This is a genomic window from Pigmentiphaga sp. YJ18 (genome assembly GCF_038066655.1).
Taxonomy (GTDB): Bacteria; Pseudomonadota; Gammaproteobacteria; order Burkholderiales; family Burkholderiaceae_B; genus Pigmentiphaga.
In genome coordinates this window covers 1-55,841 of the sequence record NZ_JBBUKU010000005.1, presented here as the reverse complement: position 1 = coordinate 55,841, position 55,841 = coordinate 1, and the positions used below count along the sequence as shown (strand labels likewise).

The following is a 55,841-nucleotide window of genomic DNA, read 5'->3' as shown; positions in this document are numbered from 1 at the left end:
AACGCTGGCGCGCGTGGCGCCCGCCTTGCCGGTCGTCGCGGTGGGCAGCATGATGCGGCCGCAGGGCGCCGTGGCCGCTCTGCGGGCCGGCGTGCGGGATTTCATCGATCCGGCCGACGAGGCCGAAGTGCGCGACGTCGTGCGGCGCGTGTTGCAGTCCCATGCCACGAGCGGCGTGCCGGGGCGCGGCCAGATGGTGGTGTTGCTGGGCGTGCGCGCCGGGCTGGGCACGACCACACTGGCGGCGCATCTGACCACCATGGCGCAAGTGCAGGGCGAGGGCGGACAGACCGCGGAAGGGCGGCCGGCCAGCAGCCTGCGAGGCCCCGTGGCGCTGCTGGACCTGGGCCTGCCCGTGGCCGACGGCCAGCTTTACCTGAACGTGTCCGGCAGCTTCCATTTCGCCGAGGCGGTACGCAACCTGCGCCGCTTCGACGAGACCCTGGTCAATACCGCGCTTACGCGCAGCGCCAGTGGCGTGGCGGTGATCTCGCTGCCGCGCGACCTGGCCGAGATGCGCACGGTCTCGCATGCGGATTCGCTGGGGCTGCTGGACCGCTTGCGCCAGCACTTCGGCTTGCTGGTAGCCGACGTGGGCGGATTCTCCAATCCCGATTTCGTGGCTGGCATGGTGCGGGCCGCCGACCAGGCGTGGATCGTCACGGATCAGTCGGTAGGGGCCTTGGTCTCGCTGGCGGACGTCCTGCGGGACCTGGACGGCCGCGACGTGGATCGCGCCAGGATGCGGCTGGTGGTGAACCGCTATGACGAGCGGTATGGCATGACCGCCGAGCAGATCGCGCAGCGGTTCGACGTGCAGCTGCTGGGCACGCTGCCCGATCGCGCGCTGGCGCTGATGAACAGTACCAACCAGGGCAGGCTGCTGCACGAAGTGGCGGACCGCGATCCCTATGTGCGGGCCGTGCACGGGCTGGTGGATTCGCTGGGAGCGTATGACCAGGCCTTGCCGCCGGGGGCGAAATGGCTGTCGCGGTGGCTGCCGAATCTGCACAAGCACCTGGTGACGCGATGAAGAAAAATTCCGGTTTGAAGCGGGCAAACATGCAGCGGAGAGTGTCATCATGACGGCATCGATCGAGTTTGCCGACGATAGTCCGGCGTTTGCCAACACCCAGCGCTTCCAGGACGTCAAGGCCGCCGCGCACGAGCACTTGCTGTCGCGCATCGAGGAACTCGGCGCGGAGTTCGGCCGCTGGTCCCGGACCGCGATCCAGCAGTTCGTCGACCTGGAGGTCGACAGTTTCGTGCGCCTGCGGCGGGTGCCCATCAATGAATCCGAACTCCGGCAGGTCGCGGCTTCATTGACGAAGGAACTGGCCGGGCTCGGTCCGCTGGAGGACCTGCTGGCCGATCCGGCGGTCGAGGACATCCTGATCAACGGCTACGACAACGTTTTCGTGTCGCGCCGTGGCGTATTGCAGCGCGAGGTCCTGCGTTTCAGCGACAACCCGCACCTGCTGCGCATCGTGCGCCGCATCCTCGCGCCGCTGGGGCGGCGGCTGGACGAATCCAGTCCCATGGTGGACGCGCGCCTGCCGGATGGCGGCCGCCTGAACGTGGTCATCGAGCCGCTGGCGGTGGACGGCCCCATGGTGTCCATCCGGAAGTTCCGCCAGGATCCGCTCAAGCCGGCCGACCTGCTGGCGCTGGGAACTTTCAACGAAGAGATCCATCGCTTGCTGAGCCTGGCGGTGCGCGAGCGCTGCAACATCCTGGTTTCGGGCGGAACCAGCTCCGGCAAGACTTCGCTGCTCAATGCGCTGGCGTTCTTCGTTCCCGAGACCGAGCGCGTGGTCACGGTCGAAGACACCGCGGAACTGTCGCTGAACCATCCCCACGTGGTCCGGCTGGAGGCGCGTCAGGGCGGCTTCGACGGCGCGGGCCAGGTCAGCATCCGCGACCTGATACGCAACAGCCTGCGGATGCGGCCGGATCGCGTGGTGGTGGGCGAGGTGCGCGGCCCCGAGGTCATGGACATGCTGCAGGCGATGAATACCGGTCACGAAGGTTCGATGGCGACCATACACGCGAACTCGCCGCGCGAATGCCTGTACCGAATGGAAATGCTGGCGGGTTTCGCGGGCTTCCAGGGCAGCGAGGACAGCCTGCGCAGGCAGATCGCCAGCGCGCTGGACTTCATCGTGCAGATTGCCCGTTTGTCCAATGGCCGCCGCCGCATCGTGTCGATCTCGGAAGTTACCGGCATGGGCGACAACGTGATCTCCACGCAGGAGCTCTATCGCCACGAGAGTTTCGTCGGCCCGGATGGCGAGGAGAAGGATCGCTGGGTATCGCTCGGCATCCATCCGCATACGCCCAAGCTGGCCAAGTACCGCGACCAGTTGCGCGTGACGATGGCACCCGAGGCGCCCCAGGGCGGCGGGGGCAGCTTCTGGTCCAGGGGGCGATGATGTCGGCGCTGCTCCTGTCGGTGTTGTGTCTTGCGCTGCTGCTGGTGGCGGCGGGATTGTGGCTGTGGCAGAGCGCGAGCGAGCGTGGGCGTCGGCAGGCGACCAGTGCCTTCGTCGAGGAACAGCTCAGCCGATCGTTCGACCCGACCCGGGCGGTGGTGGCCACGGCACAGCAGCTTTATCCGCCCGTGCGTCCGCGAGGGGTGCGCGGTCGATTCCAGAACATGCTGCTGCGCGCCGGCATCGAGCCGGGTCCCGCTTTCTACGGTCCATGGCTCGTGGCGCTGGTGGCGCTGCCCATCGTGGCCCTGTTGTTCAGCGGCGGCCTGGCCGCCTTGGTGACGTTCTTCCTGGTTGTGCTGGCCGTCCTGTTCCAGCTCTGGTGGCAGGCCGACAAGCGCCGGCAGAGGATGGTGCGGCAATTGCCGGGATTCATCGATGCCCTGGTGCGGCTCATCACCATCGGCAACAGCCTGGGTTCGGCCTTCCAGACCGCGGTGTCTTCGGTCGATGCGCCGTTGTTCGAAGTGCTGGAGCGAGCCAACCAGTTGAATCGCGCGGGCATGGAACTCGACGCTTCGCTGGTGCACGCCGCCAGGCTCTACCGCTTCTATGAACTGGAACTGGTCGCCGCCGTGATTGGCGTTGCCCTGCGTTTCGGTGGCCGCAGCGATGTGGTGCTCGAACGCATGGCGGCCTTCATGCGCGATCTGCAGCAGGCGCGGGAGGAACTGCACGCGCTGTCAGCCGAGGTCCGGCTGTCGGCATGGATCCTGGCGCTGCTGCCGGTGTTCGTCGCGGGGTTCATCGTCATCTTCAACAATGCCATGTTCGTGGGCATGTGGACCGACCCGGTCGGCCAGAAGATGCTGGTGGGCGCCTTCGCTCTGCAACTGGTCGGCTCTTTCTGGCTGTACCGCATGGCCAAATCGGTTTGAAGCTATGTCCACACAATTGTTGACCGCCGCCTCCCTGGTCCTGTTCGCCACCGCCGCGCTGCTGGTCGGAGTGGCTATCCTGATCCGGGGCTCGCGGCAGAACCGAAGCCGCCAGGTAGTGGACAGCGCCATCACCGCACGGGCCAATCCCGTGCTGGACGATGCCCTTGCCAACGTGGCGTCGCCAGTGCGACGCGGCCGTGTGAGCGCGATGTTCGACGGCGCGGCGCAACTGGGCGAGAAGTGGGAACAAGGCAAGCTGGGCAATTATCTGCTCGAGGCCGAGGACAGGCAGTTGATCGACCGCTGCGGCTTCAGCGACCTGGCGCGCGCCCGTTCTCTGTTCATCTTCGCGCGGGTCGTGCTGGCCGTCGTCGTGCCGGTCCTGGCCTGGATGTTCGGCGGCGGCGGAGCGCTCGGCACGATGCTGTCCCTGTTCCTGGGGTTCGCGCTCGGCTACATGGTGCCGAAGTGGGTGCTGCGCCAGGTGGCGGCTTCGCGCACGCGCAAGGCCAAGGAAGAACTGCCGCTGCTGATCGACCTGCTGCGCCTGCTGCAAGGCGTGGGCCTGTCCATCGACCAGAGCCTGCATGTGATCGTGACCGAGTTCCGCACCGTGCTGCCGGTATTGGCGGCGGAACTGGAGATCGCCGTCAACCAGCATGCCCGCGGGTTGTCGCGCGAACAGTCGCTGCAGCGGCTGGCCACCGGCTTCGGCAACGAGGACCTGGCGGCCGTGGCGCGCCTGATCGTACAGGTCGACCGGCATGGCGGCGCGGTCCAGGAACCCCTCAAGCAGTTTTCCGAGCGTGTCCGGGAGCAGCGGCGGATGGAGTTGAAGGAGCGTGTCGGCAAGCTCACGGTCAAGATGACCGGCGTCATGGTGCTGACGCTGTTGCCGGCGCTCATCATCGTCACGGGTGGGGCGGGTTTCCTGGCCGTTTTCCGCGGCCTGGCGAGGATGGGAGGCTGAGATGACCGGGGCGATCCATTATCCGGTGCGCATGGCCGGTTTGCTCGGGGCCGCGCTGCTGGCGGCGGGATGCAGTTCCACCGCCCCCTCGGGCTACGGCGTATCGGCACCCAAGTTCAACGATGAAGCCATGATGCGCCAACAGGTCGCGAACGACGAGCCCACGGCGGATAGCCGCGGCATGTATCTGTCGCTGATCCGGGAGATGCAGGGCAAGGGTCTTTACTTCGCGTCCTTGGCTCACATCGATGCATTCGAGCAGCGCCATGGCGCGGCGCCGGACGTCGAGCTGCTGCGGGCCCATGCGCTGCGCGAAGCCGGGCAATCCGAGGAAAGCGCGGTGGTCTATCGGCGCCTGCTGAAGACCGAAGTTGGCGCGGCGGCCGCGCAGGGCCTGGGCCTGCTGGCAGGCGCGCGCGGCGACTATCCGGCCGCGGTGGTGTCGCTGCGCGAGGCGGCGCGGCTCGATCCCACCAACGCGCTGATCGTCAGCGACCTCGGCTACGCGCTGCTGCGCAACGGCGAAACGGCCGCCGCCAGGTTGCCCATGGCGCAGGCCGCCGAGCTGGCGCCGGAAAACTCCAGGATCCTGGCCAACCTCGCCTTGCTGCTGCTGGTGTCCGGTGATGCCGGGCGCGCCGGCACCGTCATGGACAAGGCCGGTCTGTCGCCCGATGCGCGCGCGGCGGTGCGCAAGCTGGCCGACGACATCGCGCGCCGGGCACCCCAGGCGTCTCGTCCGGTCGCGGTCGTGAAGGCAGACTCCGCCCCGGTTGCGGTTGCCGTGCCACCGCCGGCGGCCAGCCCGTTCCCGGTCTCGTCCCTGGCGCCCGAGATGTCCCGTGTGCCGATGCCCCCCGTGGCGGAGCGCGCGCCGGTGGCGCCGAGAGCCGCGGTGGTCCGGACCGCTGCGCAGGAGACAGAGCCCGCGGACACCGTGCGCGAACCCGTGGTGCGGCAGGTCTCCGCGCCCGTTCTTCAGCCGGTGCGCGCGCCCATGCAGTCCATGCTGGACCGGTTCAACTCGGCCATCCCCTGACGCCGGCAGACCGATGCGACCGAATCTTCTTCAACGATGACGAATACAAGTGGAATCAAGGCGATCATGAAACCTACCAGCCATTGCCCGCACGGACAGTCCGCTTCCCGGCGCGCCAGCCGTTATCTGGTGCTGGCCGCGCTGCTGGCGGCACCCCTGGCACAGGCCCAGAACAATGCGCCGGTGACCGGCTCCATGCTGCAGGAGACGCCCGAGCAACGGGCGCGCATGGAACAAGCCGCGCGCCAGGCCCAGGCGCAGGAGCAGGCCCGCCGCGCGGCGGCCGCGCAGCAGCAGAGGGCGGCATCGACACCGGCCGCGGCACGGCCCGCTTCCTCGGTCGTGCGCCAGGTGCCGGGCCCGGGCCAGGCGCCGGCTGCCGCGACCCAGGCCGCGCCGGCGGCGCGCCAGCAGGTCGTGCCGTCGCCCGAACAGCGCGTGACCACCGTGATCACCCCGCAAGCGGCTACCCCCGCCCAGCCCGCGCCGGCGGCCGCAGCGCCTGCCGTTGCCGCCGCGCCCAGGACAGAGCCGATGATGGCGACGGCATCCACCGCGCCACAGGGCAGGAGCCGCCCCAACGGCGACGTGACGAGCGAGGTGGTGCGCATGCAGGCCGAAGGACGCCAGGCCGGCAAGGCGCTGCCCATGCTGGGCGCGACCGCGCAGCCCAGCTGGAAGCGCTACATCGACAGCTATTCGCACCCCATTCCCGAGTTCTACGAGACGACCTCGCAGCCGAAGCAATAGGCAGGCCTTCATGACCCCGCATCGCCGTATCCCCTCGTTCGTTTCCGCTTCCCGGGCGCCGCTGGCGCGCCAGCGGGGATCGGTGCTGATCGCGGCCGCGGCGGCGATGCTGGTATCGGTCACGCTGCTGGCCTCGGCGGACCTGGGCTATCTCTTCTACATGAAGCGGGAACTGCAGAAGACCGCCGACCTGGCCGCGCTGGCCGGCGCCCAGCAACTGGAGCGGGACAGCTGCGTCGCCGCGACGGCGGCCGCGCGCGGCAACGCCAACCTGAACCTGCAGCGTTTCGCGCTGTCGATGGAAACGTCGCCCGCGCCGGTATGCGGCCGGTGGGATCCGAATCCGGATTCGACCAGGAATACCGTGCAGACCATGGAGCCTCCCTCCGAGTCCTACAGCGGTACCGGAGGCAAGAAGTATTTCGGCACGCCCAAGTCCACGGTCGGTTTCAATGCGATCAAGGTCGCCATTTCCCAGCAGGTCCCCCTGGTGCTGCCGTTCCTGGGCAATCGTTCTCTGTACGCCGAAGCCATTGCGGTCCAGGAAGCGCCCGTCGCCTCTTTCTGGGTCGGTTCGAAACTCGCGACCTCGAACTCCCAGACCGCACCCTTGTGCGTGCTGCTCCGGGTCGTGGGCGCGAACCTTTGCGAGGACCTCGGCATCGGGACCTATGCCGGCCTGGCCGGCGTGAAGATCACGCCCAGCGGACTGCTCAAGGAACTGGGCATTCCGGTGGGCGCGGACCTGAGCGTGGGCCAGCTGAACGACTTGCTGGCCGCCCGCAAGGTCGAACTCGGGCAATTGCTGAACGCCATCGTCAGCCTGGCGAACCAGAACAGCCTCCTGGGCCTGAACGCGTCGCTGCTGAACTCGCTGACCGCCAAGCTGGGCATCGACACGTTGCTGGTGCAGCTGGGTTCGAACAGCGTCACGAGTGGACTGTTCGCGCTGATCCAGGCCCCCAGCGCCGGTTCGGCGCTGAACGTGGACCTGGACGCGCTGGGCCTGCTGACCGCGGCGGTCGGCGTCGGCGTGTCCAATCATGCGGTGACCGTCGACCTCGGACTGCCCGCCGCCGTCAGTACCGCGGTCGGCCTCAAGGCCAACGTGCGCGCCAGCATCATCGAGCCACCCTCGGTCGGCATAGGCGGCCTGGGGACCAGGGCCTATACCGCCCAGGTCCGCACCTTCGTCGACATCGCGACCGATGGCGGGCTGGTCGGCGGACTGCTGGGGCTGCTCGGCACTCAGGTCAAGCTGCCCATCGTGCTGGATGTGGTCAGCTCGCAGGGCACGCTCACGGGCATGGGCTGCACGGCGCCGGCCAAGGCCACGATCAAGGTCGATTCGTCCATCGCCAAGCTGTGCATGGGCAAGGTCAACGAGTCCACGCTGTGGTCGACCCACGACGTCTGCGCGACCGGCCTGCAGGACGAGACCTTCGTCAAGCTGCTGGGCATCAATTTGCTGCACGGGCAGGTCAAGCCCGACATCCTGGCGCAGGATCCGGTCTATACCACCCTGGAAGTGGACCAGACCAAGACGGTGGGCCGGAACGAGCTGCCGCTGGGCGATACGGTGCAGGATCTGGTCAACCAGTTGCTGGCGCTGTTGCTGGCCCAGTCGTCTTCGGGGCAGGGCGCCCAGCTCGAGGCCTTTCCCGCCGATACGGCCACGCAGGTGGCCGACAAATACCTGAACCAGTATGGCTACACCCCCAGCGTGATCGAACAGAAGCTGCTGGGGGACGGCATCACCTGGCCCCGCCCGTGCGGCCTGCTGGGCCTGGGAACCTGCGCCATGCCGACGCTGTGGCGCCAGACCGTCACGCCGCTGCTGGGGACCTGCAACCAGGCCTGCATGCGGACCGAACTGATCAAGGCCTTGCAGACGACCGCCAGCAACGGCGTGCTGGGCGGCTTGCTCAATGCCGTGGGCGACCTGCTGGGCAGCCTGCTGGGCGGCACAGGCAGCGGCCAGTCGCAGAACCTGCTGCAGGCCATCCTGAGTCCGCTGGTCGGCCTGCTCAAGCCCCTGCTGAACGAGGTGGGCCTGCTGCTGGCCAACCTGCTCGATGGGTTGGTCGGCATCAAGATCGGACAGACCGACGTGCATCTCATGTCATTGGAATGCGACAACGTTCGCCTCGTCTATTGAGCGCGAACGACAACGATGGAGGGAACGGGCGTACCGCCATGAAGACACGACCTTCGCAAGATGATCTCGACGTTTACGTCTGGGAAGGCAAATCGGATATCGCCGACCGTGTCGCACGGGCTCTGGCCAATTTCGATGCGGACGTGATCCGCGCGGACAACATCGCCGTATCGCGCGACGTGACGAGCGTGCGCATGTCGGTGGCGATCATCTCGGTCACGGTCATCGACCGCCCGAGTTTCAGCGTCAGCGACTGGCAGGCCGGCCATGGCATGCCGGTGGTCTGGGTGGCGGCCGAGGCCCGCAACAGCGACCCGCGCGTCTATCCGCCAGAGTATTCCAATGTCCTGACGGCCGACTTCACCGCGGCCGAGCTGCGCACGCTGGTCTTCAAGGTGGCGGGCGTGGTGCGGGAGCAGGGCTCGCGTGCCAAGGCGGCCGAACCGCTCATCGCCACCTCCGCCTGCATGCGGGTCTTCCTGTCGGAGGTCGAGGCCTTCGCCGATTGCGACTCGACGGTGCTGATCCGGGGCGAGACGGGCGTGGGCAAGGAGCGCGTGGCGAGGTTGCTGCACGAGGGGCATCGTCGCTGCGGGAAGGGACCGTTCGTGGCGGTCAACTGCGGCGCGATCCCCGACGGCCTGTTCGAGTCGCACTTCTTCGGCCATGCCAAGGGAGCGTTCACGGGTGCGACCTTCGCGCACAAGGGGTATTTCGAGCAGGCCCACGAAGGTACGCTCTTCCTGGACGAAATCGGCGACCTGCCGCTTTACCAGCAGGTCAAGCTGCTGCGGGTCCTGGAGCAGAGCTGCGTGACCCGGCTGGGCTCCACGGCCGAGATCCCGGTGGATTTCCGCCTGGTGGCCGCGACCAACCGCGATCTGCGCGAACTGGTGCGCCAGGAGCTGTTCCGGGCCGACCTGTACTACCGCCTGGCGGTGATCGAGTTGCAGGTGCCCAGCCTGGAAGAGCGCGGTGCGGTGGACAAGATCGCCATCTTCAAGGCCCTGTTGGGACAGATCCTGCCCGAGCAGGAAGACGAGGTGCCCGACTGGCTGGCGGCCCTGGTGACGCGCACGCGCTTCCCGGGCAACGTGCGCGAGCTGCGCAACGTGGCCGAGCGGGTGGGGGTGATGGTCAGGCAGTTCCGGGCCTGGGACCGGGAACGCATCGGCCGTATCTTCGCGTCGCTGGCCGAGGGGGTGATACCGGCCAACGAGCGCAGTCCGCAGGAATTGGCCGAGCGCAACCGCATCGTCGGCGCGCTGGATGCCCACGGCTGGCGGCGCCAGGACACCGCCAATTTCCTGGGAATCAGCCGCAAGGTCCTGTGGGAAAAGATGCGCAAGTACCAGATTGTCGGCCAGGATGCCGAAGTGGCGGGCGAACTGGATTGATTTGGAGCGGCTCGGCACCAAAAAAGGCTTAATAAAGAGCCCACGGCGCCGTACTTTCATTAAAATCGGACACGCTTTGTTACGGCCGGGCCGACGAACTCGATATGACCAAGGAAGCTGGAATGAAAATGAGGACATGCAGAATGTTCCGACAAGTGGGGATCGTACTGTTGCTTTCCACGGCATCCCTGGGTGCCTCCGCTCAGGTGGTCCAGAACACGACCGCCAAGACGGCGGCGCAGGCGCCGGCTCAGGCCGCGCCGGCCCGGTCCGTGGACGCCGCCCAGGCGGCTTCCAACAACAGCACGATGGCGGAACTGCAGCAGCTCATACAGAACCGCACGCTGAACGAACTGCGCACCACGTACAACGGCAACTACGGAGCCAGCCTGCTGTTCAAGGCGGATGACCTGACCTACTACGTGGCGATGTTCCAGCAGAAGAATTTCTGGCGCGTGGTCAAGACTACCTCCGAGTCGCAGGCGGAGCAGACCTACAAGGCCTTCGTCGAACAGACGGTGCAATTGGCCGATGTGGACATCCGCCGCATCAAGCTCGACGCCGAACGCGCCGTGACCGAGAAACAGATCAGCGCCAACGAGACGCGCCTGAGCGCGCTGCAGAATGACCTGAGCATGCAGCGCCAGCAGGAGCAGCAGGTGGCTGCCCGCCAGGAACAGGCCCGCCAGGAAGCCGCCGCGCTGGCCAACGAACGGCAGGCCGCGCGCGAACAGCTCAACACCCTTCAGCGCCAGATCCGCATGCTGGAAGAACAGCAGACCAAGCTCGACAGCGCCAACAGCGTGACGAGCCAGGACGGCCGGCGCGGCCGCTAAGCTCGACCGCCGCGTCGTGCCGGAACCGGGGCCCCAGGGCCCCGGTTTTCATTTCGAGGCGAACGACATCGGCAAGGCCGCCAGCCCTAGCGCCGCGCCGGTCGCGCATACCGCATGCCACTGACCCAGGCTCCATGCCACGCCGGCCAGCGCGGATCCCGCCGCGCCTCCCAGAAAGAACAGGCCCACGAACAGCGCATTGATACGGCTGCGGGCCGCGGGGTCCAGCAGATTGACGGCACGCCGCCCCAGCGTCTGGTCTCCGGTGACGCCGGCATCCAGAACGATGGCCGCCAGGCTCATCGCGATCCAGGGCGTATGGCCGCCGTGCCAGGTACCTCCGGCCCAGGCGGCCAGGGCGAAGGCGCCGACCATGCCCAGATGGGAGATCGCCGTCACCGGCCGCGTCCAGCCCCGGTCGCCGGCCCGGCCCACCCAGGGCGTGATGAAGGCGGCGGCCGCGCCCACCAGTGCGAACATGGCGATGCCGCGCTGTCCCACCGAGTAGGGCGGCTGCGCCAGGCGTAGCGCGACGGCGGTCCAGAACAGGCTGAAGGCCGCCATGCTGAGGGCGGCGCTGGCCGCCCGCCGGCGCAGGACCGGTTCGCGGCGCAGCAGCGATCCCAGCGACACGATCAGATCGAGGTAGCGTGGACCGGGCGGCGGCTGCCGGTCGGGGATGCCGCGCACCAGCGTCCAGCCGAGCGCGATCGAGGCCAGGGCGCTGGCGGCGTAGAACGCGCGCCATCCCAGCGTGTCGGCAAGCAGGCTGGCCAGCGGGCGGGAAAGCAGGATGCCGACCATCAGGCCGCCCATGATGTCGCCGATCACCCGCCCCCTGATGTCGGGCTCCACCATGGCGGCGGCGATGGGCACCAGCACCTGGATGACGGAACTGGCCGCGCCCAGGACGAACAAGGCCGCCAGCAGCAGCGCGGCGAAGGGGCTGCACGCGGCGGTTGCCGCGGCCACCGTGGCGGCGGCCAGCATTGCGCGCACCAGGCGGCGGTGCGGTGCCACATCCGCCAAGGGGACGAGCAGGAACAGTCCGGCCGCATAGCCCAGCAGCGTGGTCATCGCCATCAGGCCCGACGCGATGGGCGCCAGGCCCAGCGAGGCACCCATGACGCCCACCAGTGTCTGCGGCGCGAAGAGATTGGTGACGAGGACGCCGGTGGCGGTGCCGAACAGCAGCACAGGGGGCCGGGCGGAGGGAGACGCGGGCGGGGCCAGGGCACCGGACTTGCCGCAGGTGGTCATGCAAAGCTCCGTTTGATAAATTAATTGCATATCGAACGAAAACTTTATTTTTCTATTGCATGATCAAGCAATTCAATCCTTCGCATCATGATTATGCGGAAATGTCATGAACATCCATGACCTGGAAGCCTTCGTGGCGGTGGTGGAGACCGGTTCCATCGTCGGGGCATCGGCCCGGCTGCACCTGACGCAGCCGGGCGTGACGCGCCGTGTGCAGAACCTGGAGGAGCGCCTGGGCGCGATCCTGCTGGACCGGCAGTCCAAGCCCCTGAAGCCGACGGCGGCGGGCCGCGAGGCCTACGAGCATGGACGGCGGGTGCTGCGTTCGCTGGAAGACCTGAAGGCCGGTGTGTCGCCGCAGGGGGAAGTGCAGGGCGAATTCCGGCTCGGCATCATGCCCTACCTGTCCGAAGCCGCGCTCATGCAGCCCTTCGATCGGCTTCGCACCGAGTTTCCGGCGCTGACTTTGCGCGTGACCTCGGGGTGGTCGCCGCGCCTGGTGGAGCAGGTCGCGCGCAGCGAGCTGGATGCCGTCGCGGTGTGCCTGGCCGATGGCGTGCCGCCGCCCGAGACCCTGGTGTGCGACGACCTGGGCGCCCAGCGGGTGTTGCTGGTCGCCGCGCGATCGCTGAAGGTGCCGCGCCGTCCGGGTCTTGAGCAACTGTCCCGCTTTCCCTGGGTCATGAACGAGAGCGGCTGTGGCTTCCGGGCCACCATCCGCCATCGGTTCGAGGCGGAGCGGCTGCCCTTCCAGGTGGCGGTCGAAGCCCTGAGCGTGGACCTGAGGATGTCGCTGGTGGCACGCGGCTTCGGCATCGGCATCGTGACGCCCGCCGCATTCGCGGGCGGCGCGTGGCGCGACGAGGTCGGGGTCATCGCGTCGCCCGATTTCCGTCCCTGCGTGCGCGCCTGGCTGTTGCACCGCGCGCCCGCGGGCCGGCTGGCGCGGCCCATCGCCGCGTTCCGGGAGGCGCTGGTCGAGGTGCTGAGGGAACCGGACTCGTTGCGCGAGCCGTGACCGCCGGTGCGTAGCCGGCCGGCGGTCCGGGCTCAGGTGATGGAGGTGGCCTGCACCGGAGCAGGGCCGGCATCCGGGCGCCGGTCCACCCAGGCCAGCGCGGCCAGCACCGCCAGCGCGGCCGCGGCCGGCACGACCGCGGTCAGCACGATGTCCCGGGGGCTCCAGTTCAGCGCCAGCATCAGGCCGCCCAGGGCTGGTCCGACGATGGAGCCTATGCGGCCCGAGGCCGCGGCCCAGCCCACGCCGGTGGTGCGGATCTCCGGCGGGTAGTAGGACACCGCCAGGGCGCTTTGTCCCACGCAGCCGGTGATCAGGCCCGCGCCCATGCCGCCGATCACGGCCAGCACCTGTCCAGGCGCCAGCGCGGCCTGGTTCACGACCAGTATCGAGGCGATCGCGATCAAGGTCGTGATCGCCAGCAGGCGCTTGACGCCCAGCTTCGCCACCAGCGCCATCATCGCCAGGCTGCCCAGCAGGCCGCCCAGGCCGAAGGCGGCCGTCGCGGCCGGCGCCTGCGCGGGACCGAAGCCGAACTCGGCCAGTAGCGTGGGAATCCAGAAGGTCAGGGCATAGGCATCCAGGAAGATCAGGAAGGCGAACAGCCACAGCAGCCAGGTGCGCAGCCGCCAGCGGCGGTCGAACAGCGCCGCCACGCTGCCGCCCTGGGCCGGCCGGGAGGTACGGGTGGCCAGGTCGCGGCCGGGAAGGACCTTCAGGAAGAAGGGCAGCAGCACCAGCGGCAGGATGCCGCCTATCATGAACACGGAGTGCCAGCCGTACTGCCGCATCAAGGGCACGCCAGCCATGCCGCCGATGACGGCGCCCGCCGACAATCCCGCCGCCACCAGCATCGCCGCCGTTTCCTTGTAGCGGGCCGGCGTCGCGCCGGCGGCCACCGATACCGCCACGGGCAGCGCGCCACCCAGGCCTACGGCCGCGACGAAGCGCAGGGCCGCCAGCACGGGCACATCCGGCGACCAGGCGGACAGCAGCGTGCCCAGGCCGAACAGCGCGACGCTCAGGCCGCCCACCGTGCGCTGTCCCCAGCGGCTGGCCAGCGGACCGCAGGCCAGATAGCCCACGACGGCGCCCACGCTGGTGGCGACGAAGGCCGGCGTGAACGCCGCGGGTGGCAAACCCCATTCGCGCGCCAGCGCAGGGGCGACGAAGGCGATGGACGTGGTGTCCAGGCCGTCCAGCAGCACGATCAGGAAGCAGATCGCCACGACGCCGATGCGGGCGAGGCGCGAGCGCGGAGCGTCGCCGGACGTGGCGGCCGATACGGAGGAAGTGTCCATGGTGGTCCTTGCGAAGAAGGGATTCAACGCGGCGCGCGCCGGGCCTGGATGAGGCGGTCGATGTGCAGCACGGCGCCGTCCTGCCCATGGCTGGGCCACGAGGGCAGCGTCGCGCGGTTGGGATCGCCGGTGTGGGCGAACGCCGCGCAGATGTCCTGGAAGCCGCGGCTCAGATCGGCAAGCTCGGCCGGATCGGCACCGGCCACCATGGGCGCGTCCCGCCAGGTGGCCAGGTTGCCGAACAGGAAGGGCAGTTCGATGCAGTGGCAGGCGCCGATGCCCGGCGTGGGCGACTGCCAGTCGAACTGGTAGACGAACGGCGCGCGGCCCTTCGCGGCCAGCGCGCGCGCATAGGCCAGCGTAGGCTCGATGAAATCCAGGCGGGACCGCAGGTCCGTCAGCACCGCGACAGGCGTGCCGGGCGCCCGGCTGGCGCGGGCCTGCTCATACCGCTCGTCACCTGCCTGTCCATAGTGGGCCTGATACACGCCGCGCACGGTGTCCGCCGGCAGGTCGCGCATGACGGCATCGCCCACATGGAACGCGGCATTTTCTTCACGCGTGTAGCCGATGATGGTGTCGCACCACGCGCCCGCGCCGGCCGCCGCCAGCGGTGGAGCGGCGATGACCTCGCCGTCGACCGTCGGCATGAAGGGCGGCGTGACCTCTCCGGGGCTGGCCGGAACGGTCTGCCGCAGTACTTGCAACTGGGCCTTCAGGATGGCGTCCACCGGCAGCCGCGACAGGTTGTCCGGCGTCGCGGCCTCGATCCCCACGGCGCGCGTGAACATATCGGCCACTTCGCGCTTCTGCGCCGGCGTCTGCAAGGTCACGCCCAGCGGCGTGCTCATCATGATGGCGCGGTCGAACAGTTCCGGGCCGTCCGCGCGGGTCTGCAGCGCGGCGATCGAGTACGCGCCCGCCGACTGTCCCGCCACCGTGACGTTGGCCGGATCGCCGCCGAACGCACCGATCGCGCGGCGTATCCACGACAGCGCCGCCATTTGGTCGCGCAGTCCCAGGTTGGCGGGCGCGATCCCGGGAATGGGCAGGAAGCCCAGCACGCCCAGGCGATAGGTGACGTTGACCACGATCATGCCCGTGCGCTCGGCCAGCGCGGCGCCGTCGTAGCAGGGCAGCGATCCGCCACCCGTCATGAAGGCGCCGCCGTGCAGGAACACGAACACCGGCGCGCGGGACGGGCAGTCGATGGGTACCCAGATGTCCAGGTGCAGGCAGTCCTCGTCCTGCCGGGCGGGATAGTCGCCCATGACCTTGGCCAGCCTGGAGGGCAACTGGGGCGGAATGGCCGCGGACGCCGTCGCGTCGAATCGGCCGTTTCCTTCCGCCAGCGGCTGGGGTGGCGCGAAGCGCCGGCCGCCGGTGGGGGGCTGGGCGTAGGGCACGCCCAGGAAACGGACCACCTTGCCCTCGCGGACGCCCAGCAGGCGGCCGTAAGGCGTGTCCACGACGCTTGGATCGTTCGGGTTCATGGCATGGCTCCCCTTTGTGGTGAAGGAAGCGTAGCATCGTGAACTGCCCGATTTCGTTCTGTTATTGGAACGCCAACGTACTGGAAAAGGAACGAATCCATGCGCGGCCTGGACGACATGTACGTGTTCAAGATGGTGGTCGACCATGGCGGCCTGTCGCCCGCCGGACGCCAGATGGGTGTGGCCAAGTCCACGCTGGCACGCAGGCTGTCCGACCTCGAGCGCCGCCTGGGCGCGCCACTCTTCCACCGTGGTCCCAGGCAGTTCGTGCTGACCAGCTTCGGACAGGAGTGCTACCGGCAGTGCGCGCGGGTGGCCGCCGAGGCCGACAGGCTGCTGGCACTGGCCGAACGCCTGCAGGCCGTGCCCACCGGATCCCTGCACGTTATCGCGCCGCCCTACCTGAGCGAGATCGCCGTCGAACAACTGGCCACCGAGTTCGCGCTGGCCCACCCCCACGTGCGGCTCCACTTCGAGGCCAGCGCGCTCATCTTCGACCCGCGCTTCGTTTCGGCCGACCTTGTCATCTACCCCGCGTTCGAAGCGCTGCCCGACGCCGACATCGTCGCGCGCAAACTGATCACCAGCCCCTTCGCCCTGATGGCCAGCCCCGACCTGCCCGGCGTGGACGCCTTGGCCGACCCGTCCGGCCTGGCTGCCATGCCCTGCCTGGGATTCGGGCGCAAGACCACAGAATGGCTGTGGCGGCTCCGGCGCGGCCGGGAAACCAGCGTCGTGCGCTTCGAACCGCGCTTCACCACCTACCACCTGTCGGCGCTGCTGCAGGCGGCGCGCCAGGGCCTGGGCATCGCCGCGCTGCCCCTGGACCTGTGCGCGCAGGAACTGCGCCAGGGCCGGCTGGTACGCGTCCTGGAGGACTGGCTGCCGCCGCCGGTCAACATCTTTGCCGTCTATCCCGGCGGCAGGACCCTGACCACCGCGGCCCGGTCCTTCCTGGACATGCTGGTGCAGCGCCTGCCGGGCGCGGATTTCGACGTCCCGCACACGCCACGGGGCAGGGTGGAGCACCCTGGCAAGAGCGGGCGCGGCAAGCGTTCGGGGTAGGGGGAATGCGCGGTTTGCAGGTTTTTCAGCCCCCGATTTGCAAGCCGAAAAAAGTGTCGCTATAATCTTATTTCTTTGCAGCGCCCGTAGCTCAGTTGGATAGAGTACTTGGCTACGAACCAAGGGGTCGTGGGTTCGAATCCTGCCGGGCGCGCCAGATGTATGAGGGGTTAGCGATAGTAATCGCTAACCCCTTTTTGCATTGCGCGGCTTTTTCTTTCATCCAACGTTCTTGCACGCGTATGCCGGGCATTATGTGATGTCCTTGCGCACGCCGGCCGGAAGGGAAAATCGTCCTCCAGGAACGGCAGTTGCTGCCCGTAGCCTTTCTCGAGGAGGCCGACATGCTGACTATCAACGACGTTCAAGATGCGATGCGAGTCTGGGACGAGGCCCACGTCGCGGTCCACGACTATTTCGGGAACAACGACATCCTTGATCCGCACTGCTGGACGAGGTGGCAGGATCTGGTCGAAACCGAAAACCTGGCGCGTACGCAGGCCCTGACGACCATCAACAGCTATCGGGGATTGGAGCAGGCGAAGTAGGGCGCGCAGGTTCGGTTCAAGAGGACATCCGGTCCATACCAGCCCATGCGACGATCGGTCGCGTCCCGCTCCCCGCGTTTCTTCCACCCACCCGAGTACACTGCTTGTGTCGAAACGCTGCCCAGAGGCACGGCTGCACGCCGCGGCCTCGCTGTGACCCATGCCATTCGTCAACTACAAATACAAAATCCTGGGGGGACTTGCCGCGATGGCCCTGTCGGCGCCGTTGTCGGCTCAGCAGTCCGAGAAGCTCGAGCCGGGCACCATGGCGGGACGCATGGCGGCCTGTACGGCCTGTCATGGCGAGCAGGGCCGCGCCGGGCCCGATGGCTATTACCCCCGCATCGCCGGCAAACCGGCCGACTACCTGTACAACCAGCTCGTCTATTTCCGTGCCGGCCAGCGCCAGTACCGGCCGATGCAGCATCTGCTCGAGAACATGTCGGACGAGTATCTGAAGCAGATCGCCGTGTGGTTCTCCGACCAGCATCCTCCTTATCCCGATCCCAAGCCTTCCCGCCTGCCCGCCGCCACGCTGGAGCATGGCCGGCAACTCGTGATGGAAGGCGATCGCGCGCGCGGAGTGCCCGCCTGCGTGTCCTGTCACGGGCAGGCGCTGTCCGGTGTGCTGCCGGCTGTGCCGGCGCTGCTGGGACTGCCGCATGACTACCTCAGCTCGCAGTTCGGCGCGTGGACCAATGGCCTGCGCAAGGCGATCGCGCCCGATTGCATGGCGGACATCGCGCGTCGCCTGACGCCCGAGGACGTCAGCGCGGTGGCGGGGTGGCTGTCTTCGCAGCCGGTGCGCGAGGTGGCTCCCGCGGCCAGCCTGCCCGAGCCGATGCCGATGGAATGCGGCAGCCAGGTGCATGTGGGGAGCCGGCCATGAACAAGCGTGGATTCATGCTGGGTGTGCTGGCGGTGGCGGTCGCGGCGGTGGGGGCGGTGTTCTGGATGGGGCATCGCGAGTACGACGCGCCGGCTCGGACCGCTGCCGCGGAAGAAGGCGGGCAACAACTAGTGGAGCGCGGACGCTACCTGGCGCGCCTGGGCAATTGCGTGGGATGCCATACCGCGCCGGGCGGCGAGGCCTTTGCCGGCGGCCGTGCGCTGGCGACGCCGTTCGGCACGTTCTATGGCCCGAACCTGACGCCCGATCCGGAGCACGGCCTGGGCAAGTGGAGCGCCGCCGATTTCTGGCGCGCGCTGCATCAGGGCAAGGCGCCGGACGGCAGCCTGTTGTATCCGGCCTTTCCGTATCCCAGCTATCGCCATGTCTCGCGCACGGATGCGGACGCGCTGTTCGCCTATCTGCGGTCGCTGCCACCGGCGGCGCAGGCGAACCGGCCGCACGAGCTCGGGTTTCCCTACGACCAGCGCTGGCTGGTGGCGGTGTGGCGGGCCTTTTATTTCCGGCCGACGTCGGACGAGCCGGCACCGGCGGAGCCGTCCGAGGCCTGGCTGCGTGGACGTTATCTGGTCCAGGGCCTGGCGCATTGCGCGGAGTGCCACACGCCGCGCAACCGCCTGGGCGCGATGGCGCTGGATGCCGGGCTGGCCGGCTCGCTGATCGGCGGGCAGTCCTGGTATGCGCCGCCGTTGACGGGCGATCGCGTGACGGGCCTGGGGGACTGGACCCGGCAGGACATCGTCGATCTGCTCAAGACCGGCATCGCGCCCCGCTCGCATGCGGCGGGGCCGATGGCCGAGGCGGTCCATCAGGGATTCCAGTACGCGAATGACGCCGACCTGGACGCGATGGCGGTCTATCTGAAGTCGCTGCCGGCGGTCGGCACCGATACGGCCTCGGTATCCGGCGCGGCCTCGCCCGCGCTGATGAGCGCGGGCGGCAAGCTGTACGAGCAGCATTGCGCCCAGTGCCACGGCGCCGATGGCCAGGGGCGCTCGCCGGCCTGGCCGCCGCTGGCGGGCAATATCTCGGTGGTTGCCGCGTCGTCGGACAACGCGGTGCACATGGTGTTGTCGGGCGGTTTCGCGCCGGCCACGGCGGGCAATCCGCAGCCGCACGGCATGCCGCCGTTCGGCCAGTTGCTGGGTGACCAGGACGTGGCGGCCGTGGTGTCGTTCATCCGCCAGAGTTGGGGCAACCAGGCCAGCGCCGTCAGCCTGCCCGAGGTGCGCCGGGTGCGCGAGGCTGTGCGCTAGTCAACCCGCGCGCAGCCCCGGTCCGGCGTTCAGCGCGCCGGGCCGGCCTCGAACCGGCGCGTAAGCGTCTGGCTGTCGAATTTCCATCCTTGCCCGGTATGCACGAGTTCCGCCGTGCCGGCCAGCACCATGGCCGGTCCGGCCAGGGGCGCCGCCACGTCGTCCGCGATCTCGCCTGCGTGGCGATACACCGTCAGGTAGTAGGTCGCGCCGGCTGTCGAGGCCGTGGCCGGTTCCACGCGCAGGTTGGTCACGACGTGGGCCACCCGCTGGTTGCGCGGTCGGCGTTCGAGTTCCTCCAGGATGCGGGCATGGCCGCGCAGCGCGGCGCCGGCGCGGTGCCAGACGCCTTCGGGCGTGTACAAGTCCAGCATGCGCGCATAGCGCCAATGGTCGTAGTGATGGAAGAAATCGTGCACCACGCGGCTGCACGCCCACGCGGTTTCCAGTTCGGAGGTCGTCATGGCGGTCGGGTCCTTGGAAGCTTGGGAGGGCATCAGTTCACGGCGAGCACGATCTTGCCGGTGTGGGCGCTGCTTTCCATGCGTTCGTGCGCGCGCACCGTGTCGGTCCATGGGATGACGCTGTCGATGGCGGGCGTGCCTTGTCCGGCCGCCAGTCGCGGCCACCAATGGCGTTCCAGCTCGCGGGCTATGACGGCCTTCTGGGCGACCGAACGGGGCCGCAGCGTGGACCCGGTCAGCGTGGCGCGCTTGCGCAGCAGGGCGGGAATGGGCAGGACCGCCTCGGGGCCGCCCATGAAGGCGATCAGGGCGATGCGGCCGTCCAGCGCCAGGGCCTCGAGGTCGCGGGCGACATAGGGGCCGCCGACCATGTCCAGCACGACGTCGACGCCGCGGTCCTGAGTGAAGGCCAGCGCCTGCCGGACGAAGTCGTCGTTCCGGTAGTCGATCGCCAGGTCGGCGCCCAGCATCCTGCAGAAGGCCGCCTTGTCCGGCGTGCCCACGGTCGTGAGTACACGGGCGCCGAAGGCCTTGGCCATCTGGATGGCGGTGACGCCTATGCCGCTCGAGCCGCCGTGGACCAGCAGGCTTTCGCCGGATTGCAGGCGTGCCCGCACGAACAGGTTGTCCCAGACGGTGAAGCAGGTTTCGGGCAGAGCCGCTGCCTGTTCCAGCGAGAAACCCGCCGGCACCGGCAGGCAGTGTTCGGCCGGGGCGAGGCAATGGCTGGCGTAGCCGCCGCCCGGCGTCAATGCGCAGACCATGTCGCCCGCGCGCCAGCGTTCGACGCCGGGGCCGACGGCGGCGACGCGGCCCGAGACTTCCAGGCCCAGGATGGGCGAGGCGCCCGGAGGCGGCGGATAGCGGCCGATGCGCTGGGCGCAGTCGGGCCGGTTGACGCCGGCGAAAGCGACTTCGATCAGCACCTCGCCCGGACCGGGGGCGGGCACGATGCCCTCGGCCAGTCGCAGGACCCCGGGCGGTCCGCCGTCGCCATGGTCGATGTAGCGCAGTGTGCTCATGGCTGGGCCCTCCTGTCCCGCTGCTCGCCCACGAGTTCGCGCGCGGCCTGGGCGATGCGGCCGGCGTCGGGAATCAGCGCGGCCTGCAAGTGCGGCGCGGCGGGGATGCGGCAGTCGGCCACGCCCAGGCGCCGCACGGGCGCGCGCAGGCGGCCGTACAGTTCGTCCTGCACGCGGGCCGCGATCTCGGCGCCGAAGCCGCCGGTCACGTTGGCTTCGTGCACGACCAGCAGGCGGCCGGTGCGGCCGGCGCTGGCCAGCAGTGTGGGCCAGTCGAAAGGCGCGATCCAGCGCGCGTTGATCACTTCGGCCTCGATGCCTTCGCGCGCCAGTTGCGCGGCCGCCTCCAGCGCCTGGAACAGCATGGCGCCCCAGGCCACCAGGGTGAGATCGCGGCCCGGCCGCGCGACGCGGGCGCCGCAGGCATCCTCGATGGGGCCGCCCAGGCTGACGGGCTGCGGGTCGCCGTGGTACATGGCGCGGTTCTCGATGACCAGGGTCGGGTCGTCGCAGCGGATGGCGGCCAGCAGCATGTCGTAGGCATCCTGCGCGGTAGCCGGGATGCCCACGCGCAGCCCGGGTATGTGGGCGTACAGCGCCTCCAGGTTCTGCGAGTGCTGGGCGCACGAACCGGGCGTGGCGCCCTGCTGGGTGCGCACGGTCAGCGGCGCGGCCAGCCGGCCGGCCGAGACGTAGCGCACGTTGGCGGCCTGGTTCACGAGCTGGTCCATGGCGACCAGGCTGAAATCTATCCACATGATCTCGACCACGGGCCGCAGGCCGCTCATGGCCGCGCCCACCGCCACGCCCAGCATGGCGGTCTCGCTGATGGGAGTGTCGAACACGCGCGCGGCGCCGGCCTGCCGCTGCAGGTCCTTGGTCACGCCGAAGACGCCGCCGGGCTTGCCGACGTCCTCGCCATACAGGACGACCTCGGGCATGTCCTCCAGCGCGCGGGCCAGCGCGGCGTTCACCGCCTTGCCGAAGCTGAGCTGGGCGACCCCCGTGGAAGAAGAGGCTTCAGGCATACAGGTGCTCCATGACGGTGGCCGGATCGGCCAGGGGCGCGGCCAGTGCCGCTTCGGCCGCGCGCGCGATGTCGGCCGCGGCGGCCGCTTCCAGCGCGGCCAGGGTATCGGCCGCCACGCCGTCCGCTTCCAGGCGCTGCCGCAGGCGCGCGATGGGCTCGCGCTGCCGGGCCTCGGCCAGTTCACCGCGCGGCCGGTAGCCTTGCAGGTCGCCGTAATAATGGCCGACCAGCCGTTGGGTCATCATCTCGATCAGGGCCGGGCCTTGTCCCGCGCGGGCGCGCGCCGCGTGATGCGCCACGCAGTCGCGCACGGCGGCGACGTCGTTGCCGTCCACCCGTTCCCCGGGCATGCCGTAGGCGGCGGCCCGCTTGTGCAGTTCGGCATCGCGCACGGTCTCGGCCACTGGAGTCAGTTCCGCGTAGGTGTTGTTCTCGCAGATGAACAGCACCGGCAGATCGCGGTACGCGGCGAAGTTCATCGCCTCGTGGATGGCGCCCTGGTTCATGGCGCCGTCGCCGAAGGCGGTCAGCGCCACGCGTTCCTCGCCGCGCAGCACCGAGGCCAGCGCGGCGCCGCAGGCGATGGGGGCGCCGGCGCCGACGATGGAGTTTTCGCCATAGAAGCCGTGGTCGGCGGCGCTGAACATGGCCGAGCCGCCGCGTCCCCGGCAGACGCCGCTTTCGCGGCCCAGCAGCTCGGCCAGTATTCCCTGCGCCGGCACGCCGCGCGCCAGGGCCCACCCGTGGCCGCGATAAGTGGAGAACACCGGGTCGTCCGCCCGCAGCGCCTGGCACGAGCCCGCATAGATGGCTTCCTGGCCGATGCACAGGTGGATCGACCCCTGGATGGACTGTGCCTTGCGCAGCTCGGTGATTTTTTCCTCGAGCAGGCGGATGTGCAGCATGGTGTCCAGGGCCGCGAGTTCGCGCGCGAACGGCGCGTCGCCGGATGTCGCAACGAGGCTCATCGGACGGCCTGCACGTGCTTGGCGGCCAGCGCGTCGGCGGTGCGCACCAGCAGCGACAGGTCCGAGCCGACGATGACCACGGTGGCGCCGGCCGCGACGTAGCGTTCGCACTCCGGCGAGCCCGCCAGCACGCCGGCCGGCATGCCCAGCGCCACCGCGCGCCGTATTCCTTGTTCGATGGCGTCCACGACCTCGGGATGGTTGGGCTGGCCCATATGCCCCATGTCGGCCGACAGGTCGGTCGGACCGAAGAACACCATGTCCACGCCTTCGACGCGGCAGATCGCATCCAGGTTCGCCATGCCTTCGCGCGTCTCGATCTGCGCCAGCAGGCAGGTTTCCTGCGCGGCGCGCGCATAGTATTCCTTGTCGCGGCCATAGCGCGTGGCGCGCATGGTGCCGCCCAGGCCGCGCACGCCGCCCGCCGGCGGGTAGCGCGTGTAGCGCACCGCGGCGCGGGCCTCGTCCGCGTTCGAGATGTTGGGTACCATCAGCGCCTGCGCGCCCAGGTCCAGGTACTGCTTGAACGAGGCGGGCTCCAGGATGGGGACGCGCACCGTGGCCGCCGTAGGGCCCGAGGCCAGCGCCGCGAACTGGGCATGCAGATGGGGCATGCTCTGGGGCGAATGCTCCAGGTCGAACATGATGAAGTCGAAACCGCTGCCGGCCAGCGCCTCCGCGGTCTGCAAGGCGTTGGAGACACAGAACAGTCCATACTGGGGATGCCCGGACTGGATCAGGCGCTTGAAACGGTTTTGCACGGGGAATGAGGTCATGTCTTACTCCGGTGAAATGCCTGCCTTGCGTTGGACCTCCTGCCAGATCGGCAGGTCGGCCTTCATTTGCGCCGTCATCTCGGCGGGAGTGCTGCCGGTCAGCTCGACACCGCTGCTGCGGAGCTTCTCGCGCAGCGCGGGTTGGCGCAGGATGGCGCGCAGCTCGGTCGACAGCTTGTCGATGATGGGCTGGGGGACGCCGGCCGGCGCGACGATGCCGAACCAGAACGAGGCGTCGAAGCCGGGCACGGTGTCGGCGATGGGCGGGATGTCGGGCGTGCCGCTGGCGCGCGTCTTGCTGGTCACGCCCAGCACCCGCAGCCGGCCGCCGTGGACCAGCGGCAGGGCCGAGGTGCCGGCGTCGAACATCAGCTGGATCTGGCCGCCCACGAGGTCGCTCAGCGCCGGCATGCTGCCCTTGTAGGGAATGTGGACCATGTCCGTGCCGGTCATGGACTTGAACATTTCCGCGGTCAGGTGCAGCGAGCTGCCCGTACCTATCGAACCGAAACTGAGCTTGCCGGGATTGCCGCGGGCATAGGCGATCAGATCGGCCACCGATTTCACCGGCAGGGAGGGATTGACCACCAGGTACAGCGGCGTGGTGAAGGCCAGCGACACCGGCGCGAAATCCTTGAAGGGGTCGTAGGGCAGGTTCTTCTGCGCGGAGATGTTCAGCACGAGGCTGGACAGGCTGCCCAGGAACAGCGTGTAGCCGTCTGGCGCCGACTTGGCCACGAACTCCGCGCCTATCATCTGGCTGGCGCCGGGCTTGTTCTCGACGATCACCGGCTGGCCCAGGCGCTGCGCGAGGTTCAGCGCGATGTCGCGCGCGGCGGTGTCGCCGATGCCGCTGGGCGGGTAGGGCACCACCAGCTTGATCGGTTTGACCGGGTAGTTCTGCGCATGGGCGCCCGGTGCCGCCAGAGCGCAGGACAGCACTGCGCTCGTTGCCGCGAGCAGCTTGAGTAGTCTCATCATCGTCTCCGGAATGGCGGCGCTGTTTTCGCGCCGCTTCATGCTTGAGGGGAAATCAGGGGGTCATCGCGCCTGCTCGACGTAGCCCTGGGGATTGCCGAAGCGCTCGGTCATGACTTCGTCCAGCGCCTTGGACTTGTGCGCGACCCAGCCGCCGGACATCACGGCGTACGCGTCGGGGTGGGACAGCGCCTGGGGCGTCCGGCCCGCCATCTCGTCGCGGATCAGGCCCAGCAGCAGGCGGCGCATGCGCACGATGCCCAGGTCGGTGGGACCGAGGTGTTCGCGCGTGCGGTCGGCGATCGGGCCCTGGCTGTCCTGGATGGCGGCATCCTGTTCGGACACGCCCTGGATGCCGGTGAAACTGTTGTGCTTCTGGTCCTGGCGGTCGATCAGGTAGTCGTTGCGCAGGTTCCGGTGGGGCACGTAGTGCTCGTCCACCTGCGCGTGGATGGTGTGCCCCTGGCGCGCCGCCTCCCGTTCTTCCTCGGTCAGCGGCCGGTCGGGATTCCAGGTATAGGTGTAGATCCAGCACGAGGTGTCGTTCACGGGCACGAAGGTCTGCCCATGGTAGTTCTCGCCGGGGAAGGCGCTGGGCGCCAGCGCGTGATTGGGGACCAGGTAGTGGGCGATGCGCCAGTACAGATCGTCGCCGTCGGCCTTGCGTGCCCCGCCCACCACCAGTCCGGCGGGAAATTCGTCCACCGAGAAGGCCGGCATCGGGTCGTCGCGCACCCACTTGAAGCGGTCGTTGCGCACGGCCTGCGCGCCCAGCGCGGCATGCTTGATCCGTTCCATCACCTCCGCCGCCGCCTCGGCTTCTTCCGTGCCCAACAGCATGTGCAGGAACGAGAAATGGGTCGTGTCCAGCGCGCCCTCGACGCATTGCAGCCAGTTGCAGTCCTGCCATTTCTTGCTGACGTAACGGTGCGAGGGCGGCACCAGGGCGAAGGCCAGCCTGGGCAGCGGCGGCGGCTCGGCGGCCGGCCCCATGTAGGCCCAGACGTATTCGCCCCATTCCCGCGCGGGATAGGACTTCAGGCGGACGCGGTCGCGGTAGGGCGAGTCGGCTGGCATGGTGGGCATGTCCAGGCAGTGTCCGTCCACGTCGAATTTCCAGCCATGGAACACGCAGCGCAGTCCCGCGTGCTCGTTGCGGCCGTAGTAGAGATTGGCGCCGCGGTGCGGACAGACGGGGTCGACCACGCCGATGCGTCCGTCGCTGTCGCGAAAGGCCAGCAGGTCCTCGCCCAGTACCTTGATGCGCTTGGGCGGACAGTCCGGCTCCGGCAGTTCCTCGGACAGCAGCACCGGCACCCAGAACTGGCGCAACAGGCGGCCGGCGGGGGTGTCGGGGCCGGAACGGGTGATCAGTTCGTTGTCTTCCGCGCTCAGCATGATGGTGCCGTCTCCTTGGTGTGCGTGCCGGAAGTGTCGTGCCGTGCGGGAAATCGCTGGTAGGGAAGTTCGGATATTTTGAATAGCATTCTGCAATGCAGAATACGGAACAGACTCTGACCACCATGTCCCGCAACCCCTACCAGATCGACGAGGAGCCCAGCGACATCGAGTTCGATGCCTACGAGGCGCACGAGGGCGATCGGCTGTTCGCCTCCACGCTGGCCCGGGGGATGCAGATCCTGCGCTGCTTCACGCCGCTCGAGCCGGCGCTGGGCAACAAGGAGCTGGCGCGGCGCACCGGCCTGTCGCCCCCGACCATCTCGCGCTTCACCTATACGCTGGTGAAGCTGGGCTACCTGCGGCCCGACACGCTGTCGGGCAAGTACCGCCTGGCGCCGGGCGTGGTATCGCTGGGCTATCCGCTGCTGGCTTCGCTCACCTTGCGCCAGCTGGCCCGTCCGCTGATGAACGTGCTGGCCGAGTCGATGAACTGCTCGGTGTCGATGGGCATACGCGACCGCCTCAGCATCGTCTACGTGGAGACGAGCCGCATCACGAGTGCCTTCGCGCCGCAGCTCTCGGACATCGGCCTGCGCTTTCCCATCGTCTCGACCGCCATCGGCCATGCCTTCATCTCGGGGTGCGAGCCTGCCGAACGGCAGAAACTGCTGAACGAGATCCGGGTCAAGACCCCGCGCATGTGGACCGAGCACCAGGACCACGCCGCCCGGTCGGTCGCGGCCTTCGCCAAGAAGGGTTTTTGCAGCGTCTATGGCGAACAGCATCCCGACCACTATGCCGTGGGCGTGCCCATGGGCCGGCTGCGCGACGGCGAGCTGATCGTGTTCAACGCCGTCATCCCGCGTTTTCGCGCGTCGCGGCAGAGCGTGGAGGAGGGGCTGGCGCCCAGGCTGATGGAGATGGTGGCGCAGGTGCGCCGCAGCAGCTACGCCGTCTGACGGGGCCGCCGCCCCAGCGTGTCGTCGAACGCCGCCGCGTTGCGCACGCCCTGGTCCTCGAAGTTGGTGTTGAACAGCACGTGGACGTTGGCCGCGGCCTGCGTGAGCTTGCGCACCAGCTCGGCGATGCGCGCCAGTTCCTCGGGCGTGTATTCGTAGACGAAGCGGCCCGACGAGGCGGCAAGGCCCCGGCGGTTCCAGGCCTGGCTGTTGCGCCCGTGCAGGCGCACCACCGCCAGGTCGGGGCGCGTGGCCGCCCAGACGGCGGGCACGCTGTTCACGTACTGGTCGGGGCTGTCGACCACGGTGTGGGCCGCGCCCAGTTCGCGCAGCAGGGCCAGCGTGCCGGATCGGCCCGCCGGGTCCAGCCAGCCGCGATGGCGGAATTCCACCGCATGGACCTGGTCCTCCATGCGCCGCGCGCAGGCGCGCACCAGCGCGCGGCCGGCGGCGTTGTTGCGCACCCGGGGCGCGTACTGGAAATGGACCGCCGCCAGCTGGCCGCTCTGGCGCAGCGGCTCCAGGCCTTGCAGGAAACGGCTCCAGAGTTCGTCGCGCAACTCGCCCGGCAGGGTGGCATGGTCGACGATGCGGGCCTCGGGCGGGAGTTCCGCGCCGATGTCCGCCGGCAGCGCCGCGGCCGGCGTCAGGTGTCCCGTGAACAGCCGGAAGGCCTTCAGGTGGAAGACGAAATCCGGCGGCGTGCGCCGGGTCCACAGGTAGGCCGTGCGTGCGTCCGGCAGGCGGTAGTAGCTGCTGTCCACCTCGACCAGCGGGAAGCGCGAGGCATAGAAGCGCAGCCGGTCCTCGGCCGTGCGGGCCGAGGCGGGATAGAAGCGGCCGCAGGCCAGCAGGGTGGGATCGGTCCAGGACGAGGTGCCGACGCGCACGGTCATGGCGGGAAATCCGGAGGAAGGGAACGGGCGTTTATACTGGATGAATATACAGTCTTCCCGCGTCCCATGTCACACGTTCCCGACACGCCGGCCCACGATCCCTGGGCCGACCTGAATCCCCGCCAGCGCGAAGCCGTCGAGTACGGCACCGGCGCCGACGCCGATCGCTGCGGGCCGCTGCTGGTCATCGCCGGCGCGGGCTCGGGCAAGACCAGCACGCTGGCCCACCGGGTGGCCAACCTGGTCCTGAAAGGCGCCGACCCGCACCGGATCCTGCTGCTGACGTTCTCGCGCCGCGCCGCCATCGAAATGGAGCGCCGAGCGGGCCGGGTGATGCAGGCCGTGCTGGGCATGGGCGGGCAGCCGCCGTCGCTGCCGTGGGCCGGCACCTTCCACGCCATCGGCGCGCGGCTGCTGCGCGACTACGCGTCGCGCATCGGCCTGTCCGAGGCCTTCACCATCCACGACCGCGGCGATGCCGAGGACCTGATGGGTTTCGCGCGTCACGAGCTGGGGTTCTCGGGCGCCAAGTCCCGCTTTCCCCTGAAGGGCACCTGCCTGGCCATCTATTCGCGCGCGGTCAACAGCCAGGCGCCGCTGGACGGCGTGCTGGCCCGGCACTTCCCCTGGTGCGCGCAGTGGGAAGAGCAGCTGAAGACGCTGTTCGGCGCCTACGTGCAGGCCAAGCAGGACCAGCACGTGCTGGACTACGATGACCTGCTGCTGTACTGGGCCGAGATGACCAAGGAGCCCGCCATCGCCGCCGAACTGGGCGCCACCTTCGACCACGTGCTGGTCGACGAATACCAGGACACCAACCGCCTGCAGGCGGAGATCCTGCTGGCCATGAAGCCGGACGGCCGCGGCCTGACGGTGGTGGGGGACGATGCCCAGTCCATCTATTCGTTCCGCGCGGCCACCGTGCGCAACATCCTGGATTTTCCCTCGCAGTTCTCGCGGCCCGCGCACGTCGTCACGCTGGACCGCAACTACCGCTCGACCCAGCCCATCCTGGACGCCTCCAATGCCGTCATCGCCGAGGCGCCCGAGCGCCACGCCAAACAGCTCTGGACCGATCGCGCCTCGGCGCAGCGGCCGCAACTGGTCTACGTCAGCGACGAGCCGGGGCAGGCCAGATGGGTGGCGGACCAGATCCTGGCGCGGCGCGAGACCGGCGTGCGGCTGATGTCGCAGGCGGTGCTGTTCCGCTCGGCCAGCCACAGCGCCGGGCTGGAACTGGAGCTTACCCGCCGCAATATCCCCTTCGTCAAGTTCGGCGGCCTGAAATTCCTCGAGGCCGCGCACGTGAAGGACGTGCTGGCCCTGCTGCGCTGGGCGGCCAATCCGCTGGGCCGCCTGTCGGGCTTTCGGGTGGCCCAGTTGATGCCCGGTATCGGCCCGGCCAATGCCGCGCGCCTGCTCGATGCCATGGCCGGGTCCGCGCAGGCGGTGCAGGCTCTGGCCGGTTTTTCCCCGCCGGCCGCCGCGGCGGAGGACTGGAAGACTTTCGCCGATACCTTCGTGGCGCTGAGCGACCCCGGCCTGGCCTGGCCCGCGCACCTGGACCTCGCGCTGCGGTGGTACGGCCCGCATCTGCAGCGGCTGTACGACGACGCGGTCGTGCGCCAGGCGGACCTGGACCAACTGGCGCGCATCGCCGGCACCTATGGATCGCGCGAGCAGTTCCTGACCGAGCTGACCCTGGATCCGCCCGACGCCACCAGCGCGCAGTCGGGGCAGCCGCTGCTGGACGAGGACTACCTCATCCTGTCCACCATCCATTCGGCCAAGGGACAGGAGTGGAAGGCCGTCTACGTGCTGAACGTGGTCGACGGCTGCATTCCGTCGGACATGAGCACCGGCGACGCCGACGAGATCGAAGAGGAACGGCGCCTGCTGTACGTGGCCATGACCCGCGCCAAGGAAGACCTGCAACTGGTGGTGCCGCAGCGGTTCTATGTACACCAGCAAAGCGGCATGGGCGACCGCCACGTCTACGGCACGCGCAGCCGTTTCATCCCGGAGCGCATGCTGCCGCTGTTCGAGATCCTGCCCAAGGCCAGGCAGGGGGCGCCGGCCGCCGCGCCGGCCCAGCCAGCCGTCCGCGTGGACATCGCCAGCCGCATGCGCAACGCCTGGCGCTAGGCCCAAAATGCTTGACGCAAAAATATTTTAAGTATGAAATAATAGCCACCAGGCAGGCGGATACGCGTGTTCCGCCGCCATTTTTCCAGCCGTCGAGCCGGCCAGCGGAGGATCCATGAATATCGCGTGCATCGGAGGAGGGCCCGCCGGGCTGTATTTCGCGCTGCTGATGAAGAAGCGGGATCCATCATCCCGCATAGTCGTCATCGAGCGCAACCGTCCTTACGATACCTTCGGCTGGGGCGTGGTCTTCTCGGACCAGACGCTGGGCAACCTGGTGCAGGCCGACGAAACCACCGCGCGCCGCATCCTCCAGTCCTTCAACCACTGGGACGACATCGACGTCCATTTCAAGGGACGCACCATTACCTCGGGCGGCCACGGCTTCTGCGGCATCGGCCGCAAGCGCCTGCTGAACATCCTGCAGGACCGCTGCGTGGAACTGGGCGTCGAACTGGTGTTCGAGACCGAGGTGGACGACGACCAGGAAGTGGCCCGCCGCTACGGGGCAGACCTGGTCATCGCCTGCGACGGCCTGAACAGCAAGGTCCGCAAGCGCTATGAAGAAGTCTTCAAGCCGGACATCGAGACCCGCGACTGCCGGTTCGTCTGGCTGGGCACCAAGAAACTGTTCCCGGCCTTCACCTTCGCGTTCGAGGAAACCGAGCACGGCTGGTTCCAGGCGCATGCCTACCAATACGACGGCGATACCTCCACCTTCATCATCGAGACCCCCGACGAGGTCTGGCAGCGCGCCGGCATCGACAAGATGAGCCAGTCCGAGGCCATCGCCTTCTGCGAAAAACTCTTCGCCAAATACCTGGACGGCCAGCCGCTGCTGAGCAATTCGCCCCACCTGCGCGGTTCGGCGAACTGGATCCGTTTCCCGCGCATCGTCTGCGGCAGCTGGGTCCACTGGAACGACATCGACGGCAAGCGCGTGCCGGTTGTGCTGATGGGCGACGCGGCCCACTCGGCGCATTTCTCCATCGGCTCCGGCACCAAGCTGGCGCTCGAGGACGCGATCGAGCTGGCGCGCTGCTTCGACACCTACCAGGGGCAGGACCTCGAGGGCGTGATGGCCGGCTACGAGGCGGTGCGGGCCATCGAGGTGCTCAAGATCCAGAGCTCGGCGCGCAATTCCATGGAGTGGTTCGAGAACGTCGACCGCTACGTCGACATGGAGCCCGAGCAGTTCGCCTATTCCATGCTGACGCGCAGCCAGCGCCTGTCGCACGAGAACCTGCGGCTGCGCGACGCATCCTATGTCGAAGGCTACGAGCGCTGGTTCGCGCGCAGGGCGTTCGCGGCGGCCGGCCTGGCCGAGGCCCCCGAGCCGCGCGGCAAGCCCATCCCCCCCATGCTGACGCCGCTGCGCGTGCGCGACCTGGTCCTGAAGAACCGTATCGTCATGTCGCCCATGGCCCAGTATTCGGCGGTGGGCGGCACGGTGGGCGACTTCCACATGGTGCACCTGGGCAGCCGCGCGATGGGCGGGGCCGCGATGGTCGTCGCCGAGATGACCTGCGTGTCGGCCGACGCGCGCATCACGCCAGGGTGCCCCGGGCTCTACCGTCCCGAGCACACCGAGGCCTGGAAGCGCATCGTCGATTTCGTGCACGAGCATACCGATGCCCGGATCGCCGTGCAGATCGGGCACGCCGGGCCCAAGGGTTCGACCAAGCTGGCCTGGGAAGGCACGGACCTGCCGCTGGAGTCCGGCAACTGGCCGCTCATCGCCGCGTCCGAGGAACAATACCTGGCCGGCGTGTCGCAGGTGGCCCGCGCGGCCACGCATGACGACATGCGCCGCATCCTGGGCGATTTCGTGCATGCCACGCTCGAGGCCGAGAAGGCCGGATTCGATTGGCTGGAACTGCACTGCGCCCACGGCTACCTGCTGTCCACCTTCATTTCGCCGCTGACCAACCGCCGCACGGACGAGTACGGCGGCAGCCTGGAGAACCGCTGCCGCTATCCGCTCGAGGTCTTCGCCGCGATGCGCGCGGTATGGCCCGCGCACAAGCCCATGAGCGTGCGCATCTCGGCGCACGACTGGGTCGAGGGCGGGATCACGCCCGACGACGCGGTCGAGATCGCCCGGCTCTTCAAGGCCGCCGGCGCCGACATGATCGATTGCTCGTCAGGGCAGGTCAGCAAGCGCGAGCAACCGGTGTATGGACGCATGTTCCAGACGCCGTTCGCCGACCGCGTCCGCAACGAGGCCGAGATCCGGACCATCGCGGTGGGCGCCATTTTTGAAGCCGACCACGTCAATGGCATCATCGCGGCGGGGCGCGCCGACCTGTGCGCGCTGGCCCGGCCGCACCTGGCCAATCCGGCGTGGACGCTGCTGGAATCGGCGAAGATGGGATGGGACGTGGAGTGGCCCAGGCAGTACTACGCGGGTCGCCTGCAACTGGAGCGCAACCTGGAACGCGAACGCCAGGTGGCGGCGGCCACGCAAGGTATGTCGCCCCGCGAAATCGCCGCACGCCTGTTGGAGTAAGGAAGGGACCACCCCCTACGCCCTTCGGGCGCCCCCTCAAGGGGGCGGCACTGGCGGACCGGCAAAGCCGGATCCGCGGTGCCCTGGGTCTGGGCATGAGTCATACGATGGAGTGGTGACATAGCTCATGGATCAATTGAACGGAAAGCATGCGCTGGTGACCGGCGGCGCGCGGGGCATAGGCCTCGCCATCGCTCGCGAACTGCTGCGCCAGGGGGCCGCGGTCACGCTGACGGGCCGCGACCCGGCCGCGCTGGATGGCGCGGTGGCGGCGCTGGCGCCGTTGGGCGCCGCGCGTCGGGTGCGGATGGACGTGGCCGAATCGGCCTCGGTCGAGCAGGGCATGGCCGAAGCCGTGCGCGCGGCGGGGCGTATCGACATCCTCGTCAACAACGCCGGCCAGGCGGAATCGGCGTCCGTGGGCAAGACCGACGACGCCTTGTGGACGCGCATGCTGGCGGTCAACCTGAGCGGAAGCTTCTATTGCTCGCGCGCGGTCCTTCCCGGCATGCTGGAAGCCGGCTGGGGGCGCATCGTCAACGTGGCCAGCACCGCCGGCCTGATCGGCTATACCTACACGGCGGCCTATTGCGCCTCCAAGCACGGCGTCGTCGGGTTGACGCGCGCGATGGCGCTGGAGGTCGCCACCAAGGGGGTCACGGTCAACGCCGTGTGCCCGGGCTTTACCGAAACCGATCTGGGCCGCGAGGCCATCGCCAACATATCCGCCCGCACCGGCCGCAGCCAGGCCGAGGCCACGGCGGCGCTGGCCGCGTTCAATCCGCAGAAGCGGCTGGTGCAACCCGACGAAGTGGCCAACGCCGCCGTCTGGCTGTGCCTGCCGGCCTCGGCCGCGATGAACGGCCAGGCCATCGCGGTCGCGGGCGGCGAAGTCACTTGAAGGAGTAACGATGGCTCGCAAGCCCATCGATGAAAGCGGCACCGGCGCGGGACGCGAGCCCGCGCCGGTGCTCGACCTGGAAGCCCGGCTGACGGAAGACCACCACCAGTCGCTGGTGTTGTGGCTGCGCATGCTGTCCTGCACGGTGCGCATCGAGACCGAGATCCGGTCGCGCCTGCGCGCCGATTTCGACATCACGCTGCCGCGCTTCGATCTCATGGCCCAGCTCGAGCGCCACCCCGAGGGACTGCGCATGGGCGAGCTGTCGCAGCGCATGATGGTGACCGGCGGCAACGTCACCGGCATCACCGACCAGCTCGAGGAAGAAAAGCTGGTGGTGCGCGAGCCCTCGCCGGAAGACCGGCGCGCCTTCGTGGTCAAGCTCACGCCGTCCGGACGCAAGGCCTTCGCGAAGATGGCGGCCGTGCACGAGCAGTGGATCGTCGAGCTGTTCTCGACCCTGCCCGCGGCGTCCAAGGACACGCTGATCGAACTGCTGTCGCAATTGAAACAGGGGCTGACCGACCGGTCGCCCGCCGAACGCAAATAGAACGGGGGATGACGACCATGCGCCATGTTCATGGGGAAAGACAGATGCTGCACGGCGGCCGTACCGTCATGGCCGACTACGAGGCCCGGCATTTCTCGCTGCAGGTACGCGACGCGGTCGCCATCGTCACGCTCGACCGTCCCGAGCGCAAGAATCCGCTCACCTTCGACTCCTATGCCGAGCTGCGCGATTTCTTCCGCGCGCTGGCCTATGCCGACGACATCCGCACGGTGGTGGTGCAAGGCGCTGGCGGCAACTTCTGCTCCGGCGGCGACGTGCACGACATCATCGGCCCGCTCACCCGCCTGGACATGCCGTCGCTGCTGGCTTTCACACGGATGACGGGCGACCTGGTGAAGGCCATGCGCGCCTGCCCGCAACCCATCGTGGCGGCGGTGGACGGCGTGTGCGCGGGCGCGGGCGCCATCCTGGCGATGGCCTCGGACATGCGCCTGGGCACCGCGCGCAGCAAGACGGCTTTCCTGTTCACCCGCGTCGGCCTGGCCGGCTGCGACATGGGCGCGTGCGCGCTGCTGCCGCGCGTGATCGGACAGGGCAGGGCGTCCGAATTGCTGTACACCGGCCGCTCGATGGGGGGCGACGAAGGTGAGCGCTGGGGCTTCTTCAACCGCCTGTGCGAACCGGACGCCTTGTCCGGCCAGGCCTACGAACTGGCGGCCAGCCTGGCGCAGGGGCCGATGTTCGCTCACGCGATGACCAAGCGCATGCTGCACCAGGAATGGAACATGGGCATCGAGCAGGCCATCGAGTCCGAAGCGCAGGCGCAGGCCATCTGCATGGCCACCAATGATTTCCACCGCGCCTATCACGCCTTCGTGGCGAAACAGCGCCCGATCTTCGAAGGGGACTGAAGGAGAGGTCCCCCCTACGCGCTGACGCGCGCCCCCAGGGGGCGGCACTGGCGGACCGGCGGAGCCGGATCCGCTGTGCCCTGGAAAGTTACTCAGTGGAGCTGGTATGAGTGAAGCATCGAATTCGAACCGCGCGCAGGCTCATCCGCTGGGGCAGCCCGGCGGCGTGGCGGCGCGGGCGCAGCACCTGGCCTGGCCGTTCTTCGAACTGCGGCACCAGGAACTGGTGGCGGAGCTGGACCCCTGGGCGGCGCGGCGGGTGGCGCATGCGCATGGCGGGGATACCGATGCGACCTGCCGCGGGCTGGTGCGCGCGCTGGGCGAGGACGGGTGGCTGCGGTATGCCGTGGCGGGGTTGGAGCATGGCGGGCTGACCGACACCATCGACACCCGCGCCGTCTGCCTGATCCGCGAGACGCTGGCCTATCACGACGGGCTGGCGGATTTTTCCTTCGCCATGCAGGGCCTGGGGTCGGGCGCGATCAGCCTGTTCGGCACCGGCGACCAGCGCGCGCGCTACCTGCCGCGCGTGGCCGCCGGCCAGGCCATCGCCGCTTTCGCGCTGTCCGAACCCGAGGCGGGCTCGGACGTGGCCGCGATGGCCTGCGCGGCCACGCTGGATGGTTCGCACTATGTGCTGGACGGCAGCAAGACCTGGATCTCGAATGGCGGCATCGCCGACTTCTACGTGGTGTTCGTGCGGACCGGCGAGGCGCCGGGGGCGCGCGGCATCACCGCGCTGGTGGTCGATGCCGATACCCCCGGGCTGGAGATCGCCGAGCGCATCGACGTGATCGCGCCGCACCCGCTGGCGCGGCTGCGCTTTGCCGGCTGCCGCGTGCCGGTGTCCCAGCGGCTGGGCGAGCCGGGGCAGGGCTTCAAGGTCGCGATGGCTACGCTGGATGTCTTTCGCACCTCGGTGGCGGCCGCGGCGCTGGGCTTCGCCCGCCGCGCCCTGGACGAGGCGCTGGCACGCGCGACCTCGCGCCGCATGTTCGGCCAGACGCTGGCCGACTTCCAGTTGACCCAGGCGAAGCTGGCCGAGATGGCCACCGGCGTCGATGCCGCGGCGCTGTTGACCTACCGGGCGGCCTGGATGCGCGACGGCGGCGCGCGCATCACCAAGGAGGCGGCCATGGCCAAGATGACCGCCACCGAGACCGCGCAGCGCGTGATCGACGCGGCGGTGCAGATGTTCGGCGGGCAGGGTGTGGTCAGCGGCGAGACGGTCGAACGCCTGTATCGCGAGATCCGCGCGCTGCGCATCTACGAAGGCGCCACCGAAGTCCAGCAATTGATCATCGCCCGCGAACTGCTGCGCGCGGCGGGCGCGGCCTGAAGAACGACGAAAGGAGAACCCATGGCACCGAACATCGAAATCCTGCAGCCGGCCGGATGGCCCCGCCCCCGCGGCTACAGCAACGGCCTGGCCGCCCGCGGCAAGCAGGTCTTCATCAGCGGGATGATAGGCTGGGAGCCCGACGGCGTGTTCCGCGCCAAGGACTTCGCCGGCCAGGTCCGGCAGGCGCTGGCCAATATCGTCGAAGTGCTGGCCGAAGCCGGCGCGGGGCCCGAGCACATCGTGCGCATGACCTGGTACGTGCTGGACAAGCGGGTCTACGTCGCATCCTACGAGGACATCGGCAAGGCCTATCGCGAGATCATCGGCCGCCATTTCCCCGCGATGACGGCGGTGCAGGTGGCCGGCCTGGTCGAGGACGAGGCCCAGGTCGAGATCGAGGTGACGGCGGTCATCCCGGACTGACCGCGTCCGGGTCGCGCGGCGCGGGGGGGATGGGTATCATTTCAGGTATGGACGTTCGCACACACGGAGAGCCATCGTGAAAGACACCCCTCACAGCCTCAAGCCCGGGTACTACTGGTATTTCATCGACACCGACCCGCCGTCTGTCATCCACATCCACGACACGGGCGCGGCCAGCCTGATGGGCACCGACTACGAGGTGCCGCCCGAAGACGTGGCGGAAATGATCTCGCGCGGCGAGACCTTCGTCTGGATCGATCCGCCGCTGGTGCCCTAGCCAGAGGGTTTCAGTGCCATACGCCGGCCTCGACGAAGATGTGCCGGCTGGCTTCCAGCAGCTCGGCGCGGGGCGCGCCCAGCTTGATGGCTTCGCCCACCTGCAGCGGCACGTACTTGGTGGCCGACACCAGCACCGGCTGTCCGGCCGGCTGGCCCGGCCAGCTCAGGGCCAGGCAGTGCTGGTGATGCGGCTTCTCGCCTTCATACTTGGCCACCACGACGCCGCTGCGCAGCTCGATGGCGGTGCCCGCATGATGGTCGATCTCGAACTGAGGCAGACTGCCCAGGAACCTGATGTAGGGATGCAGCGCGGCCATCGTCGTCTCTCCCGCGTACCGGGTAGGCCTATCCTACTTCAACGGGGGATTTCGTCCAATGCCTGCGCAATGCGGCGCTTGCCCTTGCCGAAGGTGTCGGCGTATTGCCGCGTGAAAGCGGCGCCGAAGAAGAATATCTGCGCCGAATAATAGATCCACAGGATCAGCGCGATGACCGAACCGGCCACGCCGTAGGACGACGCCACGCTGCCGTGCCCCAGGTACAGGCCGATGACGCCCTTGCCGATCAGGAACAGCACGGCCGTCATCAGCGCGCCCGGCACGACCTCCCGCCAGGGGATGCGGACGCTGGGCAGCAGCTTGAACACCACCGCGAACAGCGCCGTGACCACGGCGAAGGAAAACAGGTTGGACGCCAGCAGCGCCGCCGTCGAAAACACCGACTCGGCCCAGAAGGCGTGCCAGTATTCCTGCAGGGCGGCCAGCGCGGCGTTGACGGCCAGCGAGATCAGCAGGAACAGGGCCAGGACCAGCACCAGGCCGAACGACAGCAGCCGGCCGCGGACCAGGGCCCAGATGCCGGACGTCCTGGACGACGGCACGTCCCACAACTCGTCCAGGCTTTCTTTCAGTTCCGAGAAGGCCGTGGTCGCGCTGAACATCAGCAGCACGGTCGAGATCAGGGCGGCCGCCCAGCCCTTGTCCGATTGCTGGGCGCTGGCCAGGACGGTCTGGATGGCCTCGGCTCCCTGGCGCCCCGTCAGCGAGCCGATCTGGCTGACGAGCTGGTTGCGCACGGCATCCTCGCCGAAGAAGGTGCCCGCGATGGCGATGACCAGCAGCAGGATGGGCGCGAGCGAGAACACCATGTACAGGGCCAGCGCCGCGCCCTTGCTGGCGGCGCGGTGCTCGGACCACCGGCGCGCGGTGTCCCACAGCAGCGCGACGATGAGCACGCGGCGCAGACGGTCCAGGTAAGAGCCCAGGGGCATGGCGGCGGCACCTCCGTCGGAACGGCATGGCTACATTCTGGGCGTGGGGCCGCGCAGCGTCAGCATCCGAAAACAAACCGACGCAAATGTAGATTTTGCTAACGCATTGCCGATGTGCGACCATCGCCCGGTCAAATGTGCATTCGTGCATTCCCGCCCGCGCTACCAGAACCTCAGGAGACAACATCATGAAGCCGCGCGCCCTGCTGGCCGTGCTCGGGACCTTGTGCGCTTCGGCGGTCCATGCGCAAAGCGCCGGATCCAGCGTCATCGGCGTGGGCTGGGTGCGTGTCATGCCCCAGGATTCGAGCAAGCCGCTCACCATCGTCGCGCCGGGCGCGCTGGCCGGGCCGGTGCCCAATACCGGATCGTCGCTGGAAAGCGCGGACACCCTGGGCCTGACCTACACGCGCTTCCTGACCGACCATATCGCGGCCGAACTGGTCCTGGGCGTGCCGCCCCGGTTCAGGCTGAACGGCGCGCAGGCGCTGGCGCCCGTGGGCGAACTGGGCTCCGCCCGCCAGTGGAGCCCGGGGATGGTGTTCAAGTATTTCTTCGGGGATGCCGACAGCGCCTTTCGTCCCTTCATCGGCGCCGGGCTGAGCTACATCTGGTATTCGGACGTGCGCCTGACCGGCGGCTTCCAGCGCGCGGTATCGGTAACGGTTACCCGCAACGCCAATCCCGATCTCAGGACCGAGGCCAAGGTCGACAGCAAGTGGGCGCCCATGCTGAACGTCGGGGCGGCCTACCAGATCGACAGGCACTGGGGCGCCTTGCTGTCGGTGTCCTACCTGCCGCTCAAGACCCGTGCCCACCTGCGCACCTACGGCACGCCGGTGGGCACGGTCGAGAGCCAGTCGGACCTGAAGATCAACCCCATCGTGGGGATGCTGGCCGTTACCTATCGCTTTTGAACGGCCCGGGCGTCAGTCCTGCGCGCTGAAGCCGGTCTGGGCCACGATGTCGCGCCAGCGCGCGATTTCGCTGCGGGTGTAGCCGGCCAGCGCGTCGTGCCCGGCATAGGCCGGATTCACGCCTTGCTCCACCAGCTTGCGTTGGACCTCGGGGTCTTTCATGACCTGGCCCACGGCCTCGTCCAGCTTGTTCACCACGGCGGCGGGCGTGCCCTGGGGGGCATACAGCCCGTACCAGCCGGTGGCGTTCACGTCGGGGTAGCCCGCCTCGGTCATGGTCGGGACCTCGGGGGCGGCCGGCTGCCTGCGCACCCCGGTCACGGCCAGGATCTTCAGCTTGCCGCCCCGGGCCAGTTGCTGGGCGACCTGCAGGACCACGAAGCCGAACTGCACCTGGCCGCCCACGAGGTCGGTCACCAGCGGCGCCGAGCCCTTGTAGGGAACGTGCTGCATGTCCAGTTGCGCCTTGCGGTTGAACATGTCGCCGGCGAACTGCGACGGCGACGCGGCCCCGAACGATCCGTACGAGTACTTGCCGCGCCCGGCCCGCAGCCAGGAAACGAGCTCGCCCAGCGAGGCCGCCGGCACGCTGGCCGGGGTGGCCAGGGCCAGCTCGAAATCCACCAGCCGCGCCACGGCGGTGAAGTCCTTGACGGGGTCGTAGGGCAGTTTCTTGAAGGTGACGGGATTGACCGCCATGGTCTGGGCAAAGCCCATCAGCAGCGTGTAGCCGTCGGCCGGGGCCTTGGCGACGGCGGCCGAGCCGATGAAGCCGTTGGCGCCGGCCTTGTTCTCGATGATGACCGGCTGCCCCAGGCGCGCGCGCAGCTTGTCGGTAACCATACGGGCGACGACGTCGGGCGTGCCGCCCGCCGGGCCCGGCACCACCAGCGTGATGGGGCGGGAAGGATAGGTTTCGGCCTGCGCGGCGGTGGCCGCCAGCAGGCAGGAGATCGTCAGGATGGCGTGGCGGAACATGATTTCCCTCTTTGCTGCGAACCTCTCATCCTAAGGGCCGGGCAGCGGGGCCGGGTAATGAAAATCCCCGGCGGGGATATGCCGGTTGCCTATATCGACATGCGCGGCGCGGGAAGTTTCGGGGTATTCCTTAACGAAACCGGTGTGGGCAACGGTACGGTTTTTGCTATTCTCAAGAGAACGCTACTCCGGGGAGGTGGTCGATGCGCCTGACGCGCGCTGAGGGTTTGAGACAGGGCGCACAGGGCGCGTGCGGATGGGCCAGAACATTCCTCCTGGCGATGGCGGCGGTCGTCGCGGCCGGGTGCTCGCCCGGCGGTCCCGACGGCGGCACGCCGCTGAACAGCCCCTACGCGGCTGGCGCCGAGCGCGAGAACGTGATGTACACGGCATTCACGCAGCGCTCGCCCAAGTACCTGGACCCGGCCAGTTCCTATTCGGTCGACGAGACCCCCTACACCTACCAGATCTACGAGCCGCTGTACGGCTACGACTACCTGAAGCGGCCCTACCAGCTCGTGCCACGGGCGGCCGTCCAGGTGGTCGATCCGGTCTACCTGGACGCCCAGGGCAATCGCCTGCCGGACGACGTGCCGGGCGAGCGGGTGGTGCAAAGCGTCTACGACATCCCGATCAAGCCCGGCATCCGGTTCCAGCCGCACCCCGCCTTCGCGGTGGACGAGGCCGGCAGGGACCTGTACCGGCACCTGGCGCCGGCGGACCTGGAAGGCAAGTACGCCATCCCCGACTTTCCCCGCACCGGCTCGCGCGAGCTGACCGCCGACGACTACGTCTACGGTATCCGCCGCCTGGCCACCACCCGCGTGGTGTCGCCCATCTACGCGCACATGACCGACTACATCGTCGGCTTCAAGGAGTATGGTGACCGCATCCGCGCCGCCGACGCCGAGCTGCGCAAGGGCCTGGCCCCGACCACGCGCGACCTGCCGTGGCTGGACTTCCGCCAATACGCCTTCGAAGGCGTGGAGGCGCTGGACCCCCATACGCTGCGCATACGGATCAAGGGCAAGTACCCCCAGTTCAAGTACTGGCTGGCGATGACCTTCTTCTCGCCCATTCCCTGGGAAGCGGACCAGTTCTACAGCCAGGCCGGCATGGCCGAGCGCAACCTGACCCTGAACTACTGGCCGGTGGGCACCGGGCCGTACATGCTGACGGAATATCGCGAGAACCGCCGTCACGTGCTGTCGCGCAATCCCAATTTCCGCGGCGACCCCTATCCCTGCGAAGGCACAGACGAAGACCGCGCCGCCGGCCTGCTGGAGGACTGCGGCAAGCCCACCCCCTTCATCGACCGCATCGTCTTCAACATCGAGAAGGAAAGCGTGCCGCTGCAGGGCAAGTTCCTGCAGGGCTACTACGATGTGCCCCAGGCCGAACGCGGCGAATACGGCGTGGCCTACCTGGTGGCGGCCGGCGATTCGAAGGAAAAGGCGGCGCTGTACGCCGAGCGCGGGCTGAAGCTGCCGACCACGGTCGAGACCCAGAACTGGTACATGGGCTTCAACTGGCTGGACCCCGTGGTGGGCAAGGGCGACAACCCCGCCCAGGAGGAGCGCAACCGCAAGCTGCGCCAGGCCATCAGCATCGCGGTGGACTGGGAGGAATACGTCACCATCTTCGAGAACAGCCAGGCGCAGGTCGCGCATGGGCCGCTGCCGCCGGGCCTGCTGGGCTACCGCGATCCGCCCGCCGGCGCCAACCCGGTGGTCTACGACATAGACGGCGACAAGATCACCCGCAAGCCGCTGGCCGAGGCCAAGAAGCTGCTGGCCGAAGCCGGCTACCCCGATGGCCGCAACGCGCAGACCGGCCAGCCCCTGGTCCTGAACTACGATGCGATGGGCGGCGTGTCGCCCGGCGCGCGTTCGCAGTTCGACTGGCTGCAGCGTCAGTTCGGCAAGCTGGGCATCCAGCTCGAGGTCCGCTCCACGGACTACAACCGCTTCCAGGACAAGATGCGGCGCGGCGTGGCGCAGATCTTCCTGTGGGGCTGGAACGCCGATTATCCCGACGCCGAGAACTTCCTGTTCCTGCTCTATGGCCCGAATGGCAAGGCGAAGGAGGGCGGCGAGAACGCCTCGAACTACGTCAATCCCGAGTTCGACAAGCTGTTCGAACGCATGAAATACCTGGACGACGGACCCGAGAAGGAAGCCCTGATCGCCCGCATGGTCGCCATCGTGCAGACCGATGCCGCGTGGATGTTCGGCTACTTCCCCAAGTCCGGAGGCGCCTACCAGCAGTGGGTGGGCAACGGCAAGCCGACCCAGATGATACGGAACAACCTCCAGTTCATGAAGATCGATTCCGCCCTGCGGGCCCGCAAGATCGCCGAATGGAACCAGCCGGTCTGGTGGCCGGTGGGGCTGGCGGTGCTGCTGCTGGTCCTCCTTGCCGTGCCCGCATGGCGCATGGTCCGGCGCCGCGACCGCGCCGTGGCCGTCCATACCGACCGTCCCACGGGAGATGCGGCATGACCGCCTACATCGTGCGCCGGATCCTGTACGGGGTCCTGATCCTGATCGGCGTCAACCTGTTCACCTTCATGCTGTTCTTCGCGGTCAACACGCCCGACGACATGGCGCGCCTGTCCATAGGCGGGCGCCGGGTCACCGCCGACGCCATTGAAAAGTGGAAGGTCGAGCGCGGCTACGACAAGCCGCTGCTGGTCAACACCCAGGCCGAGGGCGCGCGGCGCTACACCGACACCATCTTCTTCGACCGTTCCGCCCGGCTGTTCGTGTTCGACTTCGGCGCCTCGGACGCCGGCCGGGACATCGGCTACGAGATCCGGCAGCGGGTGGGGCCCAGCCTGGCGCTGGCGGTGCCGACCTTCCTGCTGGGCCTGTTCGCCAGCGTGGCGTTCGCGCTGCTCCTGGTGTTCTTCCGGGGGACCTACCTGGATTTCTGGGGCGTGGTGCTGTGCGTGGCCATGCTGTCCATCTCGGCGCTGTTCTACATCATCGCCGGGCAATACCTGTTCTCCAAGACCCTGCGGCTGGTCCCGCTGTCGGGCTTCGCCGGCGGCCTGGACGCCGTGCGCTTCCTGCTGTTGCCCGTGCTGGTGGCCATCATCGCCAAGCTGGGGCCCGAGGCGCGTTTCTACCGCGCGCTGTTCCTCGAGGAAATCGGCAAGGACTACGTCCGCACGGCCCGCTCCAAGGGGCTGTCCGAGCGCCTGGTGCTGTTTCGCCACGTGCTGCGCAACGCCATGCTGCCCATCCTGACCAGCACCGTTTCGGCCATCCCGCTGCTGTTCATGGGCAGCCTGATCGCCGAATCCTTCTTCGGCATACCGGGCCTGGGCAGCTACACCATGGACGCCATCAACGCCCAGGACTTCGCCATCGTGCGCGCCATGGTGTTCATCGGTTCGGTGCTGTACATCATCGGCCTGATCCTGGCCGACATCTCCTACACGATCGCGGATCCGCGCGTGCGTTTCGAGTAAGAACATGCCCAAGATCGTCTTTCTGTGGACCGACGTCGCGCTGTTCCTGCTGGTGCTGGGGGTGGCCTGCTACGCCTGGCACGCCCGCCGCACGCCCAACCTGCGGGCCACCTGGGCCAGGGTGGCGCGGGATACGCCGGCCATGTGCGCCGTGGTGGTGCTGAGCGTATTCGTGGTGATCGGGGTGCTGGACTCCATGCACTACCGGCCCTTGCTGGAATCGGTGGAAGTCAATGGCGGGAAGGGCGCGCGCGCCTATTCCCCGGTCACCCGCTCGGTGCTCGACGCCCTGCTGGAAAAACCCATGGCCGGGCGCGAGAAGACCTACTCGGCGCCGCTGGCGGTGCGCCAGTTCACCAAGGAATCCATGCTGGTCGACGGCAAGCCGGTGCGGGACTATCCGCGCCTGCGCCACGGCGGCGCGCACCTGACCGACCCCGACACGCAATGGCTGGGGGACGTGCTGCGGCGGACGGCGGTGGGCGTCGTGGCCGGCGGCCTGCTTGCCGGCGCCGTGGCCCTGCTGGTGGCGGGCGCCCTGGCGCATCGGGGCGGGCAGGGCTTTGCCGTGGTGTGGCGCGACATCGTCCAGCGGCGCACCGCCGTGCCCCTGGCCCCCATGCTGCTGACCTTCGGCATCATCGCCATCCTGGCGGGCGCGGCCGTGTCGCTGTCCACCGGCTATCACGTCATGGGCACCGACAGCACCGGCAACGACGTGCTGGTGCAGACGGTCAAGAGCTTCCGCACCGCGCTGGTGATCGGCAGCCTGACCACCCTGGCGACCCTGCCGCTGGCCCTGGCGCTGGGCATCATGGCGGGCTACTTCAAGGGCTGGGTCGACGACGTCATCCAGTACGTCTACACCACGCTCACGTCCATTCCCGGCGTGCTGCTGATCGCCGCCTGCGTGCTCATGGTGCAGGTCTTCATCGACAACAATCCCGACCTGTTCGAGACCGGCGCCGAACGCGCCGACCTGCGCCTGTTCCTGCTGTGCATCATCCTGGGCGTGACCGGCTGGGCGGGGCTGTGCCGGCTGCTGCGGGCCGAGACGCTCAAGCTGCGCGAGCTGGACTACGTGCTGGCCGCGCGTGCCTTCGGTGCCTCGCCGGTGCGCATCATGACCCGCCACCTGCTGCCCAACGTCATGCACATCGTGCTGATCACCGTGGTGCTCGATTTCTCGACCCTGGTGCTGTACGAGGCCGTGCTGTCCTACCTGGGCGTGGGGGTCGATCCCTCCATGAATTCGTTCGGATCCATGATCAACCTCGCGCGGCTGGAGATGTCGCGCGACCCCATGATCTGGTGGAGCCTCCTGTCGGCCTTCGTCTTCATGCTGGCCCTGGTGCTGTCCGCCAACCTGTTCGCCGACGCCGTGCGCGAGGCCTTCGACCCGCGCGCCCGGGCCTACCGGCCGGCGTGGGCGCGGGCCCGTTCGGCCAAGATGCTGGAGGACCGCTGATGAACGCCCCCGCGGAAACCGCCATGCTGGACGTGCGCCAGCTGGACGTCCAGCTCGACAGCGACCATGGCGTCGTCCATGCCGTGGATGCGCTCGACCTGGCCATCGCGCGCGGCCAGACCTTCGCCCTGGTGGGCGAGTCCGGCTGCGGCAAGAGCATGACCGCGCTGGCGCTGCTGCGCCTCCTGCCCGACGCCGGCCGGATCGAGCGCGGCCGGACCTTGCTCGAAGGGGTTGACCTGAACCGCCTGCCCGAGCGCGACATGCGCACCGTGCGCGGCCGCAAGATCAGCATCATCTTCCAGGAGCCCGCCACCAGCCTGAACCCGGTGATGCGGGTGGGCGACCAGATCGTCGAGACCATCGCCACGCATACCTCGCTGCGCGGGGCGGCGGCCCGCGCCAAGGCCGTCGAGTGGCTGAGGCGGGTCGGCATCCCCGAGCCCGAACGGCGCGTGGACGACTACCCCTTCCAGTTGTCGGGCGGCCAGAAGCAGCGCGTCATGATCGCCATCGCGCTGGCGGCCGAACCGGAACTGCTGATCGCCGACGAGCCCACCACGGCGCTGGACGTCACCATCCAGGCGCAGATCCTGGAACTGCTGCGTACCCTGCAGTCCCAGCTCGGCATGGCGATGATGCTCATCACTCACGACCTGGGCATCGTGCGCAGCATGGCCCACCACGTCGCGCTGATGTACGCCGGCCAGATCGTCGAGTCCGCGCCGGCCGACGAATTCTTCGGCCATCCCCGCCACCCTTATGCCCGGCTGCTGTTCGGCGCGCTGCCCAGCATGGGCCGCCGGGGCGAGCACCTAGCCGCCATTCCCGGCACCGTGCCTGCCCTGAACCAGGCGTTCGGCGGCTGCCGCTTCGCCCAGCGCTGTCCGGCCCACGCGGCCGAATGCGACGCCGCGCCGCCGCCGCTCGTCCAGGAGACGCCCGGACACGCCGTGCGCTGCGTTCGGCTGGTCCAGATCGACGCCGCCCGCGCGGCGGGCAAGGGCGAGCCGCTACCCGAGGTGCACGTCGTGGCGCCGTCCGAGGCCGCCGCGGTGGTTCCCGCGCCGGCCGCGGCCTCCGCGCCCGGATCCGGCCTGTTGAGCGTGACCGACCTGAAGGTCCACTTCCCCATACGCAAGGGCGTGCTGCGCCGCACGGCCGGCTGGGTCAAGGCCGTGGATGGCGTGAGCCTGTCGCTGGATACCGGCAGGACGCTCGCCCTGGTCGGCGAATCGGGCTGCGGCAAGACCACCACCGGCAAGGCCTTGCTGCGCCTGCTGGACGGCGTGGCCACCATTTCCGGCCAGGCCAGCCTTCAGGGGCAGGATCTGCTGCGGGCCGGCGGCAGATCGCTCAAGCGCCTGCGGCGCGACATCCAGATCATCTTCCAGGACCCGTACGCCTCGCTGAACCCCCGCATGCGCGTGGGCGAGATCCTGGACGAGGGCCTGGCCTCGTTGCGTCCCGACCTGGACGCCGCCAGTCGCCAGGCCGCCATGCTTCGCCTACTGGACCAGGTCGGGCTGCGCGCCGATGCCCGCGACCGCTACCCGCACGAATTCTCGGGCGGCCAGCGCCAGCGCATCGCCATCGCCCGCGCCCTGGCGGTCGAGCCCAAGCTCATGGTGTGCGACGAACCGACCTCGGCGCTGGACGTCTCGGTGCAGGCGCAGATCCTCAACCTGCTGCACGCCTTGCAGCGGGACATGGGCATCGCCTACCTGTTCATCACCCACAACTTCGGCGTGGTCGAATACCTGGCTGACGACATCGCCGTCATGCAGGGCGGCCGTATCGTCGAGACCGGCCCGGCCGAACGCGTCCTGACCCGGCCGGACCATGCCTATACCCGGCAGTTGCTGGACGCGGTGCCGCGCTTCGACGTCGAAGCGGCCTGAACGAACAAGGAGACCAAGCATGTCGTACGAAGGAAGTTGCCATTGCGGGGCCGTCGCGTTCGAGGTCGACGCCCCCGTGCCCGCCCAGGCCATGAGCTGCAATTGCTCCCATTGCCGCCGCAAGGGTTTCCTGCTGAGCTTCGTGCCTGAAGGCCAGTTCCAGCTGAAGCAGGGCCAGGATCAGCTGCGGTCCTATTTCTTCCACGCCCACAAGATCGAACACATGTTCTGCTCGACCTGTGGCACGCAGTCCTTCGCCCGGGGCGCCATGCCCGACGGCACGCCCATGCGGGCGGTGAACCTGCGCTGCGTGCCGTCCATCGACCTGGACGCCTTGCAGATCAACCGGGTGGATGGGGCCAGCTTCTAGGCCTGCCGGCAGGGGCGGGGGGCTAAAATGGATTATCATTCCGCTCCTGGCGCCGCATAGGGAAGCGTGGCAGAGTGGTCGATTGCACCGGTCTTGAAAACCGGCAACGGGCAACCGTTCGTGAGTTCGAATCTCACCGCTTCCGCCAAAGAACGTGAAAACCCCTTGATTTCGCAATGAAATCAAGGGGTTTTTTGTTGACGATGGAAATTGGCTTCAAAATGTTCGCGAGGCCATCTGTCGTTACCGACTGGCGTAACCTTTCCTGATGTTCCCAAAGCCGGAGAGTCCGCCATGACCATCGCCAAGAACACAATCTGCCTGTGGTACGACAAGGACGCCGAGGAGGCGGCCCATTTCTACGCCAAGACCTTTCCCGACAGCGCGGTGCACGCCGTCCACCGTGCTCCCGGCGATTACCCGTCCGGCAAGGCGGGGAACGTGCTGACGGTCCAGTTCACGGTAGCCGGCATTCCCTGCCTGGGCCTGAACGGCGGGCCGGCCTTCAAGCACAACGAGGCGTTCTCGTTCCAGATCGCCACCGACGACCAGGAGGAAACCGACCGCTACTGGAACGCCATCGTCGGCAACGGCGGCCAGGAAAGCGCATGCGGCTGGTGCAAGGACAAATGGGGCGTCTCCTGGCAGATCACGCCGCGCGTGCTGACCGAGGCCTTGGCCGTGGGCGGTGGGGAAGCCAAGCGCGCGTTCGCGGCGATGATGGACATGAAGAAGATCGACGTCGCCGCGATAGCAGCCGCCCGGCGGGGCTGAAGCGCGGTATCCGGCTCAGGCCGGTGCGGAGCCGGCCAGCAGGTCGATGACCGCCTGCGCCGCGCGCGTCTGCACCCGGCCCTTCCGGGAGCACAGCACGGTGGCCGTGCGCGCCGCCGAGGCGCCTTCCAGCTCGATCATGGCCAGTTCCCCGGCAGCCGCGTCGGTGGTCACGGCATAGTCCGGCAGCACCGTGGCAAATTCGCCGCCACGCACGGCGCGCTTGATGCTCTCGATGTGATCCAGGTTCAGGGCGGCCTTGAGCGGTAATTGCCGGCGTGTCGTGGCCTGGGTGAGCCAGCGCCGGGTCTCGAAGTTCGCATCCAGCAAGGCCAGCGGCTGCGCCAGCAGCGTCTTCAGGTCGATGCGGCGGCGCCGGGCCAGCGCGTGGCCGGGCGCGACGGCCACGACGTAGCGCGTGACGAAGCGGTGGACGATCTCCAGGTCGGGATCGTGCTCGTCCGGCGCCAGGGCAATGCCGAGATCCACCGCGCCGTCATGGACCAGGCGCAGGACCTGTTCCGACCCGGCGACCCGGGCATCGAAGGTAATACCCGGGTGCGAGGCGCGGAACCGGGCGATGGCGGGCAGCAGCCAGCCGGTCATGACGCCTTCGATCGACGCGAAACCGACATTGCCTCGCACCAGTCCGTGCAGTTCATCGATGCGCGCGCGCGCGAGCTCCATGTCGCGCAGGCTGTTGCGCATTTGCGCGGCCACGATGCGGCCTTCTTCCGTCAATGCCATGCCGGTCTGGTTCCGCTCGAACAGGGGGGAACGAAACGTGTGCTCGAGCAGTTGGACCTGGCGGCTGATGGCAGAGGGGCTCAGATGCATCAGCTCGGCGGCGCGCCGGATCGACCCGGTTTCGGCAACGGCGAGGAAGTAGCGGTAGGCGGGGATCTGCATGGGATTCTTTGTCCTTCATGTGCAGTTTATTAGAACATGATGTTCGATACGTTCGGATGGACGGAACATCTCACGGTCACGAGAATGGAGGCCCATTGAAAATGTCGCCTCGGGAGTGTGTGGATGTTCAAGGCTGCTGTGGTCCAAGCATCGTCGGTTCCCTTCGAGCCGCAAAAGACGGCGGAGAAGGCTGCCGGCCTGATCCGTACCGCCGCGGAAGAAGGGGCGTCGCTGGTCGTCTTTCCGGAAGCCTTTCTTGGGGGATATCCCAAGGGCTCCGCGTTCGGGACCGTGGTCGGCCGCCGCACGGATGTCGGGCGGGCGCATTTCCGGCGCTACATGGAGGGCGCGGTCACCCTGGATGGCCCCGAGCTGGCGTTGCTGCGCGAGGTCGTTGCCGAGACGGGCGTCCACGTGGTGATGGGAGTGATCGAGCGGGTGGGGCGCACGCTGTACTGCACCAGCGTCACGCTTGCCCCCGAGGCCGGCCTGGCCGGCTATCACCGCAAGCTCATGCCGACCGGCCAGGAGCGCATCATCTGGGGCTTCGGCGACGGCTCGACGATCGCCCCGGTGGATTCCCCGCTGGGCCGCATCGGCTCGGTCATCTGCTGGGAGAACTACATGCCCGCTTTCCGGCAGGCGATGTACGCGCAGGGGACGGAAATCTACTGCGCCCCGACCGCCGACGACCGGGCCAGCTGGGCGCCCACGATGATCCACGTCGCCCTGGAAGGGCGGGTGCATGTGCTGAGCGCATGCCAGGCCATCAAGCTGGGCGAGTATCCGCCTTTCTATCGCGAGGATTTCGGCATGCAGGCGGCCGACGAGGACTACCTGATGCGGGGCGGCAGCATGATCGTGAGCCCCCTGGGAGAAGTCCTGGCGGGGCCGGTGTTCGATACCGAGACGATCCTGTATGCGGATATCGACACCGGCGTCGGACGGGCCAGCAACGTGGATTTCGACGTCTGCGGCCATTATTCCCGGCCGGACATCTTCAATCTGACCGTGAACACCACGCCCATGCAGCCGGTTACCTTCGTGGCCGATTGAGTGCGTCAATAATCGTTGGGGGAATTGGGAGAAATCATGTCGGCACAAGAGTCAACGATCAAGAATTCCAAGAAGCATGAACGGCTCGTCATCGTGGGATCCACGCTAGGCACGCTGTTCGAGTGGTACGATTTTTTCCTGTTCGGCGCGGTGGCATCGGTCTTCTCCAAGCTGTTCTTCGCGCCGCTGTCGCCGTCCAGCGCCTATCTGTTCGCGCTGATCGCCTTCGGGGTCGGTTTTGCCGTGCGTCCGCTGGGGGCGCTGCTGTTCGGCCGCCTGGGCGACATGATCGGGCGCAAGTACACCTTCCTCATCACCATCGTGCTGATGGGCGGCGCCACATTCTGCGTGGGCCTGATTCCGACGTATGCGCAGGTCGGCATTCTGGCGCCGATTCTCCTGCTCCTGCTGCGCGTGTTGCAGGGCCTGGGCCTGGGCGGCGAATACGGGGGCGCCGCGATCTACGTGGCCGAGCATGCCAGTCCGGGTAGGAAAGGGCGCAATACGAGCTGGATCCAGATGACGGGTGCCGGCGGCTCCATCCTGGCGCTGCTGGTGGTGTATGTCTGCCGCACGAGCTTTGGCGACGCTTTCGAGGAATGGGCCTGGCGTATTCCGTTCCTGCTGTCCGCGGTCATGCTGGCGATCTCGGTCTACATCCGCACGGTCTTGCACGAGTCTCCCGTCTACATGAAGATGAAGGCCGAGGGCAAGACGTCCCGGCAGCCGATCAAGGAGACCTTCGGCAGCTGGGCCAACGTCAAGGCCATGCTGATCGCCCTGTTCGGCCTGGTCATGGGTGTGACGACGGTTCTCTATACGGCGCAGACCTATTCGTTCTTCTTTCTTACCCAGACGCTCAGGCTGGACATAGGCACGGCCAGTTTCCTGAACGCCATTTCGCTGGCGATCTGCCTGCCCATGATGTGGGGCGCGGCGGCCATCTCGGACAAGATCGGCCGCAAGAAGGTGATCCTGACGGGCTGCCTGCTCGCGGCGCTGACGATCTTCCCGGTGTTCAAGGCGCTGACGCAATATGCCAACCCCGGCCTGCAGGCAGCCTCGACGTCCAGCCCCGTCACGGTGCGCGCCGCGCCCGGCACCTGCAAGGTGCAGATCGACCTGCTGGGCAAGAATCCGCCCGTGACGGAATGCGACAACGTCAAGGCCTTGCTGGCCAAGTCCGGCGTGCCCTATGACAACGTCTCGGATCCCGCCGCCGTCAGCCCCGTCACCCAGATCGGCGACATCACGCTGACGGGCTTCGACGCCGCGGTGCTGAAGTCCGCGCTCGAGAAGGCCGGCTATTCCAGCCAGGCGGACCCCGCGCGGGTCAACCATGGCATGGTGATACTGCTGCTGGTCATCCTGTGTGTGTTTTTTGCGATGGTCTATGCTCCCCTTGCCGCCGCGCTGGTCGAGATGTTTCCCGCCCGTGTCCGATATACCGCGCTGTCTTTCCCCTACCATGTGGGCAACGGGATTTTCGGGGGCTTTTTCCCCGCCGTGGCGTTCGCGATGGTGGCCTTTACCGGCGACATCTACTTCGGTCTCTGGTATCCGGTGATTTTCGCGGCCTTGTCGGTGGTGATCGGCGGCCTGTTCCTGCGCGAGAAGCCGGTCGAGGAAGAATCGCCGGGCCTGGAAGGCGCCCACGGCCGAGCTTGAGCACCCGCATCAGTGAGCCCAAAAATGAGTTTTCACATGGAATACCCGCGTACGATACCGGCCCGGCGGCCGGGGGACTTCACCCCCGGGGCGCCGAAGTTCCAGGTCCGCTGGCGTGCGCCTGTCACGACGGTGGTGGCCGACTACATCGCCGTGCAGCGCCAGCCCTCCGACCTCGGCGCGGAGCGGACCTTCTTCGACAGGGCAAGGGCGGCATTCGCCAGCCCGTGGGGGCCGGACTGCTTCGACGAGGTCCGCTGTACGGACGAGGCCGGCTTCGCCAATTCCATCGTCATCGCATACTGGGTCGACCTGACGCGCCATGCGGCCTGGAAGCACCGCGATGCATTCAACGGCTGGTTCGCGTCGCCGGAGCGGGAAAAGGAAACGCTGGGCCATTGGCGCGAAACCCTGGTCGTGCCCTACGACCGGATAGAGACGATTTTTTCCGAGCCGTACTACCGGGCCGGCATCGCGTGCACGAAGGGCTGCGAACTGGAGCCCATGCATGTCGCCGGCTATTTCGGTGCGATGCGCGATCGGCTTCCCATTTCGGCCGTGGACCCGCTGGACTCCCCCTATGGGGACGAGGCGCCCGAAGGCGGGTTCGATGCCGGAGCCGGCAGGCGGATCAGGATAGACGTGCCGCCCAACGTGGTGAACATCCGCTCGGGCCAGTATTGGGCGCAGGCGGAAGGGGAACAGCTGGACGATTACTACGCCAACCTGCAGCCCAAGCTGGACACGGGCATGGCGTATCTCAAGGACCACGCCGGAACGACCGGGTGCCTGTCCCTGCGTTCGCTGGTGGCGCTGGACAGCGAAGGCAGGGAGCTGAGGGAAACGTCCAAGCACGGCTACTTCCTTTCCCTGGCGCCGCTTGAACGATGGGCGGCCAGCCACAAGAGCCACCTCGACATCTTCCGGCATGCGCTGGCCAAGCGCCGGCAGTACGGGGCCGAACGCAGCGTCGTCACCTGGCATGAAGTCTTCGTGCTTGGCGCCACGCCTTCTTTCGAATACGTGAACTGCCATGCCGGGACCGGTTTGCTGCGCTTTGCCCAGGCATGGGGAAGCGGCGTAGCGCGGCCTTGACCGGAGCTTCCACCATGCCCATCCGCCTGTATTCGATGACGTATTCGGGCCACGGCCATCGCGTGCAATTGCTGCTTTCCCTGCTCGGGCTGCCCTACGAGAAGATCGATGTCGATCCGCACGGCGGCGTCCTGAGGACGCCCGAGTTCCTGGCGATGAATCCCTTCGGGCAGGTACCCGTCATCGTCGACGGCGACACGATTCTTCACGATTCGAACGCCATCCTGGTTTACCTGGCGAAGAAGTACGGCGGGCCCGCCTGGCTGCCCGAGAACCCGGAAGGAAGCGCGCTCGTGCAGCAATGGTTCTCGCTGGCGGCCGGACCGATCGCGTTCGGTCCGTGCGCGGCGCGTCGATTGCGGGTCTATGGCGAGGAACTGGTCCCCATGGACCATGCGGTGGCGATCAGCCTGAAGCTCTTTCCGGTCCTGGAGGCGATGCTATCGGAGCGGATGTTCGCCACCGGGGAACGTCCCTCGCTGGCGGATGTCGCGGCGTATACCTACATCGCGCATGCGCCGGAGGGTGGGCTGTCCCTGGAGGCATACCCGGCCGTCCGAGCCTGGCTGGGTCGTATCGAGGCATTGCCCGGCTTCGTCGCCATGCCGAAGGCGCCTGGCCACGTCGTCGCCCGGCCATAAGCCGACAGGTAGGGGCGGCGTATTACCGCCGATTGCCGCCGGCCTTGCTGCGAAACAGCGTCCATTCCTCGACCACGCGCCCGTCCGGCAGGTGGCAATAGCCCACCGTTCCATTCGCTTCCTGGCGCAGTTCGACCCTGCCGCCTTGTTCGATGCAGTATTCGGATGCGGGGTTTGCGATCCGGGCGGTCTTGGCCTTATCGGGCATGTCCGCGCATCCCGCCGCTGCCAGGGCAAAGCCGAATACCAGGGTTGCTTTCATTTGAAGTCCTTTCATGTGTTGCCATTCCTCGGTCACGCCGACAGCATCCGGTGAATCAGGTCCGCCGTATTCGTCGCTGAAAATTTCTTCATCAGACTCGCGCGGAACACCTCCACCGTGCGCGGGCTGATGTCGAGCTCCCGGGCGATCATCTTCGAGGTCTTGCCGTCCAGGAGCCGCGACGCGACTTCCCGTTCGCGCGGCGTCAGGGCTTCCGACGTGTGCGGCCGCTCGGCGCTGACATCCTCGAAAGTCCAGATACCGGCCTCGTGCGGGCGTTCCCGGTTGAAGGCGCGGCCGGTCACCCGGCACCAGAAGTGCTGTCCGGTGGCGCGCTTCATGATACGCGTGTCGGCATAGCGTCCATGCTTGTTCAGGATGGGGGCGATGCGCCTGCCCAAGCGCTCGAATTCCTCGGTCGTGGGATATAGCTCGCGGAAGGACGCGCCCAGCAGGATTTCCCGGGACGCGTGGAAGACGTCGCAGACGTAGCTGTTGCAGTCGACGATGATCCGGTCCTTCGAGAGCACGAGGCCGATGGGGGCCATTTCGAAGGCCAGGCGATAGTCCGAGTCGGTGGACACCCGTGGCTCCTAAGCAAAACTACGTAGATAGGTACGTAGTATCTTTCAAACGCTCGCCGTCCGCCAGCCCCTGGCCGCGAGGGCGATGCGGTGGTTCCTGTCCTTGGAGGAGGTGTCGTGAACAAGATTTATCCATCCGCTCCCGATGCGATCGCGGGCGTCGTCAAAGATGAGCAGATGATCGCGGTGGGCGGTTTCGGCCTGTGCGGCATCCCCGAGGCGTTGATCGAGGCGCTGCGCGCCTCGGGCGTCAAGGGTCTGACCGTGATCTCGAACAATGCCGGCGTGGACGGTTTCGGGCTGGGCAAGCTGCTGGAAACCCGGCAGATCCGGAAGATGATCTCGTCCTACGTGGGCGAGAACAAGGAGTTCGAACGCCAGTACCTGAGCGGAGAACTCGAGCTGGAATTCACGCCCCAAGGCACGCTGGCCGAGAAGCTGCGCGCCGGCGGGGCGGGCATCCCGGCCTTTTTCACCAAGACAGGCGTGGGGACCCTGGTCGCCGAGGGCAAGGAACTGCGCGAGTTCGACGGGGAAACCTATGTGATGGAACGGTCGCTGGTGCCCGACGTGGCCCTGATCAAGGCGCACGTGGCCGATCGTGCCGGCAACCTGCGCTTCCGCTACACGGCCCGCAATTTCAATCCGGCGGCGGCGACCGCGGGAAGGATCACCATTGCCGAGGTCGAGGAGATCGTCGAGGTCGGCGATCTGGCGCCCGACGACATCCACCTGCCGGGCATCTACATCCATCGCATCGTGCAGAACAGTCACCCGGAAAAGCGGATCGAACAGCGTACGACGACCAAGGCGGAGAACTGATCATGGCATGGAGCAAGGACCAGATGGCGGCGCGGGCCGCGCGTGAACTGCGCGACGGTTTCTACGTGAATCTGGGGATCGGCATCCCGACCCTGGTGGCCAACCATGTACCGGGCGATATCGAGGTCTGGCTGCAATCCGAGAACGGCATGCTGGGCATCGGTCCGTTCCCGACCGACGACCAGGTGGACGCAGACCTGATCAACGCGGGCAAGCAGACCGTGACCACGCTGCCGGGATCGTCGATCTTCGGCAGCGACCAGAGCTTCGCGATGATCCGCGGCGGCAAGATCAACCTGTCCATCCTGGGCGCCATGCAGGTGAGCGGGAAGGGCGACCTGGCCAACTGGATGATTCCCGGCAAGATGGTCAAGGGCATGGGGGGCGCGATGGACCTCGTGGCCGGCGTCGAGCGGGTGGTGATCCTGATGGAGCACGTGGCCAGGAAGAAGGATGGCGGCTACGAGCTGAAGATACTGCTCGAGTGCACGCTGCCCCTGACGGGCGTCGGAGTCGTCGATCGCATCATTACCGACCTTGGCGTGATCGACGTGACGGCGGATGGGCTGGTGCTGGTGGAACTGGCGGAAGGCGTCAGCGCCGAGGAAATCCAGGCCAAGACCGGAGTGCCGCTGAAGGTGTCGTAGGCAAAAAGGGCGCCCGCCCGCGGGGTCATAGGTTCAAGACGAGCTTGCTGCCCTTGCAGCCGGACACGCAGACCATCATGGTCTTGTTCGACTCGCGTTCGCGCTCGGTCAGCAC

The 55,841-nt window shown here is 67.9% G+C and carries 53 protein-coding genes, 2 tRNA genes and 1 pseudogene (1 of these 56 running past the window's edge); 38 read left to right on the top strand and 18 right to left on the bottom strand.

The annotated features are described in order from the left end of the window. From WKR98_RS25215 to WKR98_RS25175, 9 genes are all read left to right on the top strand, one after another. Positions 1-1,033, top strand: partial view of an AAA family ATPase gene (locus WKR98_RS25215; protein WP_445936160.1) — the 3' portion only. Its footprint begins 251 nt before the window's first position; the window shows 1,033 of its 1,284 coding nt (coding positions 252-1,284); its start codon lies off the left edge, out of view; it ends in the stop codon at positions 1,031-1,033. 49 nt (positions 1,034-1,082) lie between these two features. Next, positions 1,083-2,432, top strand: a complete 1,350-nt coding sequence (locus WKR98_RS25210) for a CpaF family protein (protein WP_124688865.1) — start codon at positions 1,083-1,085, stop codon at positions 2,430-2,432. Then, on the top strand, positions 2,432-3,370 hold the full coding sequence (locus WKR98_RS25205; protein ID WP_124688866.1) for a type II secretion system F family protein: 939 nt from the start codon (positions 2,432-2,434) through the stop codon (positions 3,368-3,370). Before WKR98_RS25210 ends, WKR98_RS25205 begins: the two co-directional genes overlap by 1 nt. Before the next feature lie 4 nt (positions 3,371-3,374). Further along, positions 3,375-4,343: a type II secretion system F family protein gene (locus WKR98_RS25200; protein WP_124688867.1), complete on the top strand. Its 969-nt coding sequence runs from the start codon at positions 3,375-3,377 to the stop codon at positions 4,341-4,343. A gap of 1 nt (position 4,344) precedes the next feature. After that, on the top strand, positions 4,345-5,382 hold the full coding sequence (locus WKR98_RS25195; RefSeq protein ID WP_124688868.1) for a tetratricopeptide repeat protein: 1,038 nt from the start codon (positions 4,345-4,347) through the stop codon (positions 5,380-5,382). A 66-nt stretch (positions 5,383-5,448) separates the two neighbouring features. After that, positions 5,449-6,132: a DUF3613 domain-containing protein gene (locus WKR98_RS25190; RefSeq protein ID WP_124688869.1), complete on the top strand. Its 684-nt coding sequence runs from the start codon at positions 5,449-5,451 to the stop codon at positions 6,130-6,132. 10 nt (positions 6,133-6,142) lie between these two features. After that, a complete protein-coding gene (locus WKR98_RS25185; RefSeq protein WP_341434987.1) occupies positions 6,143-8,290 on the top strand; it encodes a TadG family pilus assembly protein in 2,148 nt (715 codons plus the stop codon). A gap of 38 nt (positions 8,291-8,328) precedes the next feature. Further along, on the top strand, positions 8,329-9,687 hold the full coding sequence (locus WKR98_RS25180; RefSeq protein WP_124688871.1) for a sigma 54-interacting transcriptional regulator: 1,359 nt from the start codon (positions 8,329-8,331) through the stop codon (positions 9,685-9,687). Between the two features lie 143 nt (positions 9,688-9,830). Next, on the top strand, positions 9,831-10,523 hold the full coding sequence (locus WKR98_RS25175; RefSeq protein ID WP_341434986.1) for a DUF2968 domain-containing protein: 693 nt from the start codon (positions 9,831-9,833) through the stop codon (positions 10,521-10,523). 48 nt (positions 10,524-10,571) lie between these two features. On the opposite strand, the gene WKR98_RS25170 is transcribed toward WKR98_RS25175, so the two are convergent. Continuing rightward, positions 10,572-11,783 carry an MFS transporter gene (locus tag WKR98_RS25170; protein ID WP_341434985.1) on the bottom strand — a complete coding sequence of 404 codons (1,212 nt, stop codon included), beginning with the start codon at positions 11,781-11,783 and terminating at the stop codon, positions 10,572-10,574. Positions 11,784-11,889: 106 nt separating this feature from the next. On the opposite strand from WKR98_RS25170, the gene WKR98_RS25165 reads away from it, so the two are divergent. Continuing rightward, positions 11,890-12,801, top strand: a complete 912-nt coding sequence (locus WKR98_RS25165; protein WP_341434984.1) for a LysR family transcriptional regulator — start codon at positions 11,890-11,892, stop codon at positions 12,799-12,801. Positions 12,802-12,833: 32 nt separating this feature from the next. Here the strand turns inward: WKR98_RS25165 and WKR98_RS25160 are convergent, their stop codons facing one another. Beyond that, positions 12,834-14,102 carry an MFS transporter gene (locus tag WKR98_RS25160; protein WP_341434983.1) on the bottom strand — a complete coding sequence of 423 codons (1,269 nt, stop codon included), beginning with the start codon at positions 14,100-14,102 and terminating at the stop codon, positions 12,834-12,836. Positions 14,103-14,125: 23 nt separating this feature from the next. Next, positions 14,126-15,595 (bottom strand): carboxylesterase/lipase family protein, encoded by a 1,470-nt coding sequence (locus WKR98_RS25155; protein ID WP_341434982.1) that lies wholly within the window; start codon positions 15,593-15,595, stop codon positions 14,126-14,128. Positions 15,596-15,694: 99 nt separating this feature from the next. Between WKR98_RS25155 and WKR98_RS25150 the strand changes: the two genes are divergently transcribed. From WKR98_RS25150 to WKR98_RS25130, 5 genes are all read left to right on the top strand, one after another. Next, positions 15,695-16,660: a LysR family transcriptional regulator gene (locus WKR98_RS25150; RefSeq protein ID WP_341434981.1), complete on the top strand. Its 966-nt coding sequence runs from the start codon at positions 15,695-15,697 to the stop codon at positions 16,658-16,660. Positions 16,661-16,740: 80 nt separating this feature from the next. Further along, a tRNA-Arg gene (locus WKR98_RS25145) sits at positions 16,741-16,817 on the top strand. A 187-nt stretch (positions 16,818-17,004) separates the two neighbouring features. Continuing rightward, a complete protein-coding gene (locus WKR98_RS25140; protein WP_130359516.1) occupies positions 17,005-17,208 on the top strand; it encodes a hypothetical protein in 204 nt (67 codons plus the stop codon). 160 nt (positions 17,209-17,368) lie between these two features. Then, on the top strand, positions 17,369-18,097 hold the full coding sequence (locus WKR98_RS25135; RefSeq protein WP_445936159.1) for a c-type cytochrome: 729 nt from the start codon (positions 17,369-17,371) through the stop codon (positions 18,095-18,097). After that, complete coding sequence (locus WKR98_RS25130; protein WP_341434980.1) at positions 18,094-19,374, top strand: c-type cytochrome; 1,281 nt, start codon at positions 18,094-18,096, stop codon at positions 19,372-19,374. The genes WKR98_RS25135 and WKR98_RS25130 overlap by 4 nt, the downstream gene beginning before the upstream one ends. Before the next feature lie 29 nt (positions 19,375-19,403). On the opposite strand, the gene WKR98_RS25125 is transcribed toward WKR98_RS25130, so the two are convergent. The 7 genes from WKR98_RS25125 to WKR98_RS25095 form a co-directional block, all read right to left on the bottom strand. Beyond that, on the bottom strand, positions 19,404-19,838 hold the full coding sequence (locus tag WKR98_RS25125) for a nuclear transport factor 2 family protein (RefSeq protein ID WP_341434979.1): 435 nt from the start codon (positions 19,836-19,838) through the stop codon (positions 19,404-19,406). 32 nt (positions 19,839-19,870) lie between these two features. Further along, entirely contained in the window at positions 19,871-20,860 is a 990-nt protein-coding gene (locus WKR98_RS25120) for an NAD(P)H-quinone oxidoreductase (protein ID WP_341434978.1), read from the bottom strand. Beyond that, on the bottom strand, positions 20,857-21,888 hold the full coding sequence (locus tag WKR98_RS25115; protein ID WP_341434977.1) for an alpha-ketoacid dehydrogenase subunit beta: 1,032 nt from the start codon (positions 21,886-21,888) through the stop codon (positions 20,857-20,859). The genes WKR98_RS25120 and WKR98_RS25115 overlap by 4 nt, the downstream gene beginning before the upstream one ends. Next, entirely contained in the window at positions 21,881-22,858 is a 978-nt protein-coding gene (locus tag WKR98_RS25110) for a thiamine pyrophosphate-dependent dehydrogenase E1 component subunit alpha (protein ID WP_341434976.1), read from the bottom strand. Before WKR98_RS25110 ends, WKR98_RS25115 begins: the two co-directional genes overlap by 8 nt. Further along, positions 22,855-23,634, bottom strand: coding sequence for an HpcH/HpaI aldolase family protein (locus tag WKR98_RS25105; protein ID WP_124688884.1), 780 nt, complete (start codon positions 23,632-23,634; stop codon positions 22,855-22,857). The genes WKR98_RS25110 and WKR98_RS25105 overlap by 4 nt, the downstream gene beginning before the upstream one ends. Positions 23,635-23,637: 3 nt before the next feature. Then, on the bottom strand, positions 23,638-24,612 hold the full coding sequence (locus WKR98_RS25100) for a Bug family tripartite tricarboxylate transporter substrate binding protein (protein ID WP_341434975.1): 975 nt from the start codon (positions 24,610-24,612) through the stop codon (positions 23,638-23,640). Between the two features lie 63 nt (positions 24,613-24,675). Next, the gene (locus WKR98_RS25095; RefSeq protein ID WP_341434974.1) at positions 24,676-26,010 is read right to left on the bottom strand and encodes a Rieske 2Fe-2S domain-containing protein; all 1,335 of its coding nucleotides are present in this window, start codon (positions 26,008-26,010) and stop codon (positions 24,676-24,678) included. 95 nt (positions 26,011-26,105) lie between these two features. On the opposite strand from WKR98_RS25095, the gene WKR98_RS25090 reads away from it, so the two are divergent. Continuing rightward, positions 26,106-26,972 (top strand): IclR family transcriptional regulator, encoded by an 867-nt coding sequence (locus tag WKR98_RS25090; protein WP_341434973.1) that lies wholly within the window; start codon positions 26,106-26,108, stop codon positions 26,970-26,972. Here WKR98_RS25090 and WKR98_RS25085 read toward each other — a convergent pair. After that, entirely contained in the window at positions 26,960-27,868 is a 909-nt protein-coding gene (locus WKR98_RS25085) for a DUF72 domain-containing protein (RefSeq protein ID WP_341434972.1), read from the bottom strand. The genes WKR98_RS25090 and WKR98_RS25085 overlap by 13 nt on opposite strands. Before the next feature lie 66 nt (positions 27,869-27,934). Here WKR98_RS25085 and WKR98_RS25080 point away from each other — a divergent pair, with 66 nt between their 5' ends. From WKR98_RS25080 to WKR98_RS25045, 8 genes are all read left to right on the top strand, one after another. After that, a complete protein-coding gene (locus WKR98_RS25080) occupies positions 27,935-30,013 on the top strand; it encodes an ATP-dependent helicase (RefSeq protein ID WP_341434971.1) in 2,079 nt (692 codons plus the stop codon). 115 nt (positions 30,014-30,128) lie between these two features. After that, positions 30,129-32,522, top strand: a complete 2,394-nt coding sequence (locus WKR98_RS25075) for a bifunctional salicylyl-CoA 5-hydroxylase/oxidoreductase (RefSeq protein ID WP_341434970.1) — start codon at positions 30,129-30,131, stop codon at positions 32,520-32,522. A 127-nt stretch (positions 32,523-32,649) separates the two neighbouring features. Further along, positions 32,650-33,423, top strand: coding sequence for an SDR family NAD(P)-dependent oxidoreductase (locus WKR98_RS25070; protein WP_341434969.1), 774 nt, complete (start codon positions 32,650-32,652; stop codon positions 33,421-33,423). A gap of 10 nt (positions 33,424-33,433) precedes the next feature. After that, positions 33,434-33,973, top strand: a complete 540-nt coding sequence (locus WKR98_RS25065; protein WP_124688892.1) for a MarR family winged helix-turn-helix transcriptional regulator — start codon at positions 33,434-33,436, stop codon at positions 33,971-33,973. 17 nt (positions 33,974-33,990) lie between these two features. Continuing rightward, entirely contained in the window at positions 33,991-34,845 is an 855-nt protein-coding gene (locus WKR98_RS25060) for an enoyl-CoA hydratase family protein (protein WP_341434968.1), read from the top strand. 106 nt (positions 34,846-34,951) lie between these two features. Continuing rightward, complete coding sequence (locus tag WKR98_RS25055; protein ID WP_341434967.1) at positions 34,952-36,184, top strand: acyl-CoA dehydrogenase family protein; 1,233 nt, start codon at positions 34,952-34,954, stop codon at positions 36,182-36,184. 33 nt (positions 36,185-36,217) lie between these two features. Then, positions 36,218-36,610, top strand: coding sequence for a RidA family protein (locus WKR98_RS25050; protein ID WP_124692289.1), 393 nt, complete (start codon positions 36,218-36,220; stop codon positions 36,608-36,610). A 76-nt stretch (positions 36,611-36,686) separates the two neighbouring features. Next, the gene (locus tag WKR98_RS25045; RefSeq protein WP_124688895.1) at positions 36,687-36,887 is read left to right on the top strand and encodes a hypothetical protein; all 201 of its coding nucleotides are present in this window, start codon (positions 36,687-36,689) and stop codon (positions 36,885-36,887) included. 10 nt (positions 36,888-36,897) lie between these two features. On the opposite strand, the gene WKR98_RS25040 is transcribed toward WKR98_RS25045, so the two are convergent. Then, positions 36,898-37,206 (bottom strand): hypothetical protein, encoded by a 309-nt coding sequence (locus WKR98_RS25040; RefSeq protein ID WP_124688896.1) that lies wholly within the window; start codon positions 37,204-37,206, stop codon positions 36,898-36,900. Positions 37,207-37,244: 38 nt separating this feature from the next. Then, positions 37,245-38,159 carry a YihY/virulence factor BrkB family protein gene (locus WKR98_RS25035; RefSeq protein WP_341434966.1) on the bottom strand — a complete coding sequence of 305 codons (915 nt, stop codon included), beginning with the start codon at positions 38,157-38,159 and terminating at the stop codon, positions 37,245-37,247. 188 nt (positions 38,160-38,347) lie between these two features. Between WKR98_RS25035 and WKR98_RS25030 the strand changes: the two genes are divergently transcribed. Then, entirely contained in the window at positions 38,348-39,076 is a 729-nt protein-coding gene (locus tag WKR98_RS25030) for an OmpW/AlkL family protein (RefSeq protein WP_341434965.1), read from the top strand. 12 nt (positions 39,077-39,088) lie between these two features. Here WKR98_RS25030 and WKR98_RS25025 read toward each other — a convergent pair whose 3' ends face one another. Next, positions 39,089-40,054: a Bug family tripartite tricarboxylate transporter substrate binding protein gene (locus tag WKR98_RS25025; protein ID WP_341434964.1), complete on the bottom strand. Its 966-nt coding sequence runs from the start codon at positions 40,052-40,054 to the stop codon at positions 39,089-39,091. Between the two features lie 281 nt (positions 40,055-40,335). Here WKR98_RS25025 and WKR98_RS25020 point away from each other — a divergent pair, with 281 nt between their 5' ends. From WKR98_RS25020 to WKR98_RS24990, 7 genes are all read left to right on the top strand, one after another. Further along, positions 40,336-42,555, top strand: coding sequence for an ABC transporter substrate-binding protein (locus WKR98_RS25020; RefSeq protein ID WP_238160347.1), 2,220 nt, complete (start codon positions 40,336-40,338; stop codon positions 42,553-42,555). Then, entirely contained in the window at positions 42,552-43,529 is a 978-nt protein-coding gene (locus WKR98_RS25015; RefSeq protein WP_124688901.1) for an ABC transporter permease, read from the top strand. The genes WKR98_RS25020 and WKR98_RS25015 overlap by 4 nt, the downstream gene beginning before the upstream one ends. Positions 43,530-43,533: 4 nt before the next feature. Next, the gene (locus WKR98_RS25010; protein ID WP_341434963.1) at positions 43,534-44,997 is read left to right on the top strand and encodes an ABC transporter permease; all 1,464 of its coding nucleotides are present in this window, start codon (positions 43,534-43,536) and stop codon (positions 44,995-44,997) included. Then, on the top strand, positions 44,997-46,898 hold the full coding sequence (locus WKR98_RS25005) for an ABC transporter ATP-binding protein (protein WP_341434962.1): 1,902 nt from the start codon (positions 44,997-44,999) through the stop codon (positions 46,896-46,898). The genes WKR98_RS25010 and WKR98_RS25005 overlap by 1 nt, the downstream gene beginning before the upstream one ends. A 19-nt stretch (positions 46,899-46,917) precedes the next feature. After that, positions 46,918-47,268 (top strand): GFA family protein, encoded by a 351-nt coding sequence (locus WKR98_RS25000; protein ID WP_124688903.1) that lies wholly within the window; start codon positions 46,918-46,920, stop codon positions 47,266-47,268. Positions 47,269-47,328: 60 nt separating this feature from the next. Then, positions 47,329-47,416 (top strand) — tRNA-Ser (locus WKR98_RS24995). Between the two features lie 146 nt (positions 47,417-47,562). Next, positions 47,563-48,042 carry a VOC family protein gene (locus tag WKR98_RS24990; RefSeq protein WP_341434961.1) on the top strand — a complete coding sequence of 160 codons (480 nt, stop codon included), beginning with the start codon at positions 47,563-47,565 and terminating at the stop codon, positions 48,040-48,042. Between the two features lie 15 nt (positions 48,043-48,057). Here the strand turns inward: WKR98_RS24990 and WKR98_RS24985 are convergent, their stop codons facing one another. Then, positions 48,058-48,951 (bottom strand): LysR family transcriptional regulator, encoded by an 894-nt coding sequence (locus WKR98_RS24985; protein ID WP_238160356.1) that lies wholly within the window; start codon positions 48,949-48,951, stop codon positions 48,058-48,060. Between the two features lie 123 nt (positions 48,952-49,074). Between WKR98_RS24985 and WKR98_RS24980 the strand changes: the two genes are divergently transcribed. The 4 genes from WKR98_RS24980 to WKR98_RS24965 are packed head-to-tail and all read left to right on the top strand — an operon-like array spanning position 49,075 to position 53,411. Then, positions 49,075-50,007: a carbon-nitrogen hydrolase family protein gene (locus tag WKR98_RS24980; RefSeq protein ID WP_341434960.1), complete on the top strand. Its 933-nt coding sequence runs from the start codon at positions 49,075-49,077 to the stop codon at positions 50,005-50,007. 36 nt (positions 50,008-50,043) lie between these two features. Next, positions 50,044-51,675 carry an MFS transporter gene (locus WKR98_RS24975; RefSeq protein WP_341434959.1) on the top strand — a complete coding sequence of 544 codons (1,632 nt, stop codon included), beginning with the start codon at positions 50,044-50,046 and terminating at the stop codon, positions 51,673-51,675. Positions 51,676-51,711: 36 nt separating this feature from the next. Continuing rightward, the gene (locus WKR98_RS24970; protein ID WP_341434958.1) at positions 51,712-52,770 is read left to right on the top strand and encodes a phenylacetaldoxime dehydratase family protein; all 1,059 of its coding nucleotides are present in this window, start codon (positions 51,712-51,714) and stop codon (positions 52,768-52,770) included. A gap of 14 nt (positions 52,771-52,784) precedes the next feature. After that, complete coding sequence (locus tag WKR98_RS24965; RefSeq protein ID WP_341434957.1) at positions 52,785-53,411, top strand: glutathione S-transferase family protein; 627 nt, start codon at positions 52,785-52,787, stop codon at positions 53,409-53,411. A 22-nt stretch (positions 53,412-53,433) separates the two neighbouring features. Here the strand turns inward: WKR98_RS24965 and WKR98_RS24960 are convergent, their stop codons facing one another. Continuing rightward, positions 53,434-53,673, bottom strand: coding sequence for a putative hemolysin (locus tag WKR98_RS24960; RefSeq protein ID WP_341434956.1), 240 nt, complete (start codon positions 53,671-53,673; stop codon positions 53,434-53,436). A gap of 32 nt (positions 53,674-53,705) precedes the next feature. After that, entirely contained in the window at positions 53,706-54,257 is a 552-nt protein-coding gene (locus WKR98_RS24955; protein ID WP_255465725.1) for a LuxR C-terminal-related transcriptional regulator, read from the bottom strand. A gap of 117 nt (positions 54,258-54,374) precedes the next feature. Between WKR98_RS24955 and WKR98_RS24950 the strand changes: the two genes are divergently transcribed. Further along, positions 54,375-55,079: a CoA transferase subunit A gene (locus tag WKR98_RS24950; protein WP_124688985.1), complete on the top strand. Its 705-nt coding sequence runs from the start codon at positions 54,375-54,377 to the stop codon at positions 55,077-55,079. A 2-nt stretch (positions 55,080-55,081) separates the two neighbouring features. Continuing rightward, entirely contained in the window at positions 55,082-55,726 is a 645-nt protein-coding gene (locus WKR98_RS24945; RefSeq protein WP_341434955.1) for a 3-oxoacid CoA-transferase subunit B, read from the top strand. A 25-nt stretch (positions 55,727-55,751) separates the two neighbouring features. Here WKR98_RS24945 and WKR98_RS24940 read toward each other — a convergent pair. After that, a pseudogene (locus WKR98_RS24940) lies at positions 55,752-55,841 on the bottom strand (oxidoreductase); the annotation flags it as partial.

Coding starts and splice junctions, on each gene's coding strand:
- WKR98_RS25140 (WP_130359516.1), top strand. CDS start 17,005: ATGCTGACTATCAACGACGTTCAAGATGCGATGCGAGTCTGGGACGAG.
- WKR98_RS25205 (WP_124688866.1), top strand. CDS start 2,432: ATGTCGGCGCTGCTCCTGTCGGTGTTGTGTCTTGCGCTGCTGCTGGTG.
- WKR98_RS25180 (WP_124688871.1), top strand. CDS start 8,329: ATGAAGACACGACCTTCGCAAGATGATCTCGACGTTTACGTCTGGGAA.
- WKR98_RS25030 (WP_341434965.1), top strand. CDS start 38,348: ATGAAGCCGCGCGCCCTGCTGGCCGTGCTCGGGACCTTGTGCGCTTCG.
- WKR98_RS25070 (WP_341434969.1), top strand. CDS start 32,650: ATGGATCAATTGAACGGAAAGCATGCGCTGGTGACCGGCGGCGCGCGG.
- WKR98_RS25120 (WP_341434978.1), bottom strand. CDS start 20,860: ATGAGCACACTGCGCTACATCGACCATGGCGACGGCGGACCGCCCGGG.
- WKR98_RS25130 (WP_341434980.1), top strand. CDS start 18,094: ATGAACAAGCGTGGATTCATGCTGGGTGTGCTGGCGGTGGCGGTCGCG.
- WKR98_RS25125 (WP_341434979.1), bottom strand. CDS start 19,838: ATGACGACCTCCGAACTGGAAACCGCGTGGGCGTGCAGCCGCGTGGTG.
- WKR98_RS25115 (WP_341434977.1), bottom strand. CDS start 21,888: ATGCCTGAAGCCTCTTCTTCCACGGGGGTCGCCCAGCTCAGCTTCGGC.
- WKR98_RS25040 (WP_124688896.1), bottom strand. CDS start 37,206: ATGGCCGCGCTGCATCCCTACATCAGGTTCCTGGGCAGTCTGCCTCAG.
- WKR98_RS25185 (WP_341434987.1), top strand. CDS start 6,143: ATGACCCCGCATCGCCGTATCCCCTCGTTCGTTTCCGCTTCCCGGGCG.
- WKR98_RS25015 (WP_124688901.1), top strand. CDS start 42,552: ATGACCGCCTACATCGTGCGCCGGATCCTGTACGGGGTCCTGATCCTG.
- WKR98_RS25000 (WP_124688903.1), top strand. CDS start 46,918: ATGTCGTACGAAGGAAGTTGCCATTGCGGGGCCGTCGCGTTCGAGGTC.
- WKR98_RS24945 (WP_341434955.1), top strand. CDS start 55,082: ATGGCATGGAGCAAGGACCAGATGGCGGCGCGGGCCGCGCGTGAACTG.
- WKR98_RS25160 (WP_341434983.1), bottom strand. CDS start 14,102: ATGGACACTTCCTCCGTATCGGCCGCCACGTCCGGCGACGCTCCGCGC.
- WKR98_RS25110 (WP_341434976.1), bottom strand. CDS start 22,858: ATGAGCCTCGTTGCGACATCCGGCGACGCGCCGTTCGCGCGCGAACTC.
- WKR98_RS25150 (WP_341434981.1), top strand. CDS start 15,695: ATGCGCGGCCTGGACGACATGTACGTGTTCAAGATGGTGGTCGACCAT.
- WKR98_RS25190 (WP_124688869.1), top strand. CDS start 5,449: ATGAAACCTACCAGCCATTGCCCGCACGGACAGTCCGCTTCCCGGCGC.
- WKR98_RS24975 (WP_341434959.1), top strand. CDS start 50,044: ATGTCGGCACAAGAGTCAACGATCAAGAATTCCAAGAAGCATGAACGG.
- WKR98_RS25080 (WP_341434971.1), top strand. CDS start 27,935: ATGTCACACGTTCCCGACACGCCGGCCCACGATCCCTGGGCCGACCTG.
- WKR98_RS24980 (WP_341434960.1), top strand. CDS start 49,075: ATGTTCAAGGCTGCTGTGGTCCAAGCATCGTCGGTTCCCTTCGAGCCG.
- WKR98_RS25025 (WP_341434964.1), bottom strand. CDS start 40,054: ATGTTCCGCCACGCCATCCTGACGATCTCCTGCCTGCTGGCGGCCACC.
- WKR98_RS25055 (WP_341434967.1), top strand. CDS start 34,952: ATGAGTGAAGCATCGAATTCGAACCGCGCGCAGGCTCATCCGCTGGGG.
- WKR98_RS25095 (WP_341434974.1), bottom strand. CDS start 26,010: ATGCTGAGCGCGGAAGACAACGAACTGATCACCCGTTCCGGCCCCGAC.
- WKR98_RS25170 (WP_341434985.1), bottom strand. CDS start 11,783: ATGACCACCTGCGGCAAGTCCGGTGCCCTGGCCCCGCCCGCGTCTCCC.
- WKR98_RS25060 (WP_341434968.1), top strand. CDS start 33,991: ATGCGCCATGTTCATGGGGAAAGACAGATGCTGCACGGCGGCCGTACC.
- WKR98_RS25195 (WP_124688868.1), top strand. CDS start 4,345: ATGACCGGGGCGATCCATTATCCGGTGCGCATGGCCGGTTTGCTCGGG.
- WKR98_RS25075 (WP_341434970.1), top strand. CDS start 30,129: ATGAATATCGCGTGCATCGGAGGAGGGCCCGCCGGGCTGTATTTCGCG.
- WKR98_RS25005 (WP_341434962.1), top strand. CDS start 44,997: ATGAACGCCCCCGCGGAAACCGCCATGCTGGACGTGCGCCAGCTGGAC.
- WKR98_RS25155 (WP_341434982.1), bottom strand. CDS start 15,595: ATGAACCCGAACGATCCAAGCGTCGTGGACACGCCTTACGGCCGCCTG.
- WKR98_RS25165 (WP_341434984.1), top strand. CDS start 11,890: ATGAACATCCATGACCTGGAAGCCTTCGTGGCGGTGGTGGAGACCGGT.
- WKR98_RS24970 (WP_341434958.1), top strand. CDS start 51,712: ATGGAATACCCGCGTACGATACCGGCCCGGCGGCCGGGGGACTTCACC.
- WKR98_RS25210 (WP_124688865.1), top strand. CDS start 1,083: ATGACGGCATCGATCGAGTTTGCCGACGATAGTCCGGCGTTTGCCAAC.
- WKR98_RS25100 (WP_341434975.1), bottom strand. CDS start 24,612: ATGAGACTACTCAAGCTGCTCGCGGCAACGAGCGCAGTGCTGTCCTGC.
- WKR98_RS25200 (WP_124688867.1), top strand. CDS start 3,375: ATGTCCACACAATTGTTGACCGCCGCCTCCCTGGTCCTGTTCGCCACC.
- WKR98_RS25035 (WP_341434966.1), bottom strand. CDS start 38,159: ATGCCCCTGGGCTCTTACCTGGACCGTCTGCGCCGCGTGCTCATCGTC.
- WKR98_RS25105 (WP_124688884.1), bottom strand. CDS start 23,634: ATGACCTCATTCCCCGTGCAAAACCGTTTCAAGCGCCTGATCCAGTCC.
- WKR98_RS25135 (WP_445936159.1), top strand. CDS start 17,369: ATGCCATTCGTCAACTACAAATACAAAATCCTGGGGGGACTTGCCGCG.
- WKR98_RS24965 (WP_341434957.1), top strand. CDS start 52,785: ATGCCCATCCGCCTGTATTCGATGACGTATTCGGGCCACGGCCATCGC.
- WKR98_RS24985 (WP_238160356.1), bottom strand. CDS start 48,951: ATGCAGATCCCCGCCTACCGCTACTTCCTCGCCGTTGCCGAAACCGGG.
- WKR98_RS24960 (WP_341434956.1), bottom strand. CDS start 53,673: ATGAAAGCAACCCTGGTATTCGGCTTTGCCCTGGCAGCGGCGGGATGC.
- WKR98_RS25065 (WP_124688892.1), top strand. CDS start 33,434: ATGGCTCGCAAGCCCATCGATGAAAGCGGCACCGGCGCGGGACGCGAG.
- WKR98_RS25090 (WP_341434973.1), top strand. CDS start 26,106: ATGCAGAATACGGAACAGACTCTGACCACCATGTCCCGCAACCCCTAC.
- WKR98_RS24990 (WP_341434961.1), top strand. CDS start 47,563: ATGACCATCGCCAAGAACACAATCTGCCTGTGGTACGACAAGGACGCC.
- WKR98_RS25175 (WP_341434986.1), top strand. CDS start 9,831: ATGTTCCGACAAGTGGGGATCGTACTGTTGCTTTCCACGGCATCCCTG.
- WKR98_RS25085 (WP_341434972.1), bottom strand. CDS start 27,868: ATGACCGTGCGCGTCGGCACCTCGTCCTGGACCGATCCCACCCTGCTG.
- WKR98_RS25020 (WP_238160347.1), top strand. CDS start 40,336: ATGGCGGCGGTCGTCGCGGCCGGGTGCTCGCCCGGCGGTCCCGACGGC.
- WKR98_RS25010 (WP_341434963.1), top strand. CDS start 43,534: ATGCCCAAGATCGTCTTTCTGTGGACCGACGTCGCGCTGTTCCTGCTG.